This is a genomic window from Curtobacterium sp. PhB190, assembly GCF_004365385.1.
In the GTDB taxonomy this organism is placed as follows: Bacteria; Actinomycetota; Actinomycetes; order Actinomycetales; family Microbacteriaceae; genus Curtobacterium.
The window spans coordinates 343,410-397,961 of sequence record NZ_SODN01000003.1 but is presented as its reverse complement, the minus strand read 5'-3'; the positions used below and the strand labels follow the sequence as shown (position 1 = coordinate 397,961).

At 70.9% G+C, this 54,552-nt stretch carries 57 protein-coding genes and 1 tRNA gene (2 of these 58 running past the window's edge); 25 read left to right on the top strand and 33 right to left on the bottom strand.

Annotation, left to right across the window (positions count from 1 at the left end; all coding sequences use genetic code 11):
• The 3 genes from EDF47_RS07210 to mscL form a co-directional block, all read left to right on the top strand.
• On the top strand, positions 1-440 hold the 3' portion of the coding sequence (locus EDF47_RS07210; protein WP_123293363.1) for a 5-formyltetrahydrofolate cyclo-ligase. The gene continues 145 nt to the left of window position 1, outside the view; 440 of the gene's 585 nt are visible here — the last part of the coding sequence; its start codon lies off the left edge, out of view; it ends in the stop codon at positions 438-440.
• A 1-nt stretch (position 441) separates the two neighbouring features.
• Positions 442-726 carry an FmdB family zinc ribbon protein gene (locus EDF47_RS07205; protein WP_133938860.1) on the top strand — a complete coding sequence of 95 codons (285 nt, stop codon included), beginning with the start codon at positions 442-444 and terminating at the stop codon, positions 724-726.
• A 71-nt stretch (positions 727-797) separates the two neighbouring features.
• Positions 798-1,298: a large conductance mechanosensitive channel protein MscL gene (gene mscL / locus EDF47_RS07200; protein ID WP_133938858.1), complete on the top strand. Its 501-nt coding sequence runs from the start codon at positions 798-800 to the stop codon at positions 1,296-1,298.
• Positions 1,299-1,439: 141 nt separating this feature from the next.
• On the opposite strand, the gene EDF47_RS07195 is transcribed toward mscL, so the two are convergent.
• Positions 1,440-2,024 carry a CDP-alcohol phosphatidyltransferase family protein gene (locus EDF47_RS07195; RefSeq protein WP_123936808.1) on the bottom strand — a complete coding sequence of 195 codons (585 nt, stop codon included), beginning with the start codon at positions 2,022-2,024 and terminating at the stop codon, positions 1,440-1,442.
• Between the two features lie 367 nt (positions 2,025-2,391).
• Positions 2,392-6,273 carry an ATP-binding protein gene (locus EDF47_RS07190; RefSeq protein ID WP_133938856.1) on the bottom strand — a complete coding sequence of 1,294 codons (3,882 nt, stop codon included), beginning with the start codon at positions 6,271-6,273 and terminating at the stop codon, positions 2,392-2,394.
• Between the two features lie 162 nt (positions 6,274-6,435).
• On the opposite strand from EDF47_RS07190, the gene EDF47_RS07185 reads away from it, so the two are divergent.
• From EDF47_RS07185 to EDF47_RS07170, 4 genes are all read left to right on the top strand, one after another.
• Positions 6,436-7,308, top strand: a complete 873-nt coding sequence (locus EDF47_RS07185) for a CoA ester lyase (protein WP_111086303.1) — start codon at positions 6,436-6,438, stop codon at positions 7,306-7,308.
• A gap of 10 nt (positions 7,309-7,318) precedes the next feature.
• A complete protein-coding gene (locus EDF47_RS07180) occupies positions 7,319-7,786 on the top strand; it encodes a DUF6264 family protein (protein ID WP_131877397.1) in 468 nt (155 codons plus the stop codon).
• Positions 7,787-7,894: 108 nt separating this feature from the next.
• Complete coding sequence (locus EDF47_RS07175) at positions 7,895-9,142, top strand: FAD-dependent oxidoreductase (RefSeq protein WP_133938854.1); 1,248 nt, start codon at positions 7,895-7,897, stop codon at positions 9,140-9,142.
• 145 nt (positions 9,143-9,287) lie between these two features.
• Positions 9,288-10,166, top strand: a complete 879-nt coding sequence (locus tag EDF47_RS07170) for an aldo/keto reductase (RefSeq protein WP_131877401.1) — start codon at positions 9,288-9,290, stop codon at positions 10,164-10,166.
• Between the two features lie 77 nt (positions 10,167-10,243).
• On the opposite strand, the gene EDF47_RS07165 is transcribed toward EDF47_RS07170, so the two are convergent.
• Complete coding sequence (locus tag EDF47_RS07165; RefSeq protein ID WP_131877403.1) at positions 10,244-10,729, bottom strand: hypothetical protein; 486 nt, start codon at positions 10,727-10,729, stop codon at positions 10,244-10,246.
• Positions 10,729-11,139 (bottom strand): hypothetical protein, encoded by a 411-nt coding sequence (locus tag EDF47_RS07160; protein WP_123936814.1) that lies wholly within the window; start codon positions 11,137-11,139, stop codon positions 10,729-10,731. Before EDF47_RS07160 ends, EDF47_RS07165 begins: the two co-directional genes overlap by 1 nt.
• A 114-nt stretch (positions 11,140-11,253) precedes the next feature.
• Between EDF47_RS07160 and EDF47_RS07155 the strand changes: the two genes are divergently transcribed.
• Entirely contained in the window at positions 11,254-12,219 is a 966-nt protein-coding gene (locus EDF47_RS07155) for an NAD(P)H-quinone oxidoreductase (protein WP_131877405.1), read from the top strand.
• Here EDF47_RS07155 and EDF47_RS07150 read toward each other — a convergent pair.
• Positions 12,216-12,875 (bottom strand): TetR/AcrR family transcriptional regulator, encoded by a 660-nt coding sequence (locus EDF47_RS07150; protein WP_134195304.1) that lies wholly within the window; start codon positions 12,873-12,875, stop codon positions 12,216-12,218. The genes EDF47_RS07155 and EDF47_RS07150 overlap by 4 nt on opposite strands.
• A gap of 76 nt (positions 12,876-12,951) precedes the next feature.
• Here EDF47_RS07150 and EDF47_RS07145 point away from each other — a divergent pair, with 76 nt between their 5' ends.
• Positions 12,952-14,403 carry a DHA2 family efflux MFS transporter permease subunit gene (locus EDF47_RS07145; protein WP_131877409.1) on the top strand — a complete coding sequence of 484 codons (1,452 nt, stop codon included), beginning with the start codon at positions 12,952-12,954 and terminating at the stop codon, positions 14,401-14,403.
• Positions 14,404-14,469: 66 nt separating this feature from the next.
• On the opposite strand, the gene EDF47_RS07140 is transcribed toward EDF47_RS07145, so the two are convergent.
• From EDF47_RS07140 to EDF47_RS07130, 3 genes are read right to left on the bottom strand one after another with little or no spacing between them, the layout of a single operon-like run.
• On the bottom strand, positions 14,470-15,246 hold the full coding sequence (locus tag EDF47_RS07140; RefSeq protein WP_123936818.1) for an amino acid ABC transporter ATP-binding protein: 777 nt from the start codon (positions 15,244-15,246) through the stop codon (positions 14,470-14,472).
• Positions 15,243-16,121 (bottom strand): amino acid ABC transporter permease, encoded by an 879-nt coding sequence (locus EDF47_RS07135; RefSeq protein WP_131877411.1) that lies wholly within the window; start codon positions 16,119-16,121, stop codon positions 15,243-15,245. The genes EDF47_RS07140 and EDF47_RS07135 overlap by 4 nt, the downstream gene beginning before the upstream one ends.
• A gap of 4 nt (positions 16,122-16,125) precedes the next feature.
• Positions 16,126-16,947 (bottom strand): ABC transporter substrate-binding protein, encoded by an 822-nt coding sequence (locus EDF47_RS07130; RefSeq protein ID WP_123293348.1) that lies wholly within the window; start codon positions 16,945-16,947, stop codon positions 16,126-16,128.
• A gap of 465 nt (positions 16,948-17,412) precedes the next feature.
• Between EDF47_RS07130 and EDF47_RS07125 the strand changes: the two genes are divergently transcribed.
• From EDF47_RS07125 to EDF47_RS07115, 3 genes are all read left to right on the top strand, one after another.
• Positions 17,413-17,904: a hypothetical protein gene (locus tag EDF47_RS07125; protein WP_131877413.1), complete on the top strand. Its 492-nt coding sequence runs from the start codon at positions 17,413-17,415 to the stop codon at positions 17,902-17,904.
• Between the two features lie 143 nt (positions 17,905-18,047).
• On the top strand, positions 18,048-18,680 hold the full coding sequence (locus EDF47_RS07120; protein WP_131877415.1) for a hypothetical protein: 633 nt from the start codon (positions 18,048-18,050) through the stop codon (positions 18,678-18,680).
• A complete protein-coding gene (locus tag EDF47_RS07115; RefSeq protein ID WP_123312089.1) occupies positions 18,677-19,252 on the top strand; it encodes a hypothetical protein in 576 nt (191 codons plus the stop codon). Before EDF47_RS07120 ends, EDF47_RS07115 begins: the two co-directional genes overlap by 4 nt.
• A gap of 42 nt (positions 19,253-19,294) precedes the next feature.
• Here the strand turns inward: EDF47_RS07115 and EDF47_RS07110 are convergent, their stop codons facing one another.
• From EDF47_RS07110 to EDF47_RS07100, 3 genes are read right to left on the bottom strand one after another with little or no spacing between them, the layout of a single operon-like run.
• Positions 19,295-19,792 carry a cupin domain-containing protein gene (locus tag EDF47_RS07110; protein WP_235035774.1) on the bottom strand — a complete coding sequence of 166 codons (498 nt, stop codon included), beginning with the start codon at positions 19,790-19,792 and terminating at the stop codon, positions 19,295-19,297.
• Positions 19,789-21,225 carry an amidohydrolase family protein gene (locus EDF47_RS07105; protein WP_347812841.1) on the bottom strand — a complete coding sequence of 479 codons (1,437 nt, stop codon included), beginning with the start codon at positions 21,223-21,225 and terminating at the stop codon, positions 19,789-19,791. Before EDF47_RS07105 ends, EDF47_RS07110 begins: the two co-directional genes overlap by 4 nt.
• Positions 21,222-22,910, bottom strand: coding sequence for an adenosylhomocysteinase (locus tag EDF47_RS07100; protein ID WP_165932295.1), 1,689 nt, complete (start codon positions 22,908-22,910; stop codon positions 21,222-21,224). The genes EDF47_RS07105 and EDF47_RS07100 overlap by 4 nt, the downstream gene beginning before the upstream one ends.
• Before the next feature lie 49 nt (positions 22,911-22,959).
• Here EDF47_RS07100 and EDF47_RS07095 point away from each other — a divergent pair, with 49 nt between their 5' ends.
• From EDF47_RS07095 to EDF47_RS07070, 6 genes are all read left to right on the top strand, one after another.
• Complete coding sequence (locus tag EDF47_RS07095; protein ID WP_123340820.1) at positions 22,960-23,235, top strand: glutaredoxin domain-containing protein; 276 nt, start codon at positions 22,960-22,962, stop codon at positions 23,233-23,235.
• 387 nt (positions 23,236-23,622) lie between these two features.
• Positions 23,623-24,462, top strand: coding sequence for an amidohydrolase family protein (locus EDF47_RS07090; protein WP_131877419.1), 840 nt, complete (start codon positions 23,623-23,625; stop codon positions 24,460-24,462).
• Between the two features lie 42 nt (positions 24,463-24,504).
• Entirely contained in the window at positions 24,505-25,374 is an 870-nt protein-coding gene (locus tag EDF47_RS07085) for a fumarylacetoacetate hydrolase family protein (protein WP_131877421.1), read from the top strand.
• Positions 25,374-26,159 (top strand): SDR family oxidoreductase, encoded by a 786-nt coding sequence (locus EDF47_RS07080; RefSeq protein ID WP_131877423.1) that lies wholly within the window; start codon positions 25,374-25,376, stop codon positions 26,157-26,159. The genes EDF47_RS07085 and EDF47_RS07080 overlap by 1 nt, the downstream gene beginning before the upstream one ends.
• 87 nt (positions 26,160-26,246) lie before the next feature.
• Positions 26,247-26,924, top strand: coding sequence for a FadR/GntR family transcriptional regulator (locus EDF47_RS07075; RefSeq protein WP_111086323.1), 678 nt, complete (start codon positions 26,247-26,249; stop codon positions 26,922-26,924).
• A 96-nt stretch (positions 26,925-27,020) separates the two neighbouring features.
• Positions 27,021-27,299, top strand: coding sequence for a GlsB/YeaQ/YmgE family stress response membrane protein (locus EDF47_RS07070; protein ID WP_123936825.1), 279 nt, complete (start codon positions 27,021-27,023; stop codon positions 27,297-27,299).
• A 91-nt stretch (positions 27,300-27,390) separates the two neighbouring features.
• Here the strand turns inward: EDF47_RS07070 and EDF47_RS07065 are convergent, their stop codons facing one another.
• The 9 genes from EDF47_RS07065 to EDF47_RS07025 all read right to left on the bottom strand — a co-directional run bounded on the left by EDF47_RS07065 (position 27,391) and on the right by EDF47_RS07025 (position 37,618).
• A complete protein-coding gene (locus EDF47_RS07065; RefSeq protein WP_131877425.1) occupies positions 27,391-28,353 on the bottom strand; it encodes an aldo/keto reductase in 963 nt (320 codons plus the stop codon).
• Complete coding sequence (locus EDF47_RS07060; protein ID WP_111086326.1) at positions 28,350-28,676, bottom strand: L-rhamnose mutarotase; 327 nt, start codon at positions 28,674-28,676, stop codon at positions 28,350-28,352. Before EDF47_RS07060 ends, EDF47_RS07065 begins: the two co-directional genes overlap by 4 nt.
• Positions 28,676-30,001, bottom strand: coding sequence for an alpha-L-fucosidase (locus EDF47_RS07055; RefSeq protein WP_131877427.1), 1,326 nt, complete (start codon positions 29,999-30,001; stop codon positions 28,676-28,678). Before EDF47_RS07055 ends, EDF47_RS07060 begins: the two co-directional genes overlap by 1 nt.
• A 34-nt stretch (positions 30,002-30,035) precedes the next feature.
• On the bottom strand, positions 30,036-30,953 hold the full coding sequence (locus tag EDF47_RS07050) for a carbohydrate ABC transporter permease (protein WP_123936827.1): 918 nt from the start codon (positions 30,951-30,953) through the stop codon (positions 30,036-30,038).
• Positions 30,946-31,923 (bottom strand): sugar ABC transporter permease, encoded by a 978-nt coding sequence (locus EDF47_RS07045; protein ID WP_123936828.1) that lies wholly within the window; start codon positions 31,921-31,923, stop codon positions 30,946-30,948. The genes EDF47_RS07050 and EDF47_RS07045 overlap by 8 nt, the downstream gene beginning before the upstream one ends.
• Before the next feature lie 107 nt (positions 31,924-32,030).
• On the bottom strand, positions 32,031-33,269 hold the full coding sequence (locus EDF47_RS07040; protein ID WP_235035775.1) for a sugar ABC transporter substrate-binding protein: 1,239 nt from the start codon (positions 33,267-33,269) through the stop codon (positions 32,031-32,033).
• A 47-nt stretch (positions 33,270-33,316) separates the two neighbouring features.
• Entirely contained in the window at positions 33,317-34,654 is a 1,338-nt protein-coding gene (locus tag EDF47_RS07035) for an enolase C-terminal domain-like protein (RefSeq protein WP_131877429.1), read from the bottom strand.
• A gap of 263 nt (positions 34,655-34,917) precedes the next feature.
• A complete protein-coding gene (locus tag EDF47_RS07030) occupies positions 34,918-35,502 on the bottom strand; it encodes a TetR family transcriptional regulator (RefSeq protein WP_131877431.1) in 585 nt (194 codons plus the stop codon).
• 61 nt (positions 35,503-35,563) lie between these two features.
• Positions 35,564-37,618 (bottom strand): MDR family MFS transporter, encoded by a 2,055-nt coding sequence (locus tag EDF47_RS07025; RefSeq protein ID WP_131877433.1) that lies wholly within the window; start codon positions 37,616-37,618, stop codon positions 35,564-35,566.
• A 188-nt stretch (positions 37,619-37,806) separates the two neighbouring features.
• Between EDF47_RS07025 and EDF47_RS07020 the strand changes: the two genes are divergently transcribed.
• Both EDF47_RS07020 and EDF47_RS07015 read left to right on the top strand, forming a co-directional pair.
• Positions 37,807-38,766 carry a phosphotransferase gene (locus EDF47_RS07020; RefSeq protein WP_131877435.1) on the top strand — a complete coding sequence of 320 codons (960 nt, stop codon included), beginning with the start codon at positions 37,807-37,809 and terminating at the stop codon, positions 38,764-38,766.
• 71 nt (positions 38,767-38,837) lie between these two features.
• Positions 38,838-39,227: a hypothetical protein gene (locus EDF47_RS07015; protein WP_133938852.1), complete on the top strand. Its 390-nt coding sequence runs from the start codon at positions 38,838-38,840 to the stop codon at positions 39,225-39,227.
• Positions 39,228-39,261: 34 nt separating this feature from the next.
• On the opposite strand, the gene EDF47_RS07010 is transcribed toward EDF47_RS07015, so the two are convergent.
• The 3 genes from EDF47_RS07010 to EDF47_RS19760 all read right to left on the bottom strand — a co-directional run bounded on the left by EDF47_RS07010 (position 39,262) and on the right by EDF47_RS19760 (position 41,898).
• Positions 39,262-40,719 carry an SPFH domain-containing protein gene (locus EDF47_RS07010; protein ID WP_123936833.1) on the bottom strand — a complete coding sequence of 486 codons (1,458 nt, stop codon included), beginning with the start codon at positions 40,717-40,719 and terminating at the stop codon, positions 39,262-39,264.
• A 143-nt stretch (positions 40,720-40,862) separates the two neighbouring features.
• On the bottom strand, positions 40,863-41,690 hold the full coding sequence (nadE, locus tag EDF47_RS07005) for an ammonia-dependent NAD(+) synthetase (RefSeq protein WP_131877437.1): 828 nt from the start codon (positions 41,688-41,690) through the stop codon (positions 40,863-40,865).
• A gap of 40 nt (positions 41,691-41,730) precedes the next feature.
• Positions 41,731-41,898, bottom strand: a complete 168-nt coding sequence (locus EDF47_RS19760; protein WP_159570252.1) for a hypothetical protein — start codon at positions 41,896-41,898, stop codon at positions 41,731-41,733.
• Between the two features lie 410 nt (positions 41,899-42,308).
• On the opposite strand from EDF47_RS19760, the gene EDF47_RS07000 reads away from it, so the two are divergent.
• Positions 42,309-42,746, top strand: a complete 438-nt coding sequence (locus EDF47_RS07000) for a MarR family transcriptional regulator (protein ID WP_123340836.1) — start codon at positions 42,309-42,311, stop codon at positions 42,744-42,746.
• 117 nt (positions 42,747-42,863) lie between these two features.
• Positions 42,864-44,303, top strand: coding sequence for an MATE family efflux transporter (locus tag EDF47_RS06995; protein WP_123936834.1), 1,440 nt, complete (start codon positions 42,864-42,866; stop codon positions 44,301-44,303).
• Positions 44,304-44,536: 233 nt separating this feature from the next.
• Here EDF47_RS06995 and EDF47_RS06990 read toward each other — a convergent pair whose 3' ends face one another.
• A complete protein-coding gene (locus EDF47_RS06990; protein WP_131877439.1) occupies positions 44,537-45,142 on the bottom strand; it encodes a copper resistance CopC family protein in 606 nt (201 codons plus the stop codon).
• 41 nt (positions 45,143-45,183) lie between these two features.
• Entirely contained in the window at positions 45,184-45,351 is a 168-nt protein-coding gene (locus EDF47_RS19755; RefSeq protein ID WP_159570266.1) for a hypothetical protein, read from the bottom strand.
• Between the two features lie 213 nt (positions 45,352-45,564).
• Between EDF47_RS19755 and EDF47_RS06985 the strand changes: the two genes are divergently transcribed.
• Positions 45,565-46,296, top strand: a complete 732-nt coding sequence (locus tag EDF47_RS06985) for an alpha/beta hydrolase (RefSeq protein WP_131877441.1) — start codon at positions 45,565-45,567, stop codon at positions 46,294-46,296.
• A gap of 109 nt (positions 46,297-46,405) precedes the next feature.
• Here EDF47_RS06985 and argG read toward each other — a convergent pair whose 3' ends face one another.
• Positions 46,406-47,848: an argininosuccinate synthase gene (gene argG, locus EDF47_RS06980; RefSeq protein WP_131877443.1), complete on the bottom strand. Its 1,443-nt coding sequence runs from the start codon at positions 47,846-47,848 to the stop codon at positions 46,406-46,408.
• A gap of 103 nt (positions 47,849-47,951) precedes the next feature.
• Here argG and EDF47_RS06975 point away from each other — a divergent pair, with 103 nt between their 5' ends.
• On the top strand, positions 47,952-48,506 hold the full coding sequence (locus tag EDF47_RS06975; RefSeq protein WP_123293323.1) for an RNA polymerase sigma factor: 555 nt from the start codon (positions 47,952-47,954) through the stop codon (positions 48,504-48,506).
• On the top strand, positions 48,503-49,375 hold the full coding sequence (locus tag EDF47_RS06970; protein WP_123936838.1) for a hypothetical protein: 873 nt from the start codon (positions 48,503-48,505) through the stop codon (positions 49,373-49,375). The genes EDF47_RS06975 and EDF47_RS06970 overlap by 4 nt, the downstream gene beginning before the upstream one ends.
• A gap of 20 nt (positions 49,376-49,395) precedes the next feature.
• Here the strand turns inward: EDF47_RS06970 and EDF47_RS06965 are convergent.
• The 7 genes from EDF47_RS06965 to EDF47_RS06935 all read right to left on the bottom strand — a co-directional run.
• A tRNA-Arg gene (locus tag EDF47_RS06965) sits at positions 49,396-49,467 on the bottom strand.
• Positions 49,468-49,480: 13 nt separating this feature from the next.
• Entirely contained in the window at positions 49,481-50,584 is a 1,104-nt protein-coding gene (locus EDF47_RS06960) for an epoxide hydrolase family protein (RefSeq protein WP_132099044.1), read from the bottom strand.
• Positions 50,585-50,645: 61 nt separating this feature from the next.
• A complete protein-coding gene (locus EDF47_RS06955; RefSeq protein WP_133938850.1) occupies positions 50,646-51,320 on the bottom strand; it encodes a cation transporter in 675 nt (224 codons plus the stop codon).
• Complete coding sequence (locus tag EDF47_RS06950; RefSeq protein WP_133938848.1) at positions 51,317-51,670, bottom strand: metalloregulator ArsR/SmtB family transcription factor; 354 nt, start codon at positions 51,668-51,670, stop codon at positions 51,317-51,319. Before EDF47_RS06950 ends, EDF47_RS06955 begins: the two co-directional genes overlap by 4 nt.
• Before the next feature lie 167 nt (positions 51,671-51,837).
• Positions 51,838-52,332, bottom strand: coding sequence for an HNH endonuclease (locus tag EDF47_RS06945; RefSeq protein WP_111085210.1), 495 nt, complete (start codon positions 52,330-52,332; stop codon positions 51,838-51,840).
• Positions 52,333-52,697: 365 nt separating this feature from the next.
• A complete protein-coding gene (locus tag EDF47_RS20320) occupies positions 52,698-53,741 on the bottom strand; it encodes a C40 family peptidase (protein ID WP_123293317.1) in 1,044 nt (347 codons plus the stop codon).
• A gap of 177 nt (positions 53,742-53,918) precedes the next feature.
• A protein-coding gene (locus EDF47_RS06935; protein ID WP_111085212.1) for a metal-dependent transcriptional regulator crosses the window boundary here: on the bottom strand, positions 53,919-54,552 show its 3' portion. Its footprint extends 62 nt past the window's final position; the window shows 634 of its 696 coding nt (coding positions 63-696); its start codon lies beyond the right edge, outside the window — the gene reads right to left on this strand; the stop codon is at positions 53,919-53,921.

Genomic DNA, 54,552 nt, shown 5'->3' with positions numbered 1-54,552 from the left:
CCTCGCTGGCGCTCTACCTCTCGGCGTCGGACGAGCCGAACGTCCGGCCGTTCCTGAACTGGGCGTTCGCGCACGACATCCGGGTGCTCCTGCCGGTCACGCGCGAGGACGGCCTGCTCGACTGGGCGGTCGGCGACGGTGAGAGCGAGACGGAGGGCATCTTCGGCATGCCCGAGGTCGTCGGCGAGGTCCTGTCCCCGATCGCCATCAACGACGTCGACGCGATCCTCGCCCCCGCGGCTGCGGTCGGGCACGACGGCGTCCGGATGGGATGGGGTCGCGGCTACTACGACAAGACCCTCGGGTCCATGGCGAAGCGCCCGCCCGTCTATGCTGTGATCTTCGACGCGGAGTACCTCGACGAGGTCCCGCGCGAACCCCACGACGAACCCGTCGACGGCATCATCACGCCGTCGCGCATCATCACGTTCCGGAGCTGACGTGCCCACTTACTCGTACCGTTGCACCGAGTGCGACAACGCGTTCGACATCAAGCAGTCGTTCTCCGACGCCACCCTGACCGAGTGCCCGGTGTGCGGCGGTGTCCTGCGCAAGGTGTTCTCCCCCGTCGGCGTGACGTTCAACGGCGGCGGCTTCTACCGCACCGACTCCCGCCCGGCGCCGAAGTCCGAGAGCTCGTCGAGCACGCCGGCCAAGTCAGAGACGAAGTCCGCCCCGGCGAAGACCGAGTCGAAGCCGAGCACGCCGAAGCCCAGCGCCTCCTGACCACGAGCACTCCTCGCCGATAGGTTGATGGGGTCGCCGTCCGGCGACTGTCCTCGACCGGAAGGAGTCCCGTGAAGGGCTTCAAGGAGTTCCTGCTCCGCGGCAACGTCATCGACCTGGCCGTCGCAGTCGTCATCGGTGCTGCGTTCACCGCGATCGTCACCGCGATCGTCACCAGCCTCATCAACCCCCTGATCGGCGCGGTCTTCAACGCGTCGAGCCTCGACAAGGCGCTCGTCGTCCACATCCCGACGGTCTCCGGCGGGGACGCGAAGATCCTGTTCGGCGCGATCATCGGCGCGGTGCTCAACTTCGTCATCGTCGCCGCGGTCGTGTACTTCGCGCTCGTCGTGCCCGTGAACCACCTGAAGAAGGTGGCGTTCGAGCGCGTCAAGAACGACGAGGAGCAGACCCCGCAGGACGTGCCCCCGACGGACGTCGAGGTGCTGCTCGAGATCCGCGACCTGCTCCGCTCCCAGAACGGCGTCTCCACGAGCACGGGAACCGGCGCGCACATCGCCCCGAACACCGCTCCCGAGGGACCCGGCATCGGCGGCTCGACGAAGCTCTAGCAGGGTCGTCCCCGCCGAAAGCGCCGCGATCGCGCCCCTCCACGGCCATCGCGCCCCGACTCTTCGGGGCGCGATGCCCGTTCGGGGGCGCGATCGTGCGCTACCGGCCGCAGCCGGCGTCACGCTGCGGCAGGGGGCGCGTCAGGCGGCCGTGACCGCTCGGCGCTTGGCGAACATCGCCGTCGCGTACTGGATACCCGCCAGGACGTGGCCCACGGTGCCGAGGTAGACGAAGACCAGTGCGACGACCCGCACCCACGGCGCGTTCTCGTCGACGGCGTGCACGGCCGAGAACAGCAGCACCGGCAGCCCGACGAAGAGCAGCGCGGAGCGGATCTTGCCGGTCCACGTGACGTCGAGGTCCGGGTTGCCGTGGAACAGCACGCTCGACAGCACCACGAGCACCAGGTCGACGAGCACGACGACCGCGACGACCCACCACGGCAGCAGGCCGGTCAGCACGAGCGACAGCACGATCGCGATGATGGCGAGTCGGTCGGCGACGGGGTCGATCGCCTTGCCGAGCTTCGAGCCCTGGTCGAACTTGCGCGCGATGAAGCCGTCCGCCCAGTCGCTCACGCCGATGACGACGAGTGCGACGAGCGCCCAGCCCGGGTGTCCGGCGACGACGAGCCACACGAAGACCGGGATCAGCAGCAGCCGGAACAGCGAGATCAGGTTCGGCCAGGTCTGCCAGTCGGGGCGCTCCCGCACGGTGTCAGTCATCGCAGGCCAGGCTACCTGCTACCAGTGGGGCGGGACGTCCGCCCGGAGACGGACATCGTTCTCGCCGGTTCCGTGCCGCGCCGGCTCCGGCGCGGGGGTGGGGTCCGAGCCCGGCACCGGCTGGGTGGTGACGCGTCTGCGGCGCCGCACCGGGCCTCCCGACAGGTCGTCCGTGTCGCGTTCCGGAGACGCTGACCGCACGGGAGGCGCGGCTGACGACGCGTCGTCGGCTCGCGTCCACGTGCCCACCAGCTGGTCCGTCTCCGGCGTCACCGGACCGGCGGGCCGGGAGGCCCGCCGACTCGGCCGGTCGGTCATCGGCGTGCGGGGCCGATGGCGGGCACGCGGGGATCGAGATCTTGCGTGTTCACCGGCGGGCGGGGATCGGGGGGATCGAGATCTCCTGCGTGGCGCCACGGTCGACACCGAGCACGGCGGCGACGGTGTTCGCGACGCGGTCCGGGTCGGAGAACAGCTGGAACGCGTGCACGCGGACGTAGTGCCAGCCGAGTCGGCGCAGGACCTCCGGGCGGAGGCGGAGTGACTCGCGCAGCGACCCCTTGACCAGCGACGCGTCGGTCTCGATCGTGACGCAGACCCCGCCGTGCGCGGCCACCAGGCCGAGCTTGCCGCGGTGTCCGAGCGCGACCGGGATGCCGCGCATCTCGAGTCGGCGGGCCAGGTCGACGAGCAGGGGGTCGGAGTCGTCCGGCACGTACTCGGCGGTGGTGCGCGCACGCACCTCGGCCAGGATCTCGGCGAGGGCGACGGTGCCGTGGCCCATGCGCTCGGCCTCGATGTCGGACGGCTGGAAGCACGTCACGATCACCATCGAGCGGCGCGCACGGGTCATCGCGACCGCGAGCAACCGCTCGCCGCCGGGCTTGCCGAGCGGACCGAAGTCGCGCAGGACGCGGCCGTGCGGAGTGCGGCCGTAGCCGATCGAGAACACGACGCGGTCGCGGCTCTGCGCCACCGACTGCTCGAGTGTCGCCACGATGAACGGCTCGGCGCGGTCGCCGATGACGAACTCGGTCAGGTCCTTGTGCCCCTGCGCCGCGGTCAGCACGGCCTGCTCGACGCGCACGGCGTGCTTCGCCGAGGCGGTGATGACCATGAGCGACTCGGACGGGCGGGTGCGGGCGTGGTCGATGACGAGGCGGACGACGCGGTCCACCTCGGCGTCGACGCTCTCGACGGCGCCGGACTCGGGGTCCGGCACGGCCTTGCCGTCGCTGACGTAGTCGAGCGCGATCGAGCCGTGCCCGAGGAACGAGCCTGCCCACGGCAGCGACTCGATCTTGCCGCCGTAGAAGCGACGGTTCACGAGCTCGGCCAGGTCCTCGCCGCCGGCGCGGTACGACCGCGAGAGCGAGAGGGTCGGCAGCAGCGTGGAGAGCTTCGCCAGGGCGGAGTCGGCGTGGAAGGCGTCGAGGGTGCCCTCGTCGACCTGCAGCGCACGGTGCTCGGGGTCGACGGCGATGCGGAACGGCGACGGCGTCTGCGTGACCGGGTCACCGAAGACGACGGTCTGGCGCGCACGACGGACGGCTCCGACGGTCTCGGCGATGGTCACGGCGCCGGCGTCGACCAGGATCACGGTGTCGAACGGCATCGTGTCGGCGATCTGCGACACCTCGTACGGGCTCGCGAGCCACACGGGCGCGATCGACCGGGACAGGTGCGGTGCGGAGTCCTGGAGCAGCCGCGAGGTGATCGCACCCTCGCGCAGCTGGGTCTTCAGCGCCGTGGCCTCTTCCGGCCAGTCGACGAGTCCGACCTTCCAGTTCTCGGCGAGCTGCCACGCCAGGCCCTGGGAGACCCCGGCCGCGTGGGCGTCGTCGACGAGGCGGAAGTCGGCCTCGACCCGGTCGAGCATGTCGGTGTTCGCGCCGAGCAGGGCCCGGTCGGACTCGAGCATCGTCTCGAGCGCGGACTGCCACCAGGCGAGTTCGAGCTCGGCCGGCACCTGCAGGTCCGGCACGTGGCGGTTCGCCAGGTCGGTGATGAGCGGCTCGAGCTGCAGGTCGCGCAGGGTCTGCATGAGTTCGGTGCGCTCCTGCAGGTTGTGCAGGACGTCGGACTCGGCTGCGAGCTCGGCGATGGTGGGGACGAGCTGGTCGACCGGGGTGTTCGCGAGCTGCCGGTCGCGCTCGGTCCGGCCGAGCGGCTCGTCGAGGCGCGCGAGGTCCTCGGCGACGTTCGAGAACAGCACCTGCACGTCCGCGATGCCCGTGGGCACCTCGGGGTTCACGCCGGCGGCGACGTAGCGCTGCCACAGCACGCGCTGCTGCTGCACCCGGGTCAGGGCCTCGTGCAGGTCGGAGACGTGCACGCCGGGGCGGACGTACTCACGAGCGAGCTTCTTCAGACGACGGCGGTTCGTCGACGACATCGGAGCGCCCTCGCCACGCGGGGCCGTGGCGGCGACGAGCTCGGACACCGAGCGGTCGAAGACCACCGGCAGGAAGCGGTCGAGGGTGTCACGGATCTCGGTGAGCAGGCGCAGGTAGATGCCGAGCTCGTTGATCGTCGTGAACTGGCGCATGTGTGTCGAGCTCACCAGGTCGTGCGCCCGGCGGAGCAGCGTCGGCAGCCCGTCGGAGTCGAGGTCCTTCGCGATGCGGTGGGCGCGCTGGGCACCGTCGCTGGTGGAGAACTTCGCGCCGTACCAGGGCGAGTCGTCGGGGCCGTAGCGGAACTCACCGAGGTTGGCCGCGCTGACCATCGTCTCGGCGACGCGCGAACGCCCCTCGACCATGGACGCCACGGACTGCTTCGACAGCCGCGCGGTCGTCGACGGCGGGACCGGCAGGAGCGACAGGCGCGAGAGCTCGACCAGGCAGTCGAGCACCGAGACGCCGAAGTCGGCGTCCTTGCGGGTGAGCGAACCGCGGTAGTCCTTCAGGACCTTGCGGAGCCGGACCAGGGCGTCGTCGACCTCGCGCAGGTTCGGACGGGCCGCCTTCTCGTTCCGGGCGATGGCACGGACGACGTCACGGCGCAGGGTCGACGGTGTGACCGCGACGCCGGGCAGCTGGACCTCGCCGAAGCGCGCCGCGATGCCCCGCAGGGTCGCACGGCGCGGGCTCACCACGAGGACGCGCTTGTTCGCGGCGACCAGGCCGCCCAGGGCGTTCACGATCGTCTGGGTGCCGCCGGTGCCGGGCAGGGTCTTGACGACGATGGAGTTGCCGGCCGCGATCTGCGCGATCACGTTCTCCTGCTCGTCGTCGGCGTCGAGCAGCAGGGTGTCGGTCTCCGGGCTGCGCTCGTCCGACGGGGTCTGCTCGACCGGGTGGTACGACTGCTCGACCTGCCACTTGGCGCTCGGGTTGCCGGCCAGGGCGTCGAGCACGGGGTGGGACAGGTCGCCGGTGTCCTCGACCAGACCGGTCGCGACCTCGGCGAACGTGGAGACCACGAGCCGGGCGTGCACGGAGAAGCCGGGGATGTGCGCGGTCAGGCCACGCAGGCGGTCGATGACGGGGTTCGGGGTGAACGAGCCGTCCTGCTGCGCGAGCGCCACGAAGGACTGCGCGTCGAGGATGACGCCGAACTGCTCGTGCAGGGCGTCGGCGAGACCCGGGTTGAGCACCGGTTCGCCGAGGAGCCGGACCTCGAAGTCACGGCCGTGGCGGCGGATCGCCAGCGGGCGCAGGAGCACCGGGCCGCGGAACTGCTCGTCGCCGTGCTTCCAGTCGGCCATGCCGATGCCGAGCTTCACGGCGTCGATCCCGCGCACGGTGGCGAGCTCGGTGCCCTTCGCCTCGACCTGGCCGGCGGCGACGCGGGCGGCACGGAGCGCCACCTCGTCGCGGATCAGGCTGGACAGCAGGGTGGTCTTGCCGGTGATGAACTGGGCGAGGCCGCCCGGGTGCGTCGTCGACAGTTCGATGCGCGCGCGGGGGTGGTCGCTGAAGTGGGTGAGCGGGCTCGTTCCGCCGACGCCGGTGAGCTGGCCGCGCCAGCCGTCCCACGTCGGTTCGGCCGCGTTGCCCGCCTGCAGCCGGGGATCGCCGAGGCTGATCGCCTGCGGGCTGGTCAGCTGCAGTTCCGGGCGGAGCGTGCGGTCCGGTTCGTCGTCGGTCCGGTCCTCGTCCACGTCCTGCTGCTCGTCTCGGTCGTCTCGCTCGTCGCGGTGGTCGCGGTGGTCGCGCTGACCGCGGTCGTCTCGCTCGTCGTCGGGGCGCTCGTGGGCACCCTCGACGGGGACGTCGTCGTTCACGTCGTCCTCACCGTCGGTCACCCTGTCCGCTCGCCACACATCCGACACTGTAGGCGGGAACGAGCGCCCTCTCTGGCAATGAACCGAGGTTTCGGGGTTTCCGACGGACGCACCGCACGTCAGATCTGCGGTGTGACGCGTCGGATCTGCGGTGCAACGCGTCCGATGTGGTACCAACGGGGCATGGCCATCGACGACCGCACCACCCCGTCCGCCCCCACGCCGAACCGGCGTCGATCGGTCCCCGCCGAGATCTCCCGCTCGTGGCTGCTCGTCTCCGGCACCGCGACCGACCGGTTCGAGAAGTCCCAGCGGTCCCGCGCCGACCAGATCATCCTGGACATCGAGGACGCCGTCGACCCCGCCGCCAAGCCCTCGGCACGGCAGGGCGTCGCCGCGTGGCTGGCCGGAGGCGGCGAGGCCTGGGTCCGGATCAACGACGTCACGACCGACTTCTGGGCCGACGACGTCGAGGAGCTCCGCGGCCTGCCCGGATTGCAGGGCGTGATGCTCGCGAAGACCGAGTCCCCGGCCCAGGTCACCGACACGTGGCACCGGCTCGGCGGCCAGACCCCGGTGATCGCCCTGGTCGAGTCGGCGCTCGGCATCGAGGAGTCCGTCTCGATCGCGCGGGCCCAGGGCGCGTTCCGGCTGGCGTTCGGCTCCGGCGACTACCGCCGCGACACCGGCACGAGCGCCGACACCCTGGCGATGGCGTACCCGCGGTCGAAGCTCGTCGTCGCCTCGCGCGTCGGCGACCTGCCCGGCCCGATCGACGGCCCGACGGTGGGGTCGTCGCACCCGATCCTGCGCGAGCAGTCCCAGGTCGCGGTGTCGCTCGGCCTGACCGGCAAGCTCTGCCTGGACACCGAGCAGCTGCCCGTCATCAACGAGGTCATCTCCCCCACGCCGACTGACGTCGCCTGGGCGCAGGACTTCCTCGACGACTTCGAGGCCCGCGGCAAGGTCATCCGCGACGGTTCCGACCTGCCCCGCCTGGGTCGGGCGCAGAAGATCCAGCGGCTCGCACAGGCGTTCGGCGTGGAAGCGCGGTAGGACTGCTCCCATGACCTGGTCCAACGTCCCCGGCGGTCCGCCGCAGTCCTCGCCCGGCCCCCAGGACCCGCAGCGCGCGGCCTGGGAGCACAGCGGCACCACGTTGTTCCCGCCGGCGAAGCTCGCCGACCGGATCTCCACCGTGCTGTTGCTGGCCTTCGGTGCCGTGATGACGATCGTCACCGCCGTCGTCGGCATCATCGCGGTCATCTCGGCGACCGCGACCTGCGATGCCTCGGCCGGGTGCTCGCCCGGCGGGTACATCGGCGGCACGGCCATCGCGGTCGGCGGCGCGTTCGTGATCGGCGTCGCCACGATCGTGCTGGCGATCGGCGCGTGGATCCGTCGGAAGTCGTCGTGGTGGATCGCCGCGGTCGGCTTCGTGCTCGCGATCGCCGTGATCACGTGGGGCGGGGTCGTCTTCGCGAACGCCGCCGACGACGAGACCGCGTCGTCCTCGGTGTCCGCGAGCGCCTAGCCCCGTCGCGCACCACTTCTCCGACAGGACACGAGGTGATCACCTCGTGTCCTGTCGCGTTGTGCGTGCGCACAGTGCGCGGGTCCGACGGGGCGTAGCGTCCACGGCATGGTGACGGTGTCGCGGGCGACGGTCGCGGTGGTCGGTGGCGGCCCCGCCGGGGTCGTCCTCGGCCTGCTGCTCGCCCGAGCCGGCATCGCGGTGCGCGTCATCGAGCAGCACGACGACTTCAACCGTGACTTCCGGGGCGACACCGTGCACGCCTCGACGATCCGGCTGCTCGACGAGCTCGGCCTCGGCGAGCGCTTCCGGGCCCTGCCGCAGTCACGGCTCGACGACTTCTCCCTGCCCATGCCCGACGGGTCACGGCTGCTGCTCGGCGACTTCTCGCGGCTCGATCCCCCGTACGACCACGTGGCGATGGTGCCGCAGTGGGACCTGCTCGACCTGCTCGTGACCGCTGCCCGGCAGGAACCGTCGTTCGACATCGCGATGGCCCGCGCGGCGACCGGGCTCATCGAGGAGAACGGTGTGGTCACCGGGGTCCACCTCCGCTCGCGCGACGGCAGCGGCGAACCCGAGGAACTCCGCGCCGACGTCGTGATCGCGTGCGACGGACGGAACTCGGTCCTGCGCCGGGCGGCGGGGCTCGTGCCGCGGGCGTTCCCGGTGCCGTTCGACACCTGGTGGTTCCGGCTCCCCCGTCGGTCGGGCGACGCGGCGAGCGCCCTGACCCCCGCGTTCTCGGGCAACGACGTGCTGCTGAGCTTCCCGCGGCCCGACTACCACCAGGTCGCGTACTTCGCTCCGAAGGGCTCGGACGCGGCGCTGCGGGCTGAGGGGATCGACGCCTTCCGGGAGCGGGTGGCGCGGCTCCGTCCGGACTTCGCCGACCGGGTCGACGCGATCGGGTCGATGGACGACGTGCACGTGCTCGACGTCCGGATGGACCGGTTGCGGCGGTGGTGGCGGCCAGGGCTGCTGTGCATCGGCGACGCGGCGCACGCGATGTCGCCCGCGGGTGGGGTGGGGATCAACCTGGCGGTGCAGGACGCCGTGGCGACGGCGGCGATCCTGGTGTCGGCGCTCCGACACGGGCTCCGAGGTGCGGGGCTGGACGGTGCGCTGGCCGCGGTGCGGCGTCGTCGGAGGCCGCCGGCAGTGATCGTCCAGTCGGCGCAGGCAGTACTGCACCGTGTCGTGTTCGAGCGGGCCTTCGCCGGACGGCTGCAGGACGGGCCACCCCTGCTGCCCGTGCTGCTCGCCCGGTACGTGCCGCCGTCGCGAAGCCTCTACGCCCGGGGCATCGCGTTCGGGCCGCTGCCGGAGCACGCGCCGAGCTGGGCGCGCCGCTGAACGGAGCGGGCGCGGTGGACGGGACCGGACGGCGGACGGGAGGCGCGGGGCGGAGCCGCCACGGGCCTCCCGGTCGGCGGGCGGTCACCACCACTGCGCGACGCACCCTGTGCGCGACCGCGCACCCCCGGCGCATGCTGGGGCCATGAAGCAACGAGTCATCGGAGACGTGTCGGTCAGCGCCATCGGTCTGGGCGGGATGCCCATGTCGATCGAGGGGCGCCCCGACGAACGACAGTCCATCGCGACCATCCACGCCGCGCTCGAGAACGGTGTCACGCTCATCGACACCGCCGACGCGTACCACCTGGCCGCCCACGACGAGGTGGGGCACAACGAGGAGCTCATCGCCCGGGCGGTCCGCGAGTTCCACGGCGACACCGAGTCGATCCTCCTCGCCACGAAGGGCGGACACCTGCGACCGGAAGCTGGCGCCTGGGCGCAGAACGGCCACCCGGAGTACCTGAAGCAGGCGGCGAAGGCGTCGGCGAAGCGCCTCGGCGTCGAGGCGATCGGCCTGTACCAGTTCCACCGTCCGGACCCCGCGGTCCCGTACGCCGAATCCGTCGGCGCGCTCGGCGAGCTGCTCGACGAGGGCGTCATCCGGATGGCCGGCATCTCGAACGCGGACCCCGACCAGATCCGGACGGCCAACGAGGTCCTCGACGGACGACTCGCCTCGGTGCAGAACCAGTTCTCGCCGAAGTTCCGGTCGAGCGAGCCGGAACTCGAGCTCTGCGACGAGCTCGGGATCGCGTTCCTGCCGTGGAGCCCGCTCGGTGGCATCGCGAGCGCCGCCGACCTCGGCACCGCCTACGAGGACTTCGCGTACATCGCACGCGACCGTGGCGTGACCCCGCAGGTCATCGCGCTCGCGTGGGAGCTGCAGAAGAGCGACGTGGTCGTCCCGATCCCCGGGGCGTCGCGGCCGCAGTCGATCCTCAACTCGCTGACCGCACCGACCGTGAAGCTGCGGCCGGAGGACGTCGCCCGTCTGGACGCGTCGCAGCCGGCGGCCGTCTGAGGCAACCCCTGACGACGACGCCCCGCAGTTCCGATCGGAGCTGCGGGGCGTCGTGGTGTCGGGGCCGGGTGTGGCGACTAGTTGCTCGGGCAGACCGCCGAGACCTCGTTCAGCGAGGACTGCACGTCGGTCTGGGCGTCCTTCGCCTCGGCGGAGTCGCTCGAGCCGCTGGAGGTGAGCGCCGAGGCGTACTCCTTCGCGTCCTCGGTGAAGTCCTCGAAGGCGTCGTGGACGTCGTCGTTGGTGACCTTCGGCAGCGCCGCGTCGAGACGGTCGGTGAACTCGCCGACCAGCTTCGCCCGCGCAGCGGGGCCCGCCGGCGCCGAGGACGACGTCTGCTCGGCGATGAACGACTTGAGCTCGTTCTCGACCAGGGCGCACGCCTCGGCCTTCGTCTGTGCGGGAGCGGCGGCCGAGGTCTTCGACGGCGCGGACGTCTTCGACGTCTCCGTCGAGGCGCCGTCGTCGGACGAGCCGCCGTCGCTGGACGAGCCGCCGGAGCAGCCCGCCAGCAGCGCCACGGCGATGAGCGCCGTGGTCACCGCGGTGAGGGTGCGGCGCATCAGGAGTTGCACTCCTTCTGGAAGGCGTTGCCGGCGTCCTGCACCTTGGTGCTGGACTTCGTGAGCGCCGAGACGTCCGCCGACTGCGGGTCCTTCGCGATGTCCTCGATCTGGTCGACGAGGTCGCCGTAGGCGTCCTCGAACGCCTCGCCCTTGTCCTGCAGGGCGTCGTCGGACAGGTCGTCGACGCCGTCGGAGATCTTCTCGTCGAGTTCCTTGAGCTTCGTGACGGCGGCGTCCGGGTCGGACTGGAGGTTCGCGGCCTCGGACTGCACGCCCTCGGCGGCGGACTTGACCGTCTTCTCGAACTGGGTGCACTGGTCGGCCTTCGACGGCCCGGTCGAGCAACCGGCGAGCAGGGTGAGCGCGAGGCCGGCGGTGGCGAGCGCGATGAACTTGTTCTTCGGCATGGTGGAGAGTCCCCCTCGATCGGTCCGCACTCCCCCGGATGAGGTGCAGATCCGTCATCGAGCGTACATGGGGCACTCACAGGATGACCGGCCGCCCGGCGTACCGTCGAGGGCATGCGCGCCATCACGTTCGACGACACCACCATGTCCGTGACCGATCTGCCCGACCCGGTGCCCGCCGCGGGCGAGGTGCTCATCGAGGTCGCCGCCGCCGGGGTGAACAACGCCGACCTGCAGCAGCGCGCGGGGAACTACCCGCCGCCGCCCGGGGCCTCGGAGATCCTCGGGCTCGAGGTCTCCGGCACCGTCCGGGCACTCGGCGACGGGGTGACCTCGGTGGCCGTCGGCGACCGCGTGTGCGCCCTGCTGTCCGGCGGCGGCTACGCCTCGCTCGTCGTGGCTCCCGCGACGCAGGTGCTGCCGGTCCCCGAGTCGGTCGACCTGGTCGAGGCTGCCGGCCTGCCCGAAGCCGCCTGCACCGTGTACTCGAACATCGGCATGCTCGCCGGGCTCCGCCCCGGGCAGACCCTGCTCGTGCACGGTGGCACCGGCGGCATGGGCTCGCACGCCGTCCTGTGGGCGAAGGCCCTCGGTGCCACGGTGATCGCGACGAGCGGCGGTGACCGCAAGGTCCAGGCGTCGCGTGACCTTGGTGCCGATCTGGTGGTCGACCACCGCACCGAGGACTTCGTCGAGCGCGTCCTCGCGTTCACGGACGGCGTCGGTGTCGACGTGGTGCTCGACGTCGTCGGACCGTCCTACCTGCAGCGGAACCTGCAGGCCCTCGCACCCAACGGGCACATCGCCGTCATCGCCTCGGGCAGCGGCAGCACCGCCGAGCTCGACCTCGGCGCGCTGATGCGCAAGCGGGCGTCGATCAGCGGGACGACCCTGCGCGCCCGGCCGCTCGCCGAGAAGGCCGCGATCGTCGCCGCCGTCCGCGAGCACGTCTGGCCCTTCGTCGCCGACGGCAGCGTCCGCCCGGTGATCGACACCGTCCTGCCGCTCGCCGAGGTCGAGGAGGCGCACCGGAAGGTCCGCGACGGCGAGGTCGTCGGGAAGGTGCTGCTGACGCTCTAGGCGCGTGGGCGGGCTGCGCCCGGGTGTCCTGCGCCCGGGTGCGCTGCGCCCGGGTCTGCCGCGCTCGGCCGCACCAGGTCGAGTACCTGCCCGCACTTCGCGCCGAACGTCGCACGGAGCAGGTCCGCCGCGTCGCGGTCCTCGTCGAACCGTGCGGGCATGTCGATCGCGAGCATGATCGCGAAGATCATCCCGCTGCCGAGGAAGCCCTGCACCTGGTCGTCCGGGATCCCCGCCTCGTCCCGCAGGAACCGGTAGATCTCGAGGAAGCCGTCGCGTGCGGCCGCACCGATCGCGGGCTCGGCACCGGAGACGAACCCCTGCAGCAGCACGGTGTGCAGGCCCTGCTCGGCAGCGAGGTCGACGAACTGCTCACCGATGACGTGCGCCGGCACGTCGTCCGGGCCGAGGGTCGTCAGGGTCTCGCGCCAGGCGTCGAGCAGGATGCCGAGGGTGTCGCGGAAGACCTCGAGGAACAGCGCTTCCTTCGACCCGAACATCCGGACGACGTACGGCTGGCTGATGCCCGCCGCCGAGGCGATCTGGTCGGTGGTGGTGCCGTGGTACCCCTGGCGGCCGAACACCCCGCGTGCGGCTTCGAGGATCATCGCGCGACGCTGCGCTGCCGGCATCCGGACGGCTGTCTCCGTGCTCATGGTTGACATGTTATCAGTCGATTACTACAGTCTGTCGAGACAAGTAATCATCGGATTACCAACGACTGGAGACACCATGTCCCGACGCATCCCCGTGTGGCTCGCGATCGCCGCCGCATCCCTCCCGATGTTCATGGCGACGCTCGACAACCTCGTCGTCACCAGCGCACTCCCCGCCGTGCACGCCGACCTCGGCGCCTCGGTCGAGGAGCTGCAGTGGATCACCAACGCCTACACGCTCGCCTTCGCCGCCCTGATGCTGCTGGCCGTCGGCCTCGGCGACCGCATCGGCCGCCGCCACCTGTTCATCGCCGGCATCGGCGTCTTCACCGTCTCGTCGGCCTTCGCGGCGATGAGCACCGACCCGACCGCCCTCATCGTCTGGCGCGCGGTCGAGGGGGCCGGCGCCGCGGCGATCATGCCCCTGTCGCTGACCCTGCTCGTCGGCAGCGTCCCGGACCGCCTGCGGACCGTGGGCATCGGCGTCTGGGGCGGCATCTCCGGCCTCGGCGTCGCGCTCGGCCCGCTCATCGGCGGAGCCGTCGTCGAGAGCTGGAGCTGGGAGGCGATCTTCTGGCTCAACGTCCCCGTCGGCGTGATCGCGATCCCGCTCGCCCTGTTCGCCCTGCCGAACACCCGTGGCGCCCGGGTCCGGACCGACGTCCTCGGCGTCGTGTTCGCGGGTCTCGGGGTGCTCGGCGTCGTGTTCGGCATCGTCCGCGGCAACGACGCGGGCTGGACGAGCACCGAGGTGCTGGTCGGCCTCATCGGTGGCGGCGCACTGCTCGTCGCGTTCGTCGTCCGCCAGGCCACGACGGCCGCACCGCTCCTGCCGCTCCGGTTCTTCCGCGACCGCAGCTTCACCCTCGCCAACCTCGTCGCCATGACGTTCTCGTTCGGCGCGTTCGGGTCGGTCTTCATCCTGATCCAGTTCCTGCAGGTGGTGCAGGGCCGGTCACCGCTCGAGGCCGGCGTCTGGACGATGCCGTGGACGCTCGCACCGATGATCGTCGCGCCGCTCGCCGGGATCATCGCACCACGGGTCGGCACCCGGGTGCTCATCGCCGGCGGCATGGCGTTCCTGTCCGCCGGACTGTTCTGGATCGCCGCCACGATGTCCGCCGACGTCACCTTCACAGGCCTCCTGCCCGGCTTCCTGCTCGCCGGCATCGGCATGGGCGCCGTGTTCGGGCCGATCTCGACCGCCGTGCTCGCGCGGATGCCGCAGGACGACCACGCGAAGGCCTCCGGCGCGAACTCCACCCTGCGCGAGATCGGCGTCGCACTCGGCATCGCGGTGCTCACCGCCGTGTTCACCGGTGCCGGCGGCCAGCTCACGCCCACCGGCTACGTCGACGCGGCACAGCCCGCCGTGCTGGTCGGAGCGGCCGTCGTCGCAGCCTCGGCGCTCGTCGCCGTGTTCCTGCCGGCGGGTCGCGGATCCCACGTCCCCGACGTGGTCGCCGATGACGACCTGGGCCCACGCCGCCGGTTCCGGGTCGACGCGCCAGCGGCGAGCCGGCCGTGACGGTGGGGAGAGGCCCGGCCCACGCCCGCTGTCCCGGCTCCCGTCGTGTAGTCGCCCGGTCTGGTCCTAGGCGTGGACGCGGGAGAGGAACTCGACCAGCGCCGGGTGCTGCGGGGCGTCGAGGACCTCGGCGGGGACGCCCTGCTCGACGACCTCTCCCCGGTGCAGGAACACGATCCGGTCGGCCACGTTCCGCGCGAAGTGCATCTCGTGCGTGGTCATCAGGATCGTCGACCCCTGCCGCTTCAGCTCGGTGACCAGGTCGAGCACCTCGCCGACGAGCTGGGGGTCGAGGGCGCTCGTGACCTCGTCGAGCAGCAGGAGCTCGGGGTCGGACGCGATCGCCCGGACGATGGCCACACGCTGCTGCTGGCCGCCGGAGAGCCGGTCCGGGTAGGCGTCGGCGAACTCCGCGAGCCCGATCCGTTCGAGCAGCCGACGCGCGGTCGCCTCGGCCTCGGCCCGGCCGACGCCGTGCACCTGCCGTGAGGCGAGCGTCACGTTGTCGAGCACGCGCATGTGCGGGAACAGGTTGAACTGCTGGAAGACCACGCCGATCCGCGCCCGGACGCCGTCGACCGCGACGCGGGGATCGGCGATGTCGGTACCCTGCAGCAGGATCTCGCCGTCGTCGATGCCCTCGAGCAGGTTCACCGTCTTGAGCAGGGTCGACTTGCCCGAGCCGGACGCCCCGATGACGCAGATGACCTCGTGGCGGTGCAGCGTCAGGTCGATGCCGCGCAGGACCTCGTGCTCGCCGAAGGCCTTGCGCAACCCGCGCAGCTCGAGGACCGCAGCGTCCGCACCCGACGCACCACGGGCCTCCTGGCCGACCTCGCTCATACGGTCCCTCCGATCTGCTCGCGCCGCTGCTGGCGGCGCGCGATCGCGTCCGTGACGCGGATCAGCGGCAGGCTGATCACCACGAACAGCAGCCCCGCGACGAAGTACGGCGTGAAGTTGTAGGTCTCCGCCTGCGCGATCTGCGCCGAACGGACCGCGTCGACCGCGCCGAGGATCGACACCAGGCCGACGTCCTTCTGCATCGAGACGAAGTCGTTCATCAGTGCCGGCGTGACCTTGCGGATCGCCTGCGGCAGCACCACGAGCCGCAGGGTCTTGGCGTGCGAGAGCCCGAGCGACCGGGCGGCCAGACGTTGCGAGGGGTGCACGGCCTCCATGCCGGCGCGCAGGACCTCGGCGATGTACGACGAGTACGTCAGGACGATCGCGATGGTGCCCCAGACCTCGGCGGGCAACCGCGGGAACACCCCGAGACCGGGGATCCCGTAGCCGACCAGGTAGAGCACGATGATGAGCGGCAGGCCGCGGAACAGGTCCGTGTAGCCGGTCGCGAGCATCCGCAGCGGGAAGAAGACCGGGTTCCGCAGCCCCCGCACCACTGCGAGCAGGGTGCCGAACACGGCGACGCCGATGGCGCTGAAGAACAGGATCCGGACGTTCAGCCAGAGGCCCAGCAGGATGTCCGGGAACGTGTCGATCGCTGTCTGCGGGTCGAAGAACGACTGCTGGACCGCTGCCCAGCCGGGGGTGTTCACGACGCCGAAGTAGGCGATCGCGATCACCACGAGCGTCGACACCACCGACACCACGATCGACCGGCGTCCGCGCTGCCGGCGGTAGAGCCGACGTTCGAGCTCGACCTGGCTCGGCGCGGCTGCGGCGACCGGGGTCCCGGCGCCTGCTGGCACGGTCATGCGGTTACTTCAGGACCGGGGTGTTGGTCTCCGAGGAGAGCCACTTGGTCTGCAGGTCCTCGAGCGTGCCGTCGTCCGTCAGCGACTTGAGTGCCTTGTCCACCTTGCTCGTGAGCTCCGAGCCCTTCGGCAGGACGAAACCGAACTGGTCGCCCTTGCCGTCCGACGGGAACTGCGCCGACACCGTGCCGTCGTCGAGCTGCGCTGCCGCCATGTAGAACGCCGTCGGCAGGTCGGTGACGATCGCGTCGATCTGGCCCGACTTCAGTGCGAGGACGGCGTCGTCGTTCGAGTTGAAGACCTGCGGGGTGATCCCGAGCACGCTCTTCACGCTCGCGATCGACGTGGACCCGGTGGCGACGCCGATGGCGTCCTTCTTGAGCGCGGCGATGCTCGTGTCGTCGACGGCCTTCGAGGTGCTGGTCGTCACCACGGCCTGCGTGGTCGTGTAGTACGCGCTCGACATGTCGACGGCCTTCTTGCGCTTCGCGTCGATCGAGAACTGCTGGACGTTGAGGTCCCAGTCCTTCGGGCCCGGTGCGATCGCGCTGTCGAAGGTGCTGCGCTTCCACACGACGTCGGACTTGGCGTAGCCCATCTCCTTCGCGACCGCGTAGGCGACGGCGGACTCGAAGCCCTTGCCGGACTCCGGCTTGTTGTCCTCGATCCACGGCGAGTACGCCGGCTCACCGGTGGCGACCGTCAGCTTGCCGTCGGTGACGGTGCCGTCTTCGTTGCTGCCGCTGCCGGCGGCGCACGACGTCAGGGCGAGGGCGGCGACCGCGGCTGTTGCGACGGCGAGGGTGAGGCGGAGGGATCGGGTCACGGTCGGGCCTTCGTGCGAGGGGGGTGGGGGCAGGTCGAAGTGTACTTCGCGGTGGGATACCAACGCGACTCCGGGCGCTCCTCGTGACCCGGTCTCGTGTCACACACCAGTCGACGGGTCGACGTCTGGCTGGTAATCTGGCGACGCGGGCTGAACCGAGCGCATGCTCGGCTGAGGTCTGAGATCAAGGGGCGTCCCAGCACGGGGCGCCCCCTTTCTGCGCTCTGGACCTCCTCCGCTCTGTCCCGCAGAACGACGGCGTCGTGCCGAGCGCACCAGGCGATCAGCCGAGATCTGCAGTCACAGCCGGTCGCGCATCAGCCTCCGATGCCAACCCAACGTCGACGACGCGGGAGGTCACGGCAACGACTTCCCGTCCGGCCAAGAGACGGGTTGCCTAGATCGCTGTCGCCGTGCAGTATGTGTGCATCCGGTAACACTTCACCGGCTACTCAAGGGTGAGAGATGACCAAGAAGAACACATTTTGTGCTGTACTCGTGTCGACCGCGGTCGCGGCTTCAGTGCTGGCACCCGCCGTCCCGGCACATGCAAGCGATGAACTCCTACGGGCCGCGATCCCGCCGCACGTCGTGGTCGATGGGAGCTTTGATCCCGACAGTGAGGTCGTAATGGTCGGCGACGGCCCCACGACCCAGTCCGGTAACTGTAAGGACCGCGCCTTCACGGTGCTACCGGTCATGGGCCAGTCCGTCAACGGCTGCAACGTGATCGGCTGGAACGCCGCAGCGCGGGCCCCGTACAAGTGGTACAAGCACATGGGTACCACCAACCCCTGCATCTGGGGCAAGGGGTTCAACTCCAAGCACGCACCCACCTGGACGGCGATCGGCTGTGGCTCGGGGCAGACGAAGACCGTTCCGTGGGGCAATGTTGCCGGCACCAAGAAGATGAAGGGGCTCACCGCGGTCGGCTGGGCCGGCGTGCAGTGGCAGTGACACGGCACAGCATGCGGCGACGCGGGCTCGGGGTCATCGCCTCGAGCTGCGTCGCCGCAGCTCTTCTGTCGGGTTGCGCATCCGGCGAACTTCGAGCGGCTCCTTCCGGCCCGGCGCCCCGGCCCGACGAGCCTGCGCTCGACGTGGCTTCGATGCAGTCGATCGCTGATCAGCTCCGCGATTCCGTGCCGTGCGACGACGCCGACGCGTTGCTCGATGACCTTGCCTTCTGGGACGCGATGCGGGGATTCGATTGCTTCAACGGTGGTGATGCAACGTTCGTCCGCGCCTACGCTCACACCGCGTCCGTTCCGCAGACGCTTGAGGACTGGGCCGACACGTTCAACGGGGAACGTGCCGTCGCTCGCGGTGAGAACTGGTACGTGATCGGACCACCTGCCATCGTCGCGGCGTTGGACGCTCCTCCAGACGCGCCGAAGATCGCCGGGGATGCCGGGTCCCCCACGAAGCTGACAGCGGAGCAGGACTACCTCACCACCTGCACGCAGTTCGTCGCGAGCGAGGGAGAGCGGTACGTGAACCATCCGAGTGGGCGCAACGAGACAGCGGCCCAGTACGACAGGTTGTTCCCGGCCGTCACTGCCGAAGTGCACGCAGCAGTCGACAGCCTCGGCAGGGACCGCATCCGCAAGGTCCCGGACACGGAGCGATGGGTAGCAGCGCTCTCACCGATCGGTCCTCGCCTCAAGGCGAAGTGCGCGACCGCGTACGAGAAGGTGGCCGCCACCGTGAGTCCAGTCGAGGGAAGCCCATGACGAGCACGTCCAGGCCTGCTTCGGAGCGCACCGCGGTCGCGACCACCGGAACGATCGCATCACTCAGCAGCACCGTCCTGTCCGTCGACAACCTGCTCGGCTTCGGTGGCTCCCACCTGTTCGGCTTCGGCGCGGCGGCGTTCTTCGTCGCGTTGGCCGTGCTCGGTGGATCGGCCTGCATGGTGTTCGCAGTGCGTGGACGTGATCTCGCACCCGGCGTCGCCGCCGCATCCGTGGCGGGGTTCGTCGTGACACAGTCGCCAGCTCTCGGCACCGATCTGTGGCTCCCGCTGTCGACCGCGTTGCACGCGCTCGTGCCGCTGGCGTTCGCGGCCTCCGCGCTCGTCACATGGAGCAGATCTCCGATGAAGGTGCTGCGCGTGGGGTCGTCGCTCACGGCGATCCTGGCGGTGTCGTGGGCGGTGGGCGGGTTCGTGCCGCTGTGGCTCGAGTTGTTCCTGGCCCTGCAGGCGGCAACGCTGCTCGCAACCACGGCCCTCATGGCCGGCCCGTTGCTTCCACGTGTTGCTGGCTTCGTGCGCAACATCTGGGACAACGCAGCAATCCGCTGACCAACCTTCACCACTCGACGCCGCGGTCACGCAAGTGATAGGTCAGTCGGCCATCGTGAAGTCCTCGAACGAGAAGCCCGGCGACACCAGGCAGCTCAGCAGCACCTCGCCGTCGTTCGGGATCGTCCGCTGCCACACGCCGCCGCGCACGAACGCCTGTGCGTCGTTCACCCGGTCACGTCCGGCGTCGGGCCCGAGGGTGATCCGCGCGCCGGGCTCGGGAGCATCGCCGGAGCCGCCGAGTTCGAGCTCCACGGTGTCCGGACCGTGCCACATCCAGATCTCGTCGCTCGTCACCCGGTGCCAGGCCGAGGCCTCGCCCGGGGGCAGCAGGAAGTGGATCAGGGTCGCGGCGGGGCGGTCCCCCGCGGGCGTCGTCACCGTGGCCGGCGAGGTCCAGGTGCGGACGTACCAACCGCCCTCGGGGTGCGGTTCCATGCCGAGGGCGATGGCGCGCTTCGGCACGTCGAGCCACTCGATCAGTTCGCCGTCGACGGTGCGACGGGCGGCCATGCCGGGGCGGGGTGCGGTCTCGGTCATGATTCCTCCACAGGGATGACAGGGCGAGCGGGGCGGTCGGGCGACGACGTGGGCACGCCGGTCAGTGCTCCGTCGACGGCGCGGACGACCCCACGGATGACGGTCGCGGACGCACGCCCGGCCCCGTCCTCGACGAGCTCGGCGAGTGCGTCGGGCACGGTGCGGGCATCGACGTCGAAGGCGGCCAGGTCGGCGCGGGCCCCCACGGCGAGGTGGCCGATGCGGTCCGGCCCGACGGCGAGTCCCATGGCGTGCGCACCACCGAGCGTCGCCGCCGACAGGAGCCGCTCGTGCAGGTCGCGGTGGCCGTACCCCTGAGCACGGGCGATCCGGTGCAACGCCGTGACGTCGGCCATCAGGTCGAGGGACGGTGACGACGACAGCGAGTCGGTGCCGATGGCGATCGGGCTGCCCTCGCGCAGGTAGTCGGCGACCGGTGGCGGATCGAGGCCGATGACGGCGTTCGAACGCGGGCACAGTGCGACTGCGGTGCCGCGAGCGCGCAGGAGCGCCCGGTCGGCAGCGGTCATGTAGACGCCGTGCGCGATGTGGCAGTCCGGGCCGAGCACCCCGAGCCGGTCGACGAACGCGGTGGCGCTCGCCCCGAACCCGAGTGCCCGGAGCGCCCGGAACGAGGGCACGTTCGCCAGGTGCCAGTCGTTGCCGTGGCCGACGCCGTCGACGCCGTCGAGTCCGGGGACCGGTCCGAGGGCGATGCGCTCACCTTCGAAGGCGGCCTCGCCGAGGTGCAGGTGCAGGCGGAGCCCACGCTGCCGGACGATGTCGGGGAGTTCGAGGAGGGGCGCGACCTCGAGCGAGTACGGCGCATGCGGCGACAGACCGGCGCCGGGGTTCGTCGGGATCCGGGCGAGTTCGTCGAGCACCTGGTCGCGGCCGTGCGACTGCCAGGCGTCGTTCTCCCAGTCCATCACCTCCCAGTAGGCGATGCCGCCGAGCCCGGCATCCTCGAGCGCGGTGGAGGCCTCGATGTCGGTGACGATGTCCGCGATGCTCGTGACGCCCCCGCGGATCGAGGCGGCGGCACCAGCGGCTGCTTCGGCCCGCCAGTCGTGCGGTTCGGCGTAGTCCTGGTTGAACGCGGACGCCCAGTCCTCGAAACCGTTGTACTGGCCTCGGCCGACACTGGCCATGCCGGTGTACTGCAGGTGCGAGTGCGCGTTGACGAGGCCCGGCAGGAGGGCTCCGCGCCACTGCCGTTCGGTGAACGTCGCACCCGAGCCGGCGAGCTGGTCGACGACCCAGGACCGGTCGCCGACGTGCAGGATGCGGCCGTCCTGCACGGCGACGGCACCGTCGGCGATCGGGGGCGCGGTCATCGGCACGACGACGCGCGCCGAGTGCACGACGACGGAGTGGTCGGCACGCGGGTGCGTGGCGCTCGGGGGCGCGGTGCTCGGGCGCGACTCGCTCATGCGGGGTCTCCGAAACGGCGCGTCCGGACGTCCGGCTCGCGGTCCGCAGGGTGTTCGGCTGGAAGGCCGGGAGGAACGGGGCGCGCTCCGAACGCGGCGAGCGCCGTGCGGGCGGTCGCGTCGTCGACCGCGGGATCGATGGGCACGACGGCTCGCTCCAGTTCGTCGCCGCGCTCCAGCAGCATGCGGACGGCCCCGAGCTGCGCGGCGAAGGACAGGTCCATGATCTCGATCGGGTTGCCCTCGGCCGCCGTGATGTTGATGCAGCCGCCGCGGTCGAGCACGATGGGTCCGCCCTCGGCGTCGGGGAACACGAGGCGCTCGGCCTTCGGACCCACCGGCCGCAGTTCGGCACCGGCGGCGCGGGCGTCGTCGAGCGCGACCTCGTGGTCGACCCCGCCCGCGACGGCGACGACGGCCCCGTCCGCGCACGAGCGCAGCACGCGCAGGTCGATGGTGTCGGCGACCCCGGTGGCGCTCACCACGAGGTCGGCGTCCTGCACCGCCTCGGCGAGCGGTGCGACGGCGTGGCCGGCGAACAGCGCCTGCAGGGCGCGCACCGGGTCGGTCTCGGCGACCGTGACCCGGAACCCGAGGGCGGAGAGCACCAACGCGACCCCCTCGCCGACGTGCCCGAACCCGGCGACGACCGCCGCGCCTCCCGAGATCGCTCGGTGCGTACCGGACGGGAGCCCGTCGACCAGGTCGAGCATCGCGAACACCGTCGACTGCCCGGTGCCGTACCGGTTGTCGAAGAACGTCTTGGTGCGGGCGTCGTTGACGGCGACCACGGGGATGCCGAGCTCGCCCCGCGACGCCATCACGCGCAGGGGTCGGAGGCCGCTCGTGGTCTCCTCGGCCGCGCCGAGCATCGTCGGCAGCAGGTCCGGACGCTCCTGGTGGGCGAGCCGGATGACGTGGGAACCGTCGTCGAGCAGGATGTGCGGCCGGGTGTCGAGCATCGCGAGGGCGAGCGCCTTCTGCTCCGGCAGCGAGGCCGTGCTGCTCGCGTGCACCGTGAGCCCCGCTGCCCGGAGCGACGCGGCCACGGCGTCGTCGGTCTCGTCGGCGTGCGCGTAGACGACGACCTCGGCACCGGCGTCGCGGAGGAGCAGGCTCAGCACCGCCGTCTTCGGCTCGAGGAACATCGCGACGCCGATGCGGGTGCCGCGCAGGAGTCCGCCGTCGCGGAGTTCGGCGGCGACCGCGCGCGAGACGGGCATCGAGCGCCGTGCCCAGCGCAGCCGGGCGTCGGCGGCCGGGTCGTCCTCGGGGTCGCGGCCGGTGGAGACCAGGAAGACGTCGTCGGAGAGCATGGGGACGCCGAGCACGCCGGGGCGGGCGGTGACGACGGGGCCGAAGGCGTCCTCGTCGACCGCGGGCAGGTGCCGGCCGGCGTCGATCACGATGAGCGTGGCGCCGCGGGGGCGGTCCGCCTCGCGCTCGATGACGGGGGTGGAGTCCTCGGGGGAACCGAGGCACCAGAGCTGGTCGATCGGTTCGTGCTCCGCGGCCGGGCGCGCACCGAGGCCGGTCAGCAGGCCGTCCAGCGCCGACGCGTCGCGGGGGTCGCCACCGACGATGCGGAACCGACGGGCTGCGACGAGCAGGTTCGTGACCGCGGCGAAGCGCCGGACGTCCGCCGACGCCCAGGATCGCGTCTCGGGGTCGGGTCCTGGCGGCATGCCCCAATCGTAGGGAATGCGCGGGGGTCCGCCGACGTACTCTCTGGGCATGAGCGATGCATCCACGACCGAAGTGTTCGACAAGGTGACGATGTTCGGCGCGGACTGGTGCCGCGACTGCCGCCGGTCCAAGGCGCTGCTCGACACCCTCGGCGTCGACTACGAGTACGTCGACGTCGAGCAGGACCTGTCGGCGGCCGACCGTGCCGAGGCGATCAGCGGGCGGAAGAACATCCCCGTCGTGGTGCTGCCGAACGGCAAGCACTTCGTCGAGCCGTCCGACGCCGAGCTGCGCGCCGAGCTCGAGGCCTCCGGCGCCGTCTGAGCCGCGGGCGGCTCGGCCGGCCGGCCGCTTCCGCGAAAGCGACAGTCTGTCGCCGAACATCGGCGGCAGCCTGTCGCGCTGGCGGCACCGACCGTGCGACGGGACGAGATCTGTCGCCTTCGCGGGATGCTCTGGGATCAACCCGGCCGGGAGGCGCGGTGCGCGCCCGACGCGCACCGTGCCTCCCGGCCGTGGTCGTGTCCAGAGCCCACCTGTCGCCGTCGGGCGCGGGTGACGCTTTCGCGAAAGCGACAGTGTGCCGCCGAACATCGGCGGCACACTGTCGCTCTGGCGGACCGGACCGGCAGGTGCGGCGACTTCTGTCGCTTTCGCACCAAGCACATCGAGCACCGGGCGGACATCGGATGAATCGGGCATCATGAGGGCGTGATCATCGACGCTCACCACCACCTCTGGGACCCCGCCGACCGGCCGTACCCCTGGATGGACGACTCCGTCGCCCCGATCCGCCGCCGGTTCGACGTGGACGACCTCCGCGCAGCGACGCAGGACACCGGCGTGACGCGGACCATCGTCGTGCAGGCCGTGCACGATTCCGACGAGACGGCCTGGCTCCTCGAGCAGCCCCGACCGGTCGCGGGCGTCGTCGGCTGGGTGGACCTGACCGCGCCGGACGTGGCGGACCGGATCGCCGCCGTCCGTGCGCTCCCCGGCGGTGATCGCCTCGTCGGCATCCGGCACCTGGCACAGGACGAGCCGGACCCCGGCTGGCTCGGCCGCCCCGACGTCGCCCGCGGGGTGCGAGCCCTCGCCGGTGCCGGCCTGGTGTTCGACTTGCTCGTCCGCGCCCGAGAGCACTCGGCCGCGCTGGCCCTGGTCGACGCCGTCCCCGACGCATCGTTCGTGCTGGACCACGCCGGCAAACCATCGATCGACACGGGTGACCCGGCCTGGCTCGGACGGATGGCCGACTTCGCCGCACGCCCGAACGTCACGTGCAAGGTCTCCGGCCTGCTCACCGAGGCCGGACCGGACTGGCGCGACCGCCCGGTCGGCCGGTACGCCCGCGAGGTCGTGGAGCAGTTCGGCCCCGAGCGGTCGCTGTTCGGCTCGGACTGGCCGGTCTCGACCCTGGCGACCGGGTACGCGGCGGTCGTGCAGCGGACGACGGACGCACTCGCCGACCTGTCGACGACCGAGCACGACGCCGTCTTCGGCGGCACCGCGGCGCGCATCTACCTTGTCCCGAGGACCACGCAGACATAGGATGTTTCTGGTTGCACTGGCGCAGCCGGAGAGCGAGGAACGATGCAGTTCGCACGACTCGGCCCGGCGGGGAGCGAGATCCCCGTGGCCATCGACACCGACGGCGAGGTCTTCGACCTCCGCTCGATCACCAGTGACATCAGCGGGTCCTTCCTGGCCTCGGACCCGGTCGGCCGCGTCGACCACGCCCGCAGCGCCGGCGACCTGACGATCATCGGCCGAGACCGGGCCGACGGCATGCGCCGCGGGGCACCGATCGCCCGCCCCGGCAAGGTCGTCTGCATCGGCTTGAACTACCGCGACCACGCCGCCGAGACCGGTGCCGACATCCCCACCGAACCGATCGTGTTCATGAAGGACCCGATGACGGTGATCGGCCCCGACGACGAGGTCCTGATCCCCCGGAACAGCACGAAGACCGACTGGGAGATCGAGCTCGCGATCGTCATCGGCCGCACGGCTCGGTACTGCGAGACCGATGCGGACGCCGAGGCCTCCATCGCCGGCTACGCCATCGCGAACGACGTGTCCGAGCGGGAGTTCCAGCTCGAACGCGGCGGGCAGTGGGACAAGGGGAAGTCCTGCGAGACCTTCAACCCGCTCGGACCGTGGCTGGTGACGCCCGGGTCGCTCGCCGCCGCCGGCCTCGACCCCGCGGCACTCGCGCTCCGGCTGACCGTCAACGGCGAGGTCCGGCAGGACGGCACCACCGCCGACATGATCTTCCGTCCTGTGGAGATCGTCCGGTACCTGTCGCAGTTCATGGTGCTGTACCCCGGCGACGTCATCAGCACGGGGACCCCGGCGGGCGTCGCGCTGGCCGGACACGCGCCCTACCTGCAGCCCGGCGACGTCGTCGAGCTCACCGCCGACGGGCTCGGCTCGCAGCGCCAGACGGTCGGAGCAGCCTGATGGCGGACGCAACCGGCAGCGCCGGCGGCGCTCGCAGCGCCGGCAGCCACGACGGCGTCCGGGCCATCGTCACCGGGGGCGCGTCCGGCATCGGCGCAGCGATCGCCGCCGCCCTGCGGGATCGCGGTGCGACGGTCGCCGTGCTCGACCTGCAGCCGTCGACCGCAGAGGGGTTCCTCTCCATCACGTGCGACGTCAGCGACGACGCCTCGGTCCGCGCCGCCGTCGCCACCGCCGTCGAGCAGCTCGGCGGCCTCGACGTCCTGGTCAACAACGCCGGCATCGGCGCCCAGGGCACGGTCGAGGACAACGACGACGACGAGTGGCGCCGCGTGTACGAGGTCAACGTCCTCGGCGCCGTCCGGCTGTCGCGGGCCGCGCTCCCCCACCTGCGGGCGTCGGGCAACGCGAGCATCGTGAACACCTGCTCGATCGCCGCCACCGCCGGGCTGCCCCAGCGGGCGCTCTACTCGGCGACCAAGGGTGCGATCGCCGCCCTCACCCGCGCGATGGCCGCCGACCACATCCGCGAGGGCATCCGCGTCAACGCCGTCAACCCCGGCACCGCCGACACCCCCTGGGTCGCGCGGCTGCTGTCCACCGCGGGCGACCCGGCCGCCGAACGCGCAGCGCTCGAGGCCCGGCAGCCGCACGGCCGGCTCGTGCAGGCGGAGGAGGTCGCCGAGGCGGTCGCCTACCTGACGAGCCCGCTCGCCCGGTCCACGACGGGCGTCGACCTGGCCGTCGACGGCGGGATGCAGGCCCTCCGGCTGCGGCCCGCCTGATGGTCGGGCCGTGACGACCGGGAGGCCCGGCTATCGTCGACCTGTCGGCTCGCGTCCGCGAGCTGGCCGGGATCAGGAGGTGGTGACGTGGCGTCGCTGACCGACGATGCGATCGCACGCATCCAGCAGATGATCGTGAGCGGTGAGCTCCAACCCGGGCAGCGCCTCCCGCCCGAGAAGGAACTGAGCGAGTCGCTCGGCCTGTCCCGGAACAGCCTGCGCGAAGCGGTGAAGGCCCTCGAGCTCATCCGCGTGCTCGACGTCCGCCGCGGCGACGGCACCTACGTGACGTCGCTGGAACCCGGCGTGCTGCTCGAGGCGGTGTCGTTCGTCGTCGACATGCACCACGACCGGTCCCTCGTCGACCTGCTCGAGGTCCGCCGCATCCTCGAGCCCGCGTCCGCCGTCCTGGCGACCGCGCGGGCCTCGGAGCAGCAGATCGACGAGCTCGCCACGCTGATGCAGTCCGTCGGCGAGGACACCGGCGTCGAGGACCTCGTCGCGCACGACCTGCTGTTCCACTCGACCATCGCGGGCATCGGCGGCAACCAGTACCTGTCCGGACTGCTCGACGCCCTGTCGAGCAAGACCGTGCGGGTGCGGGTCTGGCGGGGACTGACGCAGAACGGCTCGGTGCAGCGCACCCTCGACGAGCACGCCGCCATCGTGGACGCCATCCGACGCCGGGATCCGCAGCTCGTGCAGGCGCTCGTGGTGTCGCACGTCGAGGGCGTCGAGCGCTGGTTGCGGCGCTCACTCGACTGAAACCGAGAACGCGTGCAGCCGGGTGGGTGTTGTGTCGGTCGTCGGCCCCGACTCCGGCAACCATGCCGCGGCAACCGCACCCACGAGGAGGAAACCGTGCTCGGTCTCATCATCAGCTTGATCATCGTCGGACTCATCGCCGGCGCCATCGCCCGGCTCGTCGTCCCCGGCAAGCAGCACATCTCGATCCCCATGACCATCCTGCTGGGCATCATCGGCTCGTTCGTGGGCGGGTTCCTCGGGTTCCTGATCTTCCAGCACGACCCGATGGACGGCTTCTTCCAGCCGGCCGGCATCATCGGTTCGATCATCGGCGCCATCATCGTGCTGATCATCTACATCCGCTTCTCGGGTCGCAGCGCCAAGACCCGCTAGGCAGGTCTCGGCGGGTACGACTCGCTGCACAACCAAAGTCACCCCGAACCGCGCATCCGTGCGGTTCGGGGTGATTTTGGTTGTGCGGGGCTCAGGCGGTGAGCAGGCCCGCGGCGCGGAGGTCGTCCCACAGGGTCTCCGGAACGACGGCCGCAGCCCGCTCGACGTTCGAGCGCACCTGCTCGGCGGACTGCACGCCGAGGGCGATCGCGGCGACCGCAGCAGCACGACGCGGGAACGCCAGCGCCGCCTCGGGCAGCGTGACCCCGTGCCGCTCGCAGACGTCGGCGATCGCGTTCGCCCGCGCGACGAGTGCCGCCGGTGCCGTGGCGTAGTCGTAGGTCGCCGTGGCGTCCGGCCGGTCCCGCCCGAGCAGTCCCGAGTTGTAGACCCCGACCGCGACGACCGCGACGCCGAGCGAGGCGCACCGGGCGACGAGCTCCGCCGCCGGCTGCTCCAGGAGCGTGTACCGGCCCGCGAGCATGACCACGTCGCACAGCCCGGTGGACACCGCGGCGTCGAGGGCCTCGACCGAGTTCGACCCGACGCCGACGGCCCGGACCACGCCGTCGTCCCGCAGCTCGGCGAGCGTCGGCAGCGCCTGCGTCAGGCCGTCCTCGAGCGAGTAGACGTCGGGGTCGTGCAGGTACGCGACGTCGACGTGGTCGAGCCCGAGCCGTCCGAGCGACTCGTCCAGTGACCGCCGCACGCCCGACGGCGACGGGTCCCACTGCCGCACGGTGTCGTTCGGCACCGCGAACCCGCCGGAGGCCAGGTCGTCCCCGTCGCCACGCCCGGGGACGAGCAGCCGCCCGACCTTCGTCGACACCAGGAACGAGTCGCGCGGACGGTCGGCGAGCGCCGCCCCGAGTCTCCGCTCCGACAGCCCGAGGCCGTAGTGCGGCGCGGTGTCGAACCCGCGCACGCCGGCGTCCCACGCCGCGTCGACGGTGGCACGGGCGTCGTCGTCGGACACCGGGCGCAGCAGGTTGCCGATGCCGGCGCCGCCGAACCAGAACGGGCCGCGGTCGAGGTCGAGGTCGAGGTCCGTCATGCGTCCACCTGGTCCGCCAGGGACCAGACCCGCGGCACGCCGTCGTCGTTCCCCGAGTAGTCGTCGTCGGCCTCGAGCAGCGGGTTGATGGTCTCCTGCCATTCCGCGTTGACGGGGTCGTCGGCGAGCGCCCGGCGCATCGCGCGGTAGTCCTCGACCTCGATGAGGTGGACCAGGTCCTGCCCGTCGCGCCACACCGTCCAGTCGTGCACCCCGGCATCACGCAGCCGGGCCGCGAGCGCGGGCGGGATCGACGCGTGCACGGCGTCGTACGCGGCCTCGTTCCCCGCCCGCAGTCGGGTCCTCGACAGGATGCGCTGCATCAGTCGCGCAGGAACAGCTCGACGACCGGCACGGCGACGTCGGGTCGCACGATCGGCAGCGTGAGCGTCAGCGTCCCCGCCGGCTGCCCGCCGAGCCCGGTGTTCTGCGCACGGGTCCCGGGCGGGATCTCGCGGAAGTGCAGCTCCGACGCATCGTTGAGCAGCTGGGCGTAGGCGACTCGGCCGGCCAGGTCGGGAAGGTGCACGTGCTCGAACGGCCACGCGAACAGGTGCAGGTACAGGCGGTTGCCGTTCTGCGTGTACACGCTGTTGCGCGGTGCGACGAACGACGACGGCCCGGCGCCGTAGACGGAACGGGCGTGCTGGTGCATCCACGTCCCGATGCCGTCGAGGGTCTGGCGCGAGACCCCGTCGAACTCGCCACGACCGGTGGGGCCGATGTTGAGCAGCATGTTCCCGTTGTTCGAGACGCCGTCGACGAGCATGCGGACGAGCAGGTCGACGGGCTTGAGGTTCACGTTGTCGCGGTCGTAGCCCCACGATCCGTTGAGCGTCTGGCAGGCCTCCCACGGCACCTGGGCGCCGTCGACCTCCATCGGCTTGTCGGGCTGGTACTGCTCCGGGGTGACGATGTCGCCCGGCAGGTCGAGCCGGTCGTTGACGATGATGCCGGGCTGGAGCCGTCTGGTCAGTTCGAGCAGCTCCGAGGATCCCCAGTCGTTGCGACCCTTGCCGCCCCAGATGTCCTCGTGGTCGTTGTCGCGGTACGAGAAGTCGTAGAACAGGTAGTCGACCTGCCCGTAGTCGGTGAGCAGCTCCTCGACCTGCCCGTGCAGGTACTCCCGGTAGCGCGACATGTCGCGGCCCTGGTTGAACGCCTCGATCTCCTCGGGCGAGTCGTCGCGCCGGGGGTGCACGCCGTCGACGGTGAAGTCCGGGTGGTGCCAGTCGATGAGCGAGTGGTAGAAGCCGACCCGCAGTCCCTCGGCCCGGACGGCGTCGACGAACTCGCGCACGATGTCGCGGCCGAACGGGGTGTTCGTGGACTTGTAGTCGGTGAGCTTGCTGTCCCAGAGGCAGAAGCCCTCGTGGTGCTTCGTGGTGAGCACGACGTACTTCATGCCGGCTTCGCGAGCACGGCGGGCCCAGTCGGCGGCGTCGAACAGGTCGGGGTCGAAGTGGTCGAAGTACTTCTGGTAGTCGGCGTCGGTGATCCGTTCGCGGTTCTTCACCCACTCGTGCCGTGCCGGCAGGGCGTACAGCCCCCAGTGGATGAACATGCCGAACCGGTCGTGGGTGAACCAGGCGGGCAGGCCGCTCGCGTCGGTCGCGGTCTGCGGCTCTGCAGGTGCGGTGATGGTCATGAGGCCAGTGTTCCTTTCAGAGGGGGGAGGGGTGTCACCGGCCGCCGAGGCCGCTGGTGACGATGCCCTTGACGAGGTGCTTCTGCAGCAGGACGAGCAGGATCACGGTGGGCAGCATCGAGATCACCGAGGCCGCCATCACGAGGTTCCACTCGGAGCCCTGCTGGCCGAAGAACTGCTGCAGGCCGAGTGGGATGGTGCCCCGGGCCTCGACGTCGTTGACGATGACGAGGGGCCAGAGGAACGAGTTCCAGTACGAGATGAACGAGAACACCGCGAGGACGGCCATGGTCGGTCGGGCGAGCGGCATCATCACCGAGAAGAAGGTCCGGATCGCGCCGGCTCCGTCGACCCGGGCGGCGTCGTCGAGTTCCTGCGGCACGGTCAGGAAGAACTGCCGGACCAGGAACGCGCCGAGGGCCGTGAACGCCCACGGGATGATGAGTGCCTGGAACGTGTCGACCCAGCCGAAGCCCTGCATCATCACGTACATCGGGATGACGAGGACGTCCTGCGGGATCATCAGTGTGACGAGGAACAGCAGGAACACCGTGTTCCGGCCGCGCCAGCGCAACCGTGAGAACGCGTACCCGGAGAGCACGGCCACGGCGACGTTGATCGCCGTCCCGACCGCCGCAACGAAGACGCCGTTGAGGATGAAGCGGGCGAACGGCAGGTAGGTGAACGCCTGCACGTAGTTGTCCCACTCGAGCGAGCGACCCCAGAGCGTCGGCGGGGTGGTGAACACCTGGTCGGCGGGCTTGAGGCTCGTCGCGACCATGTAGATGAGCGGCGAGACGAACAGGAGCGTGACGAGGCAGAGCAGGGCGTACCCGATCGCGTGCCGGACCCGCCCCGGTCGTGGCGCGGACTTCGTCCTGGCGACGGCACGGGGGTTGACCGTCCGGTTCGACGTGGTGGCACCGACGTGCCCGCGGACCGCTTCACTCATAGTGCACCCACCGCTTCTGCCCGAGGAACTGGACGGCCGTGATCCCGAGGATGATGACGAACAGCACCCAGGCGCCGGCCGAGGCCAGACCGAGCTGCTGGTTCTGGAAGCCGGTGTTGTAGATGTACTGCACGAGGGTCTCCGTCGCGGTGCCCGGCCCGCCCTTGGTGAGGACGAACGGCTGCACGAACACCTGGAACGAGGTGATCAGCGTCATCATCGTCGCGAAGAACACGGACGGCGAGATGAGCGGGAACTTGATGGCCCAGAAGGTCTGCCAGGCGTTCGCGCCGTCGAGCTGCGAGGCCTCGATCTGGTTCTCCGGCACGGCGTCGAGCGCCGCCGAGAAGATCAGCATGTTGTAGCCGAAGCCTTGCCAGACGCTCATCGCGACGATGGCGAGCATCGCCCAGTGCTCGTCGGCGAGGAAGTTCGGCGCGTGCACGCCCACGGTGGACTGCAGTGACGCGTCGATCGCCCCACCGGGCTGGTACAGCATCCGCCACACCACGACGTTCGCGACGATCGGCGTGATGGTCGGGATGAAGAACAGGACGCGGAAGACGTGCCGGCCGGCGATCCGCGGCGTCAGCCAAGCGGCGAGCCCGAGCGACACGACGAGGTTGAGGGGCACGTAGAGCACCACGAACAGCGCCGTGTTGAGGGCGACGGTGCGGAAGACCGGGTCGGCGAAGAGCCGGGCGTAGTTCTCGATGCCGGCCCAACTGCGCTCGCCGAGCATCGGCCAGTTCATGAAGCTGACGACGAGTGAGGCGACGATCGGGAACGCCGTGAAGACGACGAGTCCGATCGAGTGCGGTGCCGCGAACGCGGCGCCCCACCAGGAGCGGCGCCCGAGTGCGCTCGTGTCCTCGCCGTCCTTCCGCCGCGGGGTGGCGGCTCCGACCGCGATCGCGGTCGCGACCGCGGGGACGGCCGCTTCGGCCGGTGGGTCCTGGATGGTGGTCATGCGACGACCTCCTCGTCGTTCGCGCGGTCCTGAACAGGGGATGGATCGGACGGGAGGCCCGTGGCGGGGCCGCAACGGGCCTCCCGTCCGATCACTGGTTCAGCTGGTCACTGCGTGCCGAGCTGGCCGGCGATGGAGGACATCGTCTCCTTGCCGGAGGTCTGCCCGTTCACCGCCTGCAGCGCGTACTGCGTGAACAGCTGGGAGAGCTGGTCGCTCTGCTTGTTCCCGAGGAGCGGCGAGGACTTCGCGAGCCCTGCCTTGAGCGCGGCCTCGGCGCCGTCGATGCCGGCGCTGGAGTACCACGCCGACTGGGCCGCGGTGCGGCCGGGGAAGGCTCGTCCCGCTTCGGCGAGCGAGGTCAGGACCTTCTCGCTGGTCATCGTCTGGACGGCCTTGAACGCCTGCTCCGGGTACTTGCACTGCTTCGAGACACCGAAGCCGGAGCCGGCGGCGAAGGTCGACGGACCGGACGTCCCCGCGGGGAGCGTCGTGACCCCGAGGTCGAACTTCACCTTGGCCTTCTGGCTGATGAGCGACCACGGACCGTCGGTGTACATCGCGACCTTGCCGGCGGCGAAGTCGTTGCCCGGCGTCGACGCGTCCGACGACGCCTGCGTCGCGTAGCCCTTCTCCACCAGTGTCGAGAGCCAGTCGAGGCCGTCCGCGAACTTCGCGTTCGACGCGTCGAGCTCGCCGTCGGACGTGATCACCCGGCCACCGTTGTAGCCGTAGACCATCGACTCGAGGTTGAGGTCGCCCACCGTCGAACCGAACATGGTGACGCCCTTCGCCTTGAGCGCGGCGCCCGCCGCCTCGAAGTCGTCGACGGTCCATCCCGGCTTCGGCTCGGCCACGCCGGCCTTCGTGAAGACGTCCTTGTTGTAGAACATCATGATGGGGCCGGTGTCGTAGGGCAGGCCGTAGAGCTTCCCGTCGACCTTCATGCCGTCGAGCGCGGTGCTGTCGAACGCGGACAGGTCGGTGCCGTCCTGCTTCGCGAGGTCGTCGAGCGGCAGCAGCGACGACGTGTAGTTCGCGGTGCGGAGCGACTGCATGCTCACGACGCACTGGGCGCCGCCTGCACTCAACTGCGTGCTGAGCTTCGTGAAGTAGTTCTCGAACGGCGCGCCCTGGATCGTCAGGGTGATGTCGTCCTCGCTCTTCACGGTGTCGGCGACCTTCTGCCAGGCGGCCTTGTCCTCCTTCCCGGCGATCCACATGGACCAGGTCAGGGCGTCCTTCGACTGGCTTCCACCGGCACTGCTGCCGGAGGAACAGCCGGTGAGCACGAGGGCCGCGGCAGCTGCTGCCGCGAGCCCGGTGATGATGCGTCGTCGTTGCATCGGAGTCTCCACTTCGTCGTGGTGATGGGGTGTGTGGGGTGGTGGGATCAGGCGACGCGGACCGCGTCGGGGACCGTCTCCGTGTCGACCACGGCCCAGGCCGGGCCGTCCGGGAACGCGTAGGCGTCGAGGGAGTCGGCGAGCATCTCGGTGCCGGCTCCCGGAGCGGTCGGCGGCCAGTAGCGGCCGTCGTGGACGTCCACCGGGGTCACGAAGTGCTCGTGCAGGTGGTCGACGAACTCGATGCAGCGGGTGTCGAGGTCGCCGGTCAGCGCGACGGCGTCGAACATCGACAGGTGCTGCACCGCCTCGCACAGGCCGACCCCGCCGGCGTGCGGGCACACCCGGACGCCGTGCTTCGCGGCGAGCAGCAGGATCGCGAGGTTCTCGTTGACCCCAGCGACCCGGGTGGCATCGATCTGCAGCACGCTCATCGACCCGGCCTGGATGAGCTGCTTCGCGATCACCCGGTTGGCCATGTGCTCGCCGGTCGCGACCGGGATCGGGGCGATGCGCCGGGCGATCTCGGCGTGCCCGAGGACGTCGTCGGGGCTCGTGGGTTCCTCGACCCAGGCAAGGTCGAACGGGCTCAGCCGTTCGATCCAGGTGACGGCCTCGTCGACGTCCCACCGCTGGTTGGCGTCGACCGCGATGCGGATGTCGGGGCCGACCGTGGCGCGGGCGATGCCCATTCGGCGGACGTCCTCGTCGAGGTCGCCGCCGACCTTGAGCTTGATCTGCTCGAAGCCCTCGTCGACGGCCTCGCGGCAGAGCCGGGCGAGCTTCTCGTCGTCGTAGCCGAGCCAGCCCGGGGTCGTCGTGTACGCCTGGTAGCCCTGCGCTTCGAGCCGGGCCCGACGGGTCGCGCGGTGCGGTTCGGCAGCCCGGAACAGCTCGAGCGCCTCGTCCGGGGTGATCGCGTCGGTGAGGTACCGGAAGTCCACCAGGTCGACGAGTTCCTCGGGGCTCAGGTCCGCCAGCAGCGCCCACAGCGGCTGTCCCGCGCGCTTGGCTCGGAGGTCCCAGAGCGCGTTCACCACGGCGCCGATCGCCATGTGCATGACGCCTTTCTCCGGGCCGAGCCAGCGCAGCTGCGAGTCGTGGACCATCGCGCGCCAGGTGCCGCCCATGTCGGCGAGGACCGCTTCGGCGTCGACGCCGACCACGTGCCCGCGCAGGGCGGCGATCGCGGCTTCCTGCACCTCGTTGCCGCGGCCGATCGTGAACACGAAGCCCGTGCCGACGTGTCCGTCCAGGGCGTCGGTCGTGATCTCGACGTACGCGGCGGAGTAGTCGGGCGCGGGGTTCATGGCGTCGGATCCGTCGTGCTCCCGAGAGGTCGGGAAACGGATGTCGCGCACGTGCAGACCGGTGATGCGGCTCATTCGTGTCTCCTGCCGTCCGGTCTCCGTCGACCGAACGAGGCAATCAAAACATCGGATGTCTCGCGCGTCAAGAGAACTCTTCGTCACGTTCTGGTCTCGAACGGGGCCGAGTCGTCGGATGGCTGCGCGGCTTGCGCTTGCGTGGCCGATCCGCCAAAGCGACAGATCCCCGCCAACTGTTCGCGGAGATCTGTCGCTTTCGCGAAACCGTCGACAGCGGAGCACGCGCATCTGTCGCTTCGGCGGGGGCGACCGGTCGCGCCTCAGGCGGAGGCGAGCCGGCCCATCTCGGCCACCACGCCGCGGAGGCGGTCCGCCAGCTCGTCGCGCGAGCCGTCGGCGAAGCGGTGTGCCGACTCGATGAGCGCCGCCATGACGAGCGTCACCGCGGTCCGCGCGGAGTCCACGTCGGTGCGCTCGGCGGCGACCGTGAACACGGCGAGCCGGGCACGCGCCATCCACTGCAGCATCGCGGGCACCATCTCCGGTCGCGCCTGCACGAGTTCCTTCATGCGACGGCGGTCCGCCGGCAGTGTCACCGTGCGGGCGACGAGGTCGCAGAGGTCCGACACGAGCGGGCCCTCCGCGGTCAGGAACGCCTGTCGTGCCACCTCGGGCACCGAGCTCTCGGGGAGCCCGAGTGCCGCGTCGCCCTTCGACGGGAAGTAGTTGAAGAAGGTGCGGGGCGAGACGCCGGCGTCGGCGCAGATCTCCTCGACCGTGACGCCGGCCAGGCCCCGGTCGGAGACCAGGGCCAGCGCGGCCTGGTGGATCGCGTGCCGGGTCTGCTGCTTCTTGCGTTCCCGCAGGCCACTGTCGCCTGCCGGGTGCGATTCGATCGTGCTCACTGCTGCTCCTGGTGCGGGTCGGGGCCTCCCGTCTGGTGACGAGAGGCCCCGGTGGCCAGTCCTACGCGCGGTCCCGCTGCACGGGGATCGATCCGGTGACGGGCGCCGTGGGCGACCCCATCGTGTCGGCCGCCTTGACGGCCTGCACCTCGAGGTCATCAGCGGTGCCGGCCTGGTCGGCCTGCTCCTGCAGGGCCGAGCTCTTGCGGAGCGGCGGCGCCTTGAAGAACCAGCTGAGGATGAACGCCAGCAGGATCACGGCGAAGCCGACCCAGTAGACGGTCACGGCCGACGCGTTGAAGCCGGTCATGAACGGCTTGGTCAGCGCCGGGGTCGCACCGTTGAGGTAGGACGTGTCGCTCGTCTCGCTGCTCGAGCTGCTGCCGTCGCCGGCTCCCTTGTCGATCTGCTTCGACAGTTCGGGGGCGAGCTCGCCGACCCAGTACGAGCGCTGCGAGGCGTCCGACCAGTCGACCACGAGCTTGCCGTCCTGCACGCTGGCGTGCGCCTTGTCGGCTGCGGCGGTGAGGGCCTGCTGCTGCGCGGCCTCCGGGGCGCCGGTCGTCGCAGCGTTGACCTGCGCGGTGGCCTGGTCGAGGCCGGACTGCACCTGCGACTTCACCGGGGTGACGATCGGGTTCCAGATCTGCTCCATGACGCCCGCGTTCGCCTTCGCCGTGGCGACGGTCGGGTTCAGGGCGGCGTCGAGCGCACCGGACAGGTTCTTCTGGTCCGCGGTGGCGTGCAGGATGTTCGCCGGCATGATCGAGAACAGGATGCTGAGCAGCACCGCCGTACCGAGCGTTCCACCGATCTGGCGGAAGAACGTGGCGGACGACGTCGCCACACCCATGTCCCGCGGCTGCACGGAGTTCTGGGAGGCGAGGGTGATGCTCTGCATGAGCTGCCCGAGGCCGAGGCCGATCAGGAACATGCCGATCATCAGGAACCAGAGCGGCTTGTCGATCGTCATGAACGTCAGGACGACGTAGCCGACCGAGACCAGGGCCGTGCCGATCACCGGGAAGATCCGGTAGCGACCGGTGCGGGCGACGATCTGCCCCGAGGCGATCGAGGCGATCATCAGACCACCGATCATCGGCAGGGTCGCGAAGCCGGACTCCGTCGGGGTCAGCCCCGTGACGATCTGCAGGTACAGCGGGATGGTCAGCATGGCGCCGAACATCGCGAAGCCGACCAGGAACCCGAGGATCGTGGCCATCGAGAAGGTGCCCGAGCGGAACAGCTTGAGCGGGATGATCGCGTCGTCCTTCATCAGGGTCTCGATCACCAGGAAGGCGACGAGCCCGAGCGCACCGATCACGTAGCAGGCGATGGCGCCGGCCGAACCCCACCCCCAGGTGCGGCCCTGTTCGGCCACGAGCAGGAGCGGGACGAGCGTCGCGATCACCGAGGTGGCACCCCACCAGTCGATGCGCGGCTTCGCCTTGGCGTCACCGAACTTCGGCAGGTGCAGGAAGGCGATGACCATCAGGAGCGCCGCGACGCCGATCGGCACGTTGATCAGGAAGACCCAGCGCCAGCCGGTGACACCGAGGATCGTGCTCGCGCCGGCGAACAGGCCACCGATGAGCGGCCCGATGACGGACGAGATGCCGAAGACCGCGAGGAAGTAGCCCTGGTACTTGGCACGCTCACGCGGGGCGAGGATGTCACCCATGATCGCGAGCGGCAGCGACATCAGCGCACCGGCACCGATGCCCTGGAAGGCACGGAACGCGGCGAGCATGATCATCGAGGTCGACATCGTCGAGAGCAGCGAGCCGAGGATGAAGACCGCGATGCCGAAGATGTAGAGCGGGCGGCGCCCGAAGACGTCGGAGAGCTTGCCGTAGATCGGCGTCGTGATGGTCGACGCGATGAGGTACGCGGTCGTGACCCACGCCTGCTGGTCGAGGCCGTGCAGGTCGTCGCCGATGGTGCGGATCGCGGTGCCGACGATCGTCTGGTCGAGCGACGACAGGAACATGCCGGCCATGAGGCCGTAGATGACGAGCAGGATCTGACGGTGCGACATGATCGGCTTGCCCGGCGTGCTGGCCGGGGAGTCGTGTCGTCCGCGCGACACCTCGACGGGTGCGGTGGCAGTAGACATGGGGGTCCTTCAGGGGTGCGTGGTGGTCGTCGTGCGGGCAAGGGACGCCGGAGCGTGTGTGGCGGGCCGTCGAACGGCGGGTCAACCTTGCAGACGCTGCAACTTTACATCATCAGCACGTTTGCTGCCAACGCAAACTTGCCGTCCGTGCACGTTCGTGAACGGCTTCTCAGGTAGCGTCGTCGGCCATGGGGCGAACTGCGTGGACGGACGTGCCGGTGATCCTGCGCGACCGGGTGGAACAGATCCTCGGCGGAGCGGTGACGACCACCGAGTCCCAGACCGCCGGGTGGTCGCCGGGGAGTGCCGACCGTGTGGTCACGGCGACGGGGCGACGGGCGTTCGTCAAGACGGTCTCGCGATCGCGGAACGCCGATGCCTTCGCCCTGCACCGCCGGGAAGCCCGCGTGGTGGCGCAGCTGCCGTCGACCGTGCAGGCACCACCCCTGCTGGACGCCTTCGACGCCACCGTGGACGGCGACGAGTGGGTCGTCCTGGTCCTCGACGACATCGAGGGCAAGCACCCCGGGGCAGCACTCGACGGCAGCGACACCGCGGCGGTGCTCGATGCGCTGGACACCCTGCCGCCGGCGACCGGCGACCTCGGCACGCTCCCCCGGATCGCCGACGACCTGCGCCACGAGTTCGGCGCCTGGGACCGGATTCTCGGCGACCCGACCCTGGCCGACCGGGTGGCCGAGGTCGTGCCGGCACACGTCCTCACCGCCGGACCCGCGATCGCCCGAGCCGCCGACCGAGCAGCGGCACTCGTCGACGGCGACCACCTCGTGCACGCCGACTGCCGCGCCGACAACCTGCTCGTCGACGGTTCCGGGGTCGTCTGGGTCGTGGACTGGCCGTGGGCGAGCATCGGCGCGCACTGGCTCGACCCGCTGACCTACCTGATCGACACACTCGTCCGCGGCGAGGACACCGACGTCGAGCACCACCTCGCCACCCATCCGGTGTTCGCCGGCGTGCCTACCGCTACGGTCGACGCCGTGCTCGCCGGTCTCGCCGGACTGTTCTTCGAGCACGCACTGCCCCCGGCACCGCCGAACATGCCGACCATCCGTGACTTCCAACGGCGCGAGGGTCTCGCCGCGGCGGAGTGGTTGCTCCGCCGGTGGGACACGACACCGCACTGACGACGGGCGACAGGCGTCGGGTACCCCGTCTGTCCAGCAAGCGCGGCGCCCCGGAGCGTACGGTCCCCCGCATGACTGATGAGCACCGCACTCCGCGTCCCGAAGACGACGCAGCGCGCCTCGGTCTCGTCGTCGTCGGAGAAGCAGCAGCGCTGCACTCCGGTGACGAGGCGGCACTGGACGCGAGCGAACAGAACATCCGCGACACCATCGAGGAGATGATCGACGAGCCCCTGACCCCACGCCAGGAGCAGGTGATCGAACGTCTGGCGTCCGCCGGCGGGACCCTCACCGCCGGACTCAGCGGTGCGCTCGCGGCGCAGACCGGACGGAGCGTCGACGACATCCTCGAGGGTGCGGCCCGCAGCGTCGTGTGGCAGCAGCGGCTCGCTGACCAGCGCGAGGACGCCGGTGGCCAGCAGCGCGAGCGCCGGGACGAGAACGGGCGCGACGAGGACTGATCCTCGCCACGCCCGCCCAGGGTACCGCTGAGGACTACTCGGTCGGCTCCGCGACAGCGGTGGACTGCTCACGCACGACGGCCCGAGCGGCAGCCTGCCCCGTCGTCGAACTCTTGACGATGTCACTCAGGGTGAACCCGGCGGTCGTCCCGAGCAGGGCGTCGACCTCGCTGAACTGGCTCACGATGCTCTTCGACAGGGCGCCGGCGCCGTCGGAGGACACCACGGTCAGCTTGTCGATGTTGCCCATCGGCGCCGCGAGCTCGCGGGCGATGCTCGGCAGGGTCTCGATGGCCTTGACGCGCAGGACGGCCTCGGAGTGCTGTGCGAGCGCGTCGGCCTGGGCCTTCGTGGCGTCCGCCTCGGCCTGACCCTTGGCGCGGATCGCGTCGGCCGCTGCCTCACCTTCGGCACGGGAGGCGTCGGCGGCGAGCTTGCGCGCCTCGGACTCGGCCTTCGCCTCGGCGGCGATCGCTTCGGCGGAGATCCGACGGGCCTCGGCCTGGGCGCGGGCCGTCTCGACCTGGGCACCGGCGGCCGCCTCGGCCTCGACGCGGGTCTTGCGCGCCTGCGCCTCGGCGACGGCGGAGACCTCGGACTCGAGCTCGGCACGGCGCAGCTCGGCACGCTTCTGCGCGGTGATCTGCTCCTGCTCGACGACGCCCTGCGCCGCACGGGCCTGGGCGAGCGGACCAGCGGCTGCGGCCTCGGCCGATGCCCGGTCGGCGTCGAGCTGCAGTGCGGCGCGGCGGATCGCCAGGGTGTTCTCGGCTTCGGCGATGGCCTGGTCGGCGGTGGCACGGGCTTCTCGCGCTTCGCGGTCGGCCTGCGCCTCGGCGTTCTCCGCCTCGAGCCGGACGCGGGCGCGCTCGGCACGACCGAGGTCGCTGATGTACTCGTTGCGGTCCGAGATGCCCTTGATCTCGAAGGAGTCGACGTCGAGCCCCTGGCTGTGCAGGGCCTCCTTCGCCACGTCGAGCACCGCGACGGTGAGCTGGTCGCGGTTGCGGATGATCGTGGACACGTCGGTCGCACCGATCGACGCACGGAGCGATCCCGACAGGACCTCGCGCGCGAAGTCGTCGATCTTCTTCTCCTGCCCGAGGAACCGCTGCGCGGCCGCCCGGATCGAGGCGTCGGTCTCGCCGACCTTGACCAGCGCGACCGCTTCGACGTCGATCGTCACGCCGCGGGAGTCCTGCGCGTTGACGTTGATGTCGATCGCCCGGGAGCTGAGCGAGAGCTTCGCGACCTTCTCGAAGAACGGTCGGACGAGGACGCCGGCGCCGAGCACGACCTTGATGCCGGACTCGACGGTCTCGGTGCCGTCGTCGTTCTTGACCTTGCGCGAGCGCTTGCCGGTGATGATGAGCGCTTCGTCGGCGCCGGCGTTGCGGTACACGACCTTCGCGTAGATCAGTGCGATCACGGCGAGGACGATGATCCCCACGATGATCAGCGGGATGGCTCCGAGTGCGAACAGGACTTCCATGACTCCCCCTCCGGACCAGGCGCCAGCCTGGATTCCGCATCTGTTGTTCCGTCGGCTCCCATCCTAGGAGATCGCGCGGACGGACAGGAGGCGCGGTGCAGGATCACCTGCAGCGCGCCTCCTGTCGATGGTCGCGTCTGCGCCTACGCGCCCGCACGCCACCAGTCGTCGAACGGCGTCGCCGGCACCTGGCGCTTGTGCTCGGTCGCGCGGTACCGCGACTCGATCGCCTCGGCGACCTCGAACGGCACGTCGTGCCCCTGCAGGTAGGCGTCGATCTCGGCGTAGGACAGCCCGAGGTTCGCTTCGTCGGTCTGGCCGGGCGTCTCGTCGAGCAGGTCCGCGGTGGGGGCCTTCTCGTACAGGCGGGCGGGCGCTCCGAGGTGCTCGAGCAGCTGCCGCCCCTGGCTCTTCGACAGGCCGGTGAGCGGCGTCAGGTCGACCCCGCCGTCGCCGTACTTCGTGAAGAAGCCGGTGACCGCCTCGGCAGCGTGGTCGGTCCCGACGACGAGCAGTCCGCGCTGGCCGGCGACGGCGTACTGGGCGACCATGCGCATCCGGGCCTTGACGTTGCCCTTCACGAAGTCGCTCAGCTCGACGCCCGAGGCAGCGGTGTCGAGCATGACGCCGTCGACGCCGTGCTCGATGTTGACGGTGATGCCCGGGTCGGCTGCGATGAACTGCAGGGCGAGCTGGGCGTCGTCCTCGTCGGCCTGCACGCGGTACGGCATGCGGACGGTCGTGAACTCGGCGGGGTGGCCCTCGGCGCGGAGGGACTCGACCGCGAGCTGGGTCAGGCGCCCGGCGAGCGTGGAGTCCTGGCCGCCGCTGATCGCGAGCAGGAACCCCTTCGCGCCGGTCGTGAGCAGGTAGTCACGGAGGAACCCGACACGGCGGGCGATCTCCTGCTCCGGCTCGATGGTCGGCTGGACGTTGAGGTCCGCGGCGATGGCGGCTTGGAGTTCACGCACCACCCCAGTATCCCGCTGCACCCGCCGGAGTGCACAGCGTTCAGCGGACGGGTTCTGCGTGCACCGGCCGGATCGTGTTGTCGTGGTCGACGCCGATCGCGCAGGTGCAGACGACGCCGAGCGTCTCGGCGCTCTGCGTCAGTCGGAACCGCTCGACGTGCGGCGGGCCGACTCGACGGTCGAGCGGGTGGGTGTCGTGATCGTGCACGGTGGTCCTCACTGACTCGTGGTGGTGCGGATGTCCGGTGCGGTGGCGGTCCGAACCGCCACCGCACCGGAGGGCCCGAGGCGACCCGAACGCCGCGGCCCCGTGGAGACGCACGCCGGTACCCGCCGGCGCGCGTCGGAGTTCATGGACGCCGGCGGCGTCGCGCTCGGAGCGCAGTGCGAGTCATGGGTCCCTTTCCCGGGCGGAGGTCCGCCGCTGCTGATCCGTCCCCCGGCGGTTCGACGGGAGACCCGAACGGTCCGGTACCGGACCGAGGACGACGGCTGGTGAGGCCGTCTTCCTGTGCAAGCTACCAGCGCCACACCCCGAGGCCATACCCCCGTTCCGGGGCCGAGCCACGGGTCGGACCCTCGTTGACAGTTAGAGATCAAACAGTTAGAGTTCTGATCATGCAGGCACCGGATCTCACCACCCCGCTCGAACTCATGCGGTGGATCGGATGGGCACAACGCAAGGCGGCTGACGAGTGGGTCCGTGATCGGGACCTCACCCGCGAGCAGAGCTTCGTGCTCGGGTACCTGCAGCAGAACCCCGGGGCGATCCAACGCGACATCGCCGAGATCACCCGGACCAGCGCGGCCAGCGTCTCGAGCCTCCTGCAGGGCCTCGAGCGGCGCGGCCTCGTCGAACGGCGACCCGACGCCACGAACGGTCGGACGAAGACGGTGCACGCCACCCCGGCGGGCATCGACCTCATCGCCGGCTTCACCGACGCGATGGTCGCCCTCGACGACACCCTGCTCGCACCACTCGACACGGACGAACGCGCCACCCTGCGGCACCTGCTGCAGAAGGTGACCGCGGAGCTCGCACCGCCGACGCGGTAGCGCCGCCCCGGCACCGACGTCACCGGCGCGCTCGACGCGCCACGGGCCTCCCGGCCCCACCCCCCGCACGCGACGGCATCCCGTCGCGCCCTCAGCCCTGCCCACGAGGAGGCAGTCATGACCACCACCACCCCCGAGAACACCGCCGCGGCCACCAACCGCTGGTACCTCTCCGCCGCCCCGATCGCCCGGGCCCTCGTGCACCTGTGTGTGCCGATGGCCGCTGCGATGGTCGTCAGCGCCCTGTACAACGTCATCAACGCCGGCTTCATCGGCTCGCAGCACGACACGTCACTGCTCGCCGCGATCACCTTCGGCACCCCGCTGCTCGGCATCGTCATGGCCGTCGGCGGCGTGTTCGGCGTCGGCGGCAGTGCCCTGATGTCCCGTCTGCTCGGCGCCTCGGAGCACGACCCCGCCAAGGCGCAGGACATCAAGCACGTCGCCTCGTTCGCGCTGTGGGGAGCCGTCGTCACCGGTGCGGTCCTCGCCGTCGTCGGGCTCGTGCTCCTGCGCCCCCTGGTCGCCGTGCTCGGTGCCGACGCAGCAGCTGTCCCCGCCACGAGCGAGTACGTCGCCGTGATGCTCGCGTTCGTCCCGGTGCTCGCCTCGTCGTTCGCCCTCGAGCAGATCGTCCGCTCCGAGGGTGCTGCACGCCAGGCGATGATCGGCCTGGTCCTGTCGACCATCGGGAACCTGGTGTTCGACGTGCTCTTCATCCTCGTGCTGCACTGGGGCGTCGGCGGCGCAGCGCTGGCGGTCGGACTCGCGAACGTCGTGTCGATCGCCTACTGGGTGACCTGGCTGCAGCGGAACAGCGAGAACGTCAGCTTCGCGCCGAAGTGGTTCACGCTCCGTGCCGACATCCTGAAGCCCGTCTTCGGCATCGGCGTCGGCGAACTGCTGCAGTCCGCCTTCCTGATCGTCACGACGCTCGTGCTCAACAACCTCGCCGCCGCCTACGGCGACGACCCGCTCGCCGCCATGGGCGTCGCGGTCCGCATCGCGCAGGTGCCGGAGTTCCTGGTGATGGGCGTCACGATCGGCGTACTGCCCCTGCTCGCCTACGCGTTCGGCAAGGGCGACGCCGCACGTCTCCGGGCCGCCCTGCGCGGAGCCGCCTTCACGGTCGGCGCGATCGTCCTCGTGTTCTCCGGCGCGGTCTTCACCTTCCGCGAGCAGGTGTTCACGATCTTCTCCGGCGACCACTCGGTCCTCGCGATCGGCCTGACGATCCTGACGGCGCAGCTCGTCGCCGCCATCGTGAACGGGTTCACGGGGTTGCTCACCTCGCTGTTCCAGGCGACCGGCATGGTGCTGCCCGCGATGGTGCTGTCGCTGGCGCAGGGCGTGCTGTTCATCCCGATCGTCATCGTCGGCAACCTGTGGTTCGGACTCGCCGGGATCATCTGGGCGCTGACCGTCACCGAGGTCATCGTGTTCGTCGCCGCGGTGGTGCTGTGGCTGGCGTCGCGCGGGAAGATCGCGCGCGGCCTGGCCGCCGGCAGCGAGGAGCGGGCGGACGCCGCACTCGAGGAGGCGCCCGCCGCCGCGTAGCGCGGTGCGCGGTGCGGTGCGGCGCGCTCGCATGGTGAGCAGAAGAGGTCGGGTCCCGTTCCAGGACCCGACCTCTTCTGCTCACCAAGCGGGGGTGAACGTGGCCAGCGTCTGACGGGAGGCCCGTGGCGGCCGGGTGGCGGGCCTCCCGTCCGGCGCGTGGCCGGGTGGCAGGCACGGCGCATGGTGCGCAGGAATGGTCGCGTGGCGCTCGGCCACCCGACCATTCCTGCTCACGAAGTGCGTCGGGTGCGGCGCAGGAGGAGCACGACGACGGCCCCGGCTGCGAGGACCGTGCCGGCGCCGAGCGCGACCCAGACGCCCGGGGCGATGCCGGGCGCCGAGTCGGGCGCGCCGTCGGATGCCCCGGTGGCGGTCGCCGTCGACGTCGGAGTGGGGGTGACGGGGTCCGACGTGGGCACCGTCGTCGCCGGAGTCGTCGCGGATGGTGCCGCGACCGCGGCCCGGTACTCGAACCCGTACGAGCCGTCGATCGGGTGGCCGTCCGGCGACACGTACCGCCAGAGCACCGTGTACGCGCCGTTCTCGAGGTCGACGGCCTTGCCCATCGTCATGCCGGAGACGGTCACCTCGCCCGTCGACACGTCGGTGCCGTCGGCGTCGGTGACCTGGATCCGCAGTCCGGCGTCGAGACCCGCGAGCGGTGCCTCACTGAACGTCAGGTCGACCCGGTCGAGCGGTTCGGTGACGACCGCGCCGTCAGCGGGCGAGCTGCCGATGAGCGCCGAGTGCGCCGAGGCCGGTTGAACCCCGACGAGCGCCAGGAGCCCTCCGATGACGATCGCGAGGGAAGCTGCCGTCGTTCGTCCTGTCCGCATGCACAGACTCTACAAGCCGTAGAGCAGCGGACCGGGACGGATCAGATCTGCTCGCCGAGGAAGTCGGCGTAGGACGGCTCGCGCCGTGCGTCACCCGTGCTGGTGGAAGCGTGACCGGTTCCTTCGAGGCGCTCGGCCACGAGGGCTTCGAGGTCCTCCGGCGACCGGAGGCCGTGGCGGTGCCAATCGTGCTGCATCCTGGCGGTCATGACGACCAGCCCTTCGTCGAGATGATGCGCATCTCGGATTCGTCCGGATCGACCCGCTGTGCCAGACCCCACATCTGTGAGGAGCATCGTGACGACGGGTCCCTGATGACCGATCCAGTTCCTCCACGGTAGGGGTTGCGTCCGACGCCGTCGAGCGCGGTGCGCTTCTCGGCCGATCGCACGCCGCCGCCCGGATCGCCGTAGCGTCGGGGCATGGAGATCCTGTTCATCCACGGCGCCCTGGTCCGCGACGGTGCCTGGTGGTGGCAGCCCACCGCCGACCTGCTGCACAGTCGCACCGGAACCCGCGGCCGCACCGGCATCCGCAGCCGAGCGGTCTCGTTGCCGTCCTGCGGCGAGGGGCAGTCGGGACACCCCGACGGTGGGCTCGCCGAGGACGCAGCCGCCCTGCGCGCCGCCCTCGACGACAGCGACGGGGCGATCGTCGTCGGGCACTCCTACGGCGGCACCGTCATCGCCGAGGCCGGACGGCACGGCGCCGTCGCTCACCTGCTGTACGTGTCCTCGTACCTGCCCGACGTCGGCTCCGCGCAGGCCGGCATCATGGCCGACGAGCCGGTCCCCGTGTCGATCGGCCCGGCCGGTGAAGGAGTCCTCGCCGTCGCCGGGTACGACGCTGGGTCCTTCGGTGCCCGCTTCCTGCAGGACGCCGACACGAGCACCCAGCAGGCCGCCTGGGACCGGGTGACCGCCCAGTCGGCGGGGGCGTTCGTGACGCCGACGACGGCAGCAGGGTGGCAGGACGTCGACTCGACTTATCTCGTCTGTACCGAGGACCGCAGCACCACCGTGGGGCTGCAGCGCGCGCACGCGGCGCGGGCGACGCGGAGCGTCGACGTGCCGACCGGGCACCACCCGTTCATCACGCGGCCCGACCTGGTCGTCGAGCAACTGGAGCTGCTGCTCGGAGGCGCCGCGGCCTGAGCCGGGGCAAGACGACGGACGGGAGGTGCGGTGCCAGCTGGCACCGCGCCTCCCGTCCGTCGGGTCCGTGCCATCAGGGCACGTGACCAGTCGCGTGGTCTCGCTCTGGTCAGTCGGTGCCGGAGTCGAAGGCTGCGCCCTCGGAGGCGAGGTCCGTCCGGCGTCCGAGTGCGTCCTCGGCGTCCGAGGCGATGACGGCGCCACCGAGGATCTCCTCGGACTCGCCCGCCTCGAGCTCGCCGACGAGCTCGGCCGTCGCACCGCCGATGAGACCGGCGGCCGCGTACTGCTCGAGCCTTGAGCGGGAGTCCGCGATGTCGAGGTTGCGCATCGTCAGCTGACCGATGCGGTCGTCCGGACCGAAGGCGGCGTCGCCGACCCGCTCCATCGAGAGCTTGTCGGGGTGGTACGACAGCGCCGGACCCGTGGTGTCGAGGATCGTGTAGTCGTCGCCGCGACGCAGGCGCAGCGTGACCTCGCCGGTGACGGCCGAGGCGACCCAGCGCTGCAGGGACTCGCGGAGCATGAGCGACTGCGGGTCGAGCCAGCGGCCCTCGTACATCAGGCGCCCGAGGCGGCGGCCCTCGTTGTGGTACGACGCCACGGTGTCCTCGTTGTGGATCGCGTTGAGCAGCCGCTCGTACGCGATGTGCAGCAGGGCCATGCCCGGTGCCTCGTAGATGCCGCGGCTCTTCGCCTCGATGATGCGGTTCTCGATCTGGTCGGACGCGCCGAGGCCGTGGCGGCCGCCGATCGCGTTCGCCTCGTAGACGAGTGCGACGGCGTCCGTGTACTCCTGGCCGTTGATCGCGACGGGGCGTCCGGCCTCGAAGCGGATGCTGACGACCTCGGTGGCGACCTCGACGTCGTCACGCCAGGCGGCGACGCCCATGATCGGCTCGACGATGTCCAGGCCGCTGGAGAGCTCTTCGAGGCTCTTCGCCTCGTGCGTGGCACCCCAGATGTTGGCGTCGGTCGAGTACGCCTTCTCGGTGGAGTCGCGGTACGGGAAGCCACGGGCGACGAGCCACTCGCTCATCTCCTTGCGGCCGCCGAGCTCCTCGACGAACTCGGAGTCCAGCCACGGCTTGTAGACGCGCAGACGCGGGTTCGCCATCAGGCCGTAGCGGTAGAACCGCTCGATGTCGTTGCCCTTGTAGGTGGAGCCGTCGCCCCAGATGTCGACGCCGTCCTCCTTCATCGCGCGGACGAGCATCGTGCCCGTCACCGCACGACCGAGGGGCGTCGTGTTGAAGTACGTCTTTCCGCCGGAGCGGATGTGGAACGCGCCGGTCTGCAGGGCGACGAGGCCCTCTTCCACCAGGGCGCTCTTCGCGTCGACCAGGCGGGCGATCTCGGCACCGTACTCGTGGGCGCGGCTCGGGACGGCATCGATGTCCGGCTCGTCGTACTGACCGATGTCGGCCGTGTACGTGCAGGGGATCGCCCCCTTCTCGCGCATCCAGGCAACGGCGCAGGAGGTGTCGAGACCCCCTGAGAACGCGATGCCGACTCGTTCGCCGACGGGGAGACTGCTCAGGACCTTGGACACGGGGTCAATCGTACGGGGAGACCGGGGGTCGCTACCGTCCAGCGCGACGGTTGTGGAGAACTCGAACCGGGAACCGATCCGCTGCGCCCGGACAATACAGGGCATGAACCAGATCACGGGGGACCGAGCGGACTGGGCGCTGGGCATCGCCGGCGACGGCCGGGCGGTCGGACGCGTCTTCGACCGCCACGCCCCACGCCTGCGCCGGCACGCCGTCGGCCTCGTCCCCACACCGGCCGACGCCGACGACGTCGTGGCCATCGCGTTCCTCGAGGCCTGGCGGAAGCGCGAACGCGTCCGCTTCGTCGACGACTCCATGCTGCCCTGGCTGCTCGTCACGGCGACGAACACCGCGCACAACCTGACCCGCGCCACCCGCCGTCACCGGCTCTTCCTCGGGAGGTTCCCGGTCGACGACCCCGCTCCCGACCCCGCAGAGTCGTTCACCGACGCCGAAGCGGTCGCAGCATTGCGCGGGCTCCCGATCGCAGACCAGCGGGTCCTCACGCTCTGCGTGCTCGAAGGCCTCGGCGAACGCGAAGCGGCCGCAGCCCTCGGGGTCGCACCGGGCACCGTGAAGTCCCGGCTCCACCGGGCGAAGGCACGACTCCAGCAGCAGTACTCGACGTCAGCGGAACCCCTCGGAGGCACACTGTGAACGACCACATCTCCCCTCGTCTCGCCGCGATGCGCGACGCCCTCGTCGCCGACGTCGACGCAACGGCCCACCCCGCGCGTCGGCGGCGACCCACTCGCGGCACGGTCGCCGCGGTCGTGACGGCCTTCGCCGTCGGCGCCGGACTCACCGGAGGGATCACGGCTGCGGCGCTCCCCGGCGCCACCGCGGACGCCGCACGCGAGGATCTGCTCGCGACGACGACCCGCTACGGGACGGTCGAGGTCAACCACGCATCGATGCTCGGCTCCCCCGCGTTCACCGTCACCCACGGCGACGCCTCGTTCTCCCTCGGCGCTCGGCCGGAGGGCGCCGACCGGGTGACGCTCACGTGGGAGTGTCTCGACCCCGGCACCTTCACGGTCGAGGTCGGCGGGACGACCGTCGCGGACGCCGTCGCGTGCACGCCGGGTTCCATGCCGCGATGGAGCCTCTCCCCGCTGACCGGATCCGGAGCGGCCGCCGTGTCGGTCTCCGGTGGCGGCGGTGCCCGCTACGCCGTGTGGGCGTCGTGGGCCCGGTCGGCACGGATCGCGCAGCCCTCGCCCCAGCAGCAGGCTGCGATCGCCGACGGGACCATCACCCTGGCCGAGTACACCGCCGCCTTCGACCGGCTCGCGGCCTGCATGGCGCAGGCAGGGCACCCGATCGGCGACGTGGCGCCGTCGTGGTACGCCGACGGCTTGTGGTCGAGCACGGGCCCCGGCGCCGGCCCGTGGTACATCTGGTCGACGCCGACCGAAGCCGTCGACGTCCTCGACACGCAGTGCGCACCGCGCGAGTTCGAGCAGGTCGACACTATTTGGCAGGGCGAGCACCCGATCCCGGAGGACCCGCCGGCCGCGGGGTGATCCGCGTCGCCCGGCTTCGGTGCCCCTGGAGGGACTCGAACCCCCAACCGTTTCCTTAGGACGGAACTGCTCTTCCATTGAGCTACAGAGGCTGGCCCGTCCACTCTAGCGGCGGAACGGCTCCAGGAAGGTCGTCAGCTCGTCGACGTACAGCGCCGGTTGCTCGAACGGCGCGAAGTGCCCGCCGCGCGGCATCATCCGGTACGACACCAGGTTCGTCGTGCGCTCGAGCCACGCCCGCGGCGGCTCCACCAGGTCGCCGGGGAACAGCGAGAAACCGGAGGGCACCTCGACCCGTCGGGCCGACTGCTCCGGCGGGATGGCGGCGTTCGCGTGGTACATCCGCATCGCCGAGCCGATCGTGCCGGTGGCCCAGTACTCGGTCAGGAGTGCGAGCACCTCGTCCTGTGTGTACACGGACCACAGGTCACCGTCGCAGTCGCTCCACGACCGCAGTTTCTCGACGATCCACGCGGCGAGCCCGGCGGGTGAGTCGTTCAGGCCGACCGCGACGGTCTGCGGCTTGGTGCGGTGCATCATCGCGTAGGCACCCTCGGCGTCGCGCCACCGGGCGGTCGCGGCGACGAACCCGCGTTCCTCCGGCGACAACGTGTCGAGGTCGATGCCGGGCCAGGCCAGGCCGCCGTCGATGCGGTGCACGGCGACCACCCGGTCGGCGTGGTCGAGCGCGAGGTAGCGGGCGACGTGGGTCCCGATGTCCCCGCCGGCGACCGCGAAGCGTTCGTGGCCCAGCTCCGTCATCAGCTCGGCCCACATGCCGGCGACCGCGCGGGCGTCGATCGGCTGCGGGGGCGCGTCGGAGAAGCCGTACCCGGGCATGTCCGGCACGACCACGTCGAACCCGGCCTCGACGAGCATCGGCAGGACCTTGCGGTACCGCCACCCGGAGTCCGGCCAGCCGTGCGCGAGCAGGAGCGGCAACGCGTCGGGCGTGCCCGCTCGGGCGTGCAGCACGTGGATCCCGGTGCCGTCGATCGTCAGCCGTCGGCTGGGCAGTGCGGCGAGCGCCGCTCGGTGCGCGTCGAAGTCGAAGCCGTCGGCCCAGTACTCGATGAGCGACCGGAGCTCGTTGACGTCCGCCCCGAGGGACCAGCCAGCGCCGGCGGGTGCATCCGGCCAGCGCGTGGCCCGCAGTCGCGCGCGGAGGTCCTCGATGGTCGCGTCGTCGATCTGCGGTGTCTCGCCCATGCCCGCGACGCTACTCAGCGGGACCGACACCCGGGCGGCGGTCACCGCACCCGAGCCCGCGTCAGCAGCAGTCGCAGGCGTCGGCCGCGCGCTCGCCGGTCAGGGCGGCGACCGGCTGCTTGCATGCGTCACCCCGCCAGGCCTCGAGCCCCTCGCGCACCGCGAACACGACGACCACCAGGCCGGCCACCGGATCAGCCCACGACCAGCCGAACAGCGTGTTCAGGAGCAGCCCGACCAGCACCGCGGCGGACAGGTAGCTGCACACCAGGGTCTGCTTGGAGTCCGCGATCGCCGACGCCGAACCGAGTTCCTTGCCGGTGCGCCGTTCGAGCAGGCTGAGGAAGGGCATCACGGCCAGACTGACCGCCGCCAGCACGATCCCGACGGTGCTGTGCTCCGGCTCGCGCATCCCGGTCAGGGTCAGCACCGCGTCGACACTGACGTACAGCGCCAGTGCGAAGAACGACACCGCGATGACCTTGAGCGCGACGCGCTCCCGCGCTTCGGGGTCCGGTCCGGCGAACTGCCACGCGACCGCTGCGGCGGACAGGACCTCGACGACGGAGTCGAGTCCGAAGCCGATCAGGGCGGTCGACGATGCCACCGAACCGGCGACGATCGCGATGACCGCCTCGATGACGTTGTACGTGATCGTCGCGGCGACGATCCACCGGATCCGTCGCTGCAGCACCCGTCTGCGATCAGGAACCGCCCGGACGGTCGCGTCGGTCATGCGCCGGGTCCGCAGCAGAGCGGGACGTCGCAGTCCTCGTCGGTGCAGGCTTCGCCGTCGTCGACGGCGAGCACGACCTCGAGGAGCGAGCGGATCGCAGCCCCGAGGTGCGGGTCGGCGATCTCGTAGCGGGTGGAGCGCCCCTCGGGCACCGCGACGACGATGCCGCATCCGCGCAGGCAGGCGAGGTGGTTCGAGACGTTCGAGCGGGTGAGCCCGAGGTCGGCCGCGAGCCGGCCCGGGTAGACCGGCGCTTCGAGCATCTCGAGCAGAATCCGGGAGCGCGTCCGATCCGCCATCGCCCGGCCGAGCCGGTGCATGACGTCGAGCCGCGGGGCTATGGTCAGCATGCGCTGACCATACAGCGTTCACTGACCTGTTGCGAGCGAACGGCGGACGGGAGGCCCGTGGCGGGCCCGCCACGTGCCTCCAGTCCGTCATCGAGTGAGCACAAGACGACGGGTCGCCGCCCGCGACCCGTCGCCTTCTGCTCACTGGGCGCCTGCAGCGCAGGCCGCTACGCGGCCACGAGGTACTCGTCCCACTCCGCCTGCGGACGCTCGATGCCGCGGACGACCCACGACGAACCGTGCGGGATCTTCGGACGGAAACGCAGCCGCCACCCCATCTCCTGCGGGGTTCGGTCACCCTTCTCGTTGTTGCACGCCAGGCAGCAGGCCACGAGGTTCTCCCACGAGTCCTGCCCACCGCGCGACTTCGGCTGGACGTGGTCGATGGTCGTCGCGTGCCGGTCGCAGTACGCGCACCGGTTGGCGTCGCGGCGCAGGACTCCGCGGCGCGACACCGGCACGAGTCTCGAGTGCGGGATGCGCACGTACCGGGTGAGGATGATGACGGACGGCCGATCGAAGCTCGAGGTCGACCCGGTGACCGGGTGCTCGAGGTCGGCTGCGACGACGGAGGCCTTCTGGTTCATGACCAGCACGAGGGCTCGTCGGAACGAGATCACCGCGAGGGGCTCGTAACCGGCGTTGAGGACGAGAGTGCGCATTGGTTCCCTTCCGACGTGCCTGGACGGCTTCCAGGCGCTGCGGGTGCGTCGGACCGGGGTCCTTCGCAGGTGACCGTCGCTCGCGCACACGTCCCCTGAACCACGAAGAGCACCACCCGGATGGGCAGTGCTCTGGTCATGCAGGGGCGTGCTCGTGCACGCAGGCGGTGGTCGACCGTATGTCGATGCGCGCGCGCCGACCCATGGTGCGGGTCGTGCGGAACAACGACATGGGGTCTCCCTGCTCGGGGCCTTGCGGACCGGTGCAGCGCCAGGCTACGTCAGAAACCGGCCCGGCACGAGGGTGCACGGGCCGGTTTCGGCGATGTTCACGGGTTCGATGCCCCGCGGTCGGGTCTGATGCCTCAGATGCCGAAGCGGACGATGTGGTAGTCGCTGGTCCAGATCGGACGGATCGACACGGAGCCACCGGGCTTCGGGGCGTCCATGATCATGCCGTTGCCCATGTAGAAGCCGTCGTGCGCCTCGTTGTTGAAGATGACGACGTCGCCGGGCTGCGCCTCGGACTCGGGGATCGTGGTGCCGGCCTGGTCCTGCAGCGGCACGGAGTGCGCGAGGTTGATGCCGTACTGGGCGTAGACGAACATGACGTAGCCCGAGCAGTCGAAGCCGGACGGGTCGGCGCCGCCGAAGACGTACGGGGTGCCGATGTACTGCTTGGCGGTGGCGACCACGGCCGGCAGCGAGAACGGGGTGTCCGCGGCGCTGGAGCTGGCCACGTAGTCGGCGGCGGACGGGCCGGTGTACGAGGCATACTGCTCGGCGGTCTGGGCACGCGCCGCCTGCGTGGCCGATGCTGCCTGCTCGGCCTGCTCAGCGGCTGCCTCGGTCGCTTCGGCCTGGTCGGCTGCAGCCTGCTTGGCCGCGGCGCGTGCGTCGAGCGTCGCGGTCGACGTCGCGCCGTAGCCGTCGCGGCTCGTGCCGGCCAGTGCGACGGCGTCGGACACCGAGAACTCCTGGCTCTCCGTCGCACGGACCTGGCGCTGCGCGTTCGCCGCCTCGGTGCCGGTGGAGGTCTGCGCGGCGAAGGCCGGCGCGACCGCCACGGTGCCGAACATGCCGGCGGCCACCGTCAGGACGATGGGGGCGAGGAACTTGCGCTTGCGCGACGACGAGCTCGCCTTGGCAGCGGTCGCGGTGGCTGCGGCCTGTGCGGCACGACGGCCACCGGGGAGCGGGGCGGAGCGGACCGGGACGACCTTGCGGGTCGGGCGCGCGTCGGCCTGGCGAACGGACCGCCGGGTGAGCGGTGCGTCGGTGGCGTTCTCGGTGTTCGTCGGGTTGGCGGGCGTCTGGTCGTCCGCGGCGGAACCGGTCTGCGTCAAGGGTGTGGTCTCCGGCGTCTCGTCATCACGCTGCCGTGGGTGTCCGGCGACGTGCAACCCCATCCGTTCGTCATCGTTTCCGATCGAGGCAGGAGACGGGTTCGAGACGTCCTGCCACGGGTCTCCGGCTCAGGCGCAGCGCGGGGACTCGACGAGTGTACGGGGCCGTCGTTACCTTGTCGAGATGAAACGGGCCGTTTGTAACGAAACGGTAAAGAAGCCCTGGTCAGGGCCCTGAAATCAGTCCCGCTCGATGTACACGTGCTGCGCGACCTCGACGGGGAGCTCGATGCCCGAGTCCTCACCCTCGACGCGGACGGCGACGTAGGCCCCGGCGCGCTGCACGCTCGCCAGACGACCGGGCATGACGCCGGCCGTGCGGAGCTGGTGCAGGAGCTCGGGCTCGAACTGCACGGGCTCGCCCAGACGACGGATCACACCGGTCGCGACGGCGTCGGTGCCCTCGGTCGCGGCGACGATGTTCTGCACGCCGTCGAGGAACCCGGCGGCTGCGGGGCCACCGATCTCGGCCAGGCCGGGGATCGGGTTGCCGTAGGGCGACTCGGTCGGGTTGCCGAGCATCTCGAGCAGGCGGACCTCGACCTGCTCGCTCATGACGTGTTCCCACCGGCAGGCCTCGTCGTGGACGAACGCCCAGTCGAGTCCGATGACGTCGGCCAGCAGGCGCTCCGCCAGACGGTGCTTGCGCATGACGTGGGTGGCCCGGGAGCGTCCTTCGTCGGTGAGCTCGAGGTGGCGGTCGCCGGAGACGACGACCAGGCCGTCGCGCTCCATGCGGGCGATGGTCTGCGAGACCGTCGGGCCCGAGTGGCCGAGGCGCTCCGAGATGCGAGCGCGCAGCGGAACGATCGCC

What these genes read in the sequence shown, in the direction of transcription:
- EDF47_RS07040 (WP_235035775.1), bottom strand. Translation starts at nt 33,269, where the DNA reads ATGCAACGACGACGCATCATCACCGGGCTCGCGGCAGCAGCTGCCGCG.
- EDF47_RS19755 (WP_159570266.1), bottom strand. Translation starts at nt 45,351, where the DNA reads ATGACCGCCAGGATGCAGCACGATTGGCACCGCCACGGCCTCCGGTCG.
- EDF47_RS07110 (WP_235035774.1), bottom strand. Translation starts at nt 19,792, where the DNA reads ATGACCGAGACCGCACCCCGCCCCGGCATGGCCGCCCGTCGCACCGTC.
- EDF47_RS06945 (WP_111085210.1), bottom strand. Translation starts at nt 52,332, where the DNA reads ATGCGCACTCTCGTCCTCAACGCCGGTTACGAGCCCCTCGCGGTGATC.
- EDF47_RS06990 (WP_131877439.1), bottom strand. Translation starts at nt 45,142, where the DNA reads ATGCGGACAGGACGAACGACGGCAGCTTCCCTCGCGATCGTCATCGGA.
- EDF47_RS07085 (WP_131877421.1), top strand. Translation starts at nt 24,505, where the DNA reads ATGCAGTTCGCACGACTCGGCCCGGCGGGGAGCGAGATCCCCGTGGCC.
- EDF47_RS07160 (WP_123936814.1), bottom strand. Translation starts at nt 11,139, where the DNA reads ATGCCGAAGAACAAGTTCATCGCGCTCGCCACCGCCGGCCTCGCGCTC.
- EDF47_RS07165 (WP_131877403.1), bottom strand. Translation starts at nt 10,729, where the DNA reads ATGCGCCGCACCCTCACCGCGGTGACCACGGCGCTCATCGCCGTGGCG.
- EDF47_RS07180 (WP_131877397.1), top strand. Translation starts at nt 7,319, where the DNA reads ATGACCTGGTCCAACGTCCCCGGCGGTCCGCCGCAGTCCTCGCCCGGC.
- EDF47_RS07125 (WP_131877413.1), top strand. Translation starts at nt 17,413, where the DNA reads ATGACCAAGAAGAACACATTTTGTGCTGTACTCGTGTCGACCGCGGTC.
- EDF47_RS07035 (WP_131877429.1), bottom strand. Translation starts at nt 34,654, where the DNA reads ATGAGCCGCATCACCGGTCTGCACGTGCGCGACATCCGTTTCCCGACC.
- EDF47_RS07175 (WP_133938854.1), top strand. Translation starts at nt 7,895, where the DNA reads ATGGTGACGGTGTCGCGGGCGACGGTCGCGGTGGTCGGTGGCGGCCCC.
- EDF47_RS06975 (WP_123293323.1), top strand. Translation starts at nt 47,952, where the DNA reads ATGAACCAGATCACGGGGGACCGAGCGGACTGGGCGCTGGGCATCGCC.
- EDF47_RS07045 (WP_123936828.1), bottom strand. Translation starts at nt 31,923, where the DNA reads ATGACCACCATCCAGGACCCACCGGCCGAAGCGGCCGTCCCCGCGGTC.
- EDF47_RS07195 (WP_123936808.1), bottom strand. Translation starts at nt 2,024, where the DNA reads ATGACTGACACCGTGCGGGAGCGCCCCGACTGGCAGACCTGGCCGAAC.
- EDF47_RS07055 (WP_131877427.1), bottom strand. Translation starts at nt 30,001, where the DNA reads ATGACCATCACCGCACCTGCAGAGCCGCAGACCGCGACCGACGCGAGC.
- EDF47_RS07015 (WP_133938852.1), top strand. Translation starts at nt 38,838, where the DNA reads ATGACTGATGAGCACCGCACTCCGCGTCCCGAAGACGACGCAGCGCGC.
- EDF47_RS06995 (WP_123936834.1), top strand. Translation starts at nt 42,864, where the DNA reads ATGACCACCACCACCCCCGAGAACACCGCCGCGGCCACCAACCGCTGG.
- EDF47_RS07115 (WP_123312089.1), top strand. Translation starts at nt 18,677, where the DNA reads ATGACGAGCACGTCCAGGCCTGCTTCGGAGCGCACCGCGGTCGCGACC.
- EDF47_RS07080 (WP_131877423.1), top strand. Translation starts at nt 25,374, where the DNA reads ATGGCGGACGCAACCGGCAGCGCCGGCGGCGCTCGCAGCGCCGGCAGC.
- EDF47_RS07135 (WP_131877411.1), bottom strand. Translation starts at nt 16,121, where the DNA reads ATGACCGTGCCAGCAGGCGCCGGGACCCCGGTCGCCGCAGCCGCGCCG.
- EDF47_RS07095 (WP_123340820.1), top strand. Translation starts at nt 22,960, where the DNA reads ATGAGCGATGCATCCACGACCGAAGTGTTCGACAAGGTGACGATGTTC.
- EDF47_RS07185 (WP_111086303.1), top strand. Translation starts at nt 6,436, where the DNA reads ATGGCCATCGACGACCGCACCACCCCGTCCGCCCCCACGCCGAACCGG.
- EDF47_RS06985 (WP_131877441.1), top strand. Translation starts at nt 45,565, where the DNA reads ATGGAGATCCTGTTCATCCACGGCGCCCTGGTCCGCGACGGTGCCTGG.
- EDF47_RS06960 (WP_132099044.1), bottom strand. Translation starts at nt 50,584, where the DNA reads ATGGGCGAGACACCGCAGATCGACGACGCGACCATCGAGGACCTCCGC.
- EDF47_RS07000 (WP_123340836.1), top strand. Translation starts at nt 42,309, where the DNA reads ATGCAGGCACCGGATCTCACCACCCCGCTCGAACTCATGCGGTGGATC.
- EDF47_RS06955 (WP_133938850.1), bottom strand. Translation starts at nt 51,320, where the DNA reads ATGACCGACGCGACCGTCCGGGCGGTTCCTGATCGCAGACGGGTGCTG.
- EDF47_RS07140 (WP_123936818.1), bottom strand. Translation starts at nt 15,246, where the DNA reads ATGAGCGAGGTCGGCCAGGAGGCCCGTGGTGCGTCGGGTGCGGACGCT.
- EDF47_RS06950 (WP_133938848.1), bottom strand. Translation starts at nt 51,670, where the DNA reads ATGCTGACCATAGCCCCGCGGCTCGACGTCATGCACCGGCTCGGCCGG.
- EDF47_RS07025 (WP_131877433.1), bottom strand. Translation starts at nt 37,618, where the DNA reads ATGTCTACTGCCACCGCACCCGTCGAGGTGTCGCGCGGACGACACGAC.
- EDF47_RS20320 (WP_123293317.1), bottom strand. Translation starts at nt 53,741, where the DNA reads ATGGGGTTGCACGTCGCCGGACACCCACGGCAGCGTGATGACGAGACG.
- EDF47_RS07100 (WP_165932295.1), bottom strand. Translation starts at nt 22,910, where the DNA reads ATGCCGCCAGGACCCGACCCCGAGACGCGATCCTGGGCGTCGGCGGAC.
- EDF47_RS07170 (WP_131877401.1), top strand. Translation starts at nt 9,288, where the DNA reads ATGAAGCAACGAGTCATCGGAGACGTGTCGGTCAGCGCCATCGGTCTG.
- EDF47_RS07105 (WP_347812841.1), bottom strand. Translation starts at nt 21,225, where the DNA reads ATGAGCGAGTCGCGCCCGAGCACCGCGCCCCCGAGCGCCACGCACCCG.
- EDF47_RS07145 (WP_131877409.1), top strand. Translation starts at nt 12,952, where the DNA reads ATGTCCCGACGCATCCCCGTGTGGCTCGCGATCGCCGCCGCATCCCTC.
- EDF47_RS07050 (WP_123936827.1), bottom strand. Translation starts at nt 30,953, where the DNA reads ATGAGTGAAGCGGTCCGCGGGCACGTCGGTGCCACCACGTCGAACCGG.
- EDF47_RS07155 (WP_131877405.1), top strand. Translation starts at nt 11,254, where the DNA reads ATGCGCGCCATCACGTTCGACGACACCACCATGTCCGTGACCGATCTG.
- EDF47_RS07065 (WP_131877425.1), bottom strand. Translation starts at nt 28,353, where the DNA reads ATGACGGACCTCGACCTCGACCTCGACCGCGGCCCGTTCTGGTTCGGC.
- EDF47_RS07060 (WP_111086326.1), bottom strand. Translation starts at nt 28,676, where the DNA reads ATGCAGCGCATCCTGTCGAGGACCCGACTGCGGGCGGGGAACGAGGCC.
- EDF47_RS07010 (WP_123936833.1), bottom strand. Translation starts at nt 40,719, where the DNA reads ATGGAAGTCCTGTTCGCACTCGGAGCCATCCCGCTGATCATCGTGGGG.
- EDF47_RS07150 (WP_134195304.1), bottom strand. Translation starts at nt 12,875, where the DNA reads ATGAGCACGGAGACAGCCGTCCGGATGCCGGCAGCGCAGCGTCGCGCG.
- EDF47_RS07020 (WP_131877435.1), top strand. Translation starts at nt 37,807, where the DNA reads ATGGGGCGAACTGCGTGGACGGACGTGCCGGTGATCCTGCGCGACCGG.